The 57,671-nt window shown below is 38.8% G+C and carries 56 protein-coding genes and 1 other RNA gene (2 of these 57 cut by a window edge); 18 read left to right on the top strand and 39 right to left on the bottom strand.

Features of this window, described 5'->3' with window-relative positions; translation table 11 throughout:
* Window positions 1-236, top strand: partial view of a sensor histidine kinase gene (locus HJC33_RS14500; RefSeq protein ID WP_171659535.1) — the end only. Its footprint begins 1,348 nt before the window's first position; only the last 236 of its 1,584 coding nucleotides appear in the window; its start codon lies beyond the left edge, outside the window; its stop codon occupies window positions 234-236.
* Between the two features lie 9 nt (window positions 237-245).
* Window positions 246-959 (top strand): response regulator transcription factor, encoded by a 714-nt coding sequence (locus tag HJC33_RS14495; protein WP_171659534.1) that lies wholly within the window; start codon window positions 246-248, stop codon window positions 957-959.
* Window positions 960-1,033: 74 nt separating this feature from the next.
* On the opposite strand, the gene HJC33_RS14490 is transcribed toward HJC33_RS14495, so the two are convergent.
* From HJC33_RS14490 to HJC33_RS14455, 8 genes are read right to left on the bottom strand one after another with little or no spacing between them, the layout of a single operon-like run.
* A complete protein-coding gene (locus tag HJC33_RS14490; protein ID WP_171659533.1) occupies window positions 1,034-1,525 on the bottom strand; it encodes a gluconokinase in 492 nt (163 codons plus the stop codon).
* A 1-nt stretch (window position 1,526) separates the two neighbouring features.
* Complete coding sequence (gene miaA, locus HJC33_RS14485; RefSeq protein ID WP_171659532.1) at window positions 1,527-2,441, bottom strand: tRNA (adenosine(37)-N6)-dimethylallyltransferase MiaA; 915 nt, start codon at window positions 2,439-2,441, stop codon at window positions 1,527-1,529.
* Window positions 2,438-3,283 (bottom strand): ion transporter, encoded by an 846-nt coding sequence (locus tag HJC33_RS14480; protein WP_171659531.1) that lies wholly within the window; start codon window positions 3,281-3,283, stop codon window positions 2,438-2,440. The genes miaA and HJC33_RS14480 overlap by 4 nt, the downstream gene beginning before the upstream one ends.
* Window positions 3,280-4,641, bottom strand: coding sequence for an exonuclease domain-containing protein (locus tag HJC33_RS14475; protein ID WP_171659530.1), 1,362 nt, complete (start codon window positions 4,639-4,641; stop codon window positions 3,280-3,282). The genes HJC33_RS14480 and HJC33_RS14475 overlap by 4 nt, the downstream gene beginning before the upstream one ends.
* 16 nt (window positions 4,642-4,657) lie before the next feature.
* Window positions 4,658-5,317, bottom strand: coding sequence for a YggS family pyridoxal phosphate-dependent enzyme (locus HJC33_RS14470; RefSeq protein WP_171659529.1), 660 nt, complete (start codon window positions 5,315-5,317; stop codon window positions 4,658-4,660).
* A 10-nt stretch (window positions 5,318-5,327) separates the two neighbouring features.
* Window positions 5,328-6,563: a DUF1015 domain-containing protein gene (locus HJC33_RS14465; protein WP_171659528.1), complete on the bottom strand. Its 1,236-nt coding sequence runs from the start codon at window positions 6,561-6,563 to the stop codon at window positions 5,328-5,330.
* A 6-nt stretch (window positions 6,564-6,569) separates the two neighbouring features.
* A complete protein-coding gene (locus HJC33_RS14460; RefSeq protein ID WP_171659527.1) occupies window positions 6,570-7,457 on the bottom strand; it encodes a 3-hydroxyacyl-CoA dehydrogenase family protein in 888 nt (295 codons plus the stop codon).
* A 50-nt stretch (window positions 7,458-7,507) separates the two neighbouring features.
* Entirely contained in the window at window positions 7,508-8,473 is a 966-nt protein-coding gene (locus HJC33_RS14455; RefSeq protein ID WP_171659526.1) for a Gfo/Idh/MocA family protein, read from the bottom strand.
* 116 nt (window positions 8,474-8,589) lie between these two features.
* Here HJC33_RS14455 and HJC33_RS14450 point away from each other — a divergent pair, with 116 nt between their 5' ends.
* Entirely contained in the window at window positions 8,590-9,231 is a 642-nt protein-coding gene (locus HJC33_RS14450; protein WP_171659525.1) for a protein-L-isoaspartate(D-aspartate) O-methyltransferase, read from the top strand.
* Here HJC33_RS14450 and smpB read toward each other — a convergent pair.
* Window positions 9,228-9,689, bottom strand: coding sequence for an SsrA-binding protein SmpB (gene smpB, locus HJC33_RS14445; protein WP_171659657.1), 462 nt, complete (start codon window positions 9,687-9,689; stop codon window positions 9,228-9,230). The genes HJC33_RS14450 and smpB overlap by 4 nt on opposite strands.
* 80 nt (window positions 9,690-9,769) lie before the next feature.
* Here smpB and HJC33_RS14440 point away from each other — a divergent pair, with 80 nt between their 5' ends.
* A complete protein-coding gene (locus HJC33_RS14440) occupies window positions 9,770-10,513 on the top strand; it encodes a DUF6503 family protein (RefSeq protein ID WP_171659524.1) in 744 nt (247 codons plus the stop codon).
* Here the strand turns inward: HJC33_RS14440 and HJC33_RS14435 are convergent.
* The 6 genes from HJC33_RS14435 to clpB form a co-directional block, all read right to left on the bottom strand.
* The gene (locus tag HJC33_RS14435; protein ID WP_171659523.1) at window positions 10,510-11,025 is read right to left on the bottom strand and encodes a SixA phosphatase family protein; all 516 of its coding nucleotides are present in this window, start codon (window positions 11,023-11,025) and stop codon (window positions 10,510-10,512) included. The two genes, HJC33_RS14440 and HJC33_RS14435, sit on opposite strands and share 4 nt — an antisense overlap.
* Window positions 11,026-11,129: 104 nt before the next feature.
* The gene (locus HJC33_RS14430) at window positions 11,130-11,726 is read right to left on the bottom strand and encodes a TetR/AcrR family transcriptional regulator (RefSeq protein WP_171659522.1); all 597 of its coding nucleotides are present in this window, start codon (window positions 11,724-11,726) and stop codon (window positions 11,130-11,132) included.
* A 193-nt stretch (window positions 11,727-11,919) separates the two neighbouring features.
* Entirely contained in the window at window positions 11,920-12,984 is a 1,065-nt protein-coding gene (locus HJC33_RS14425; RefSeq protein WP_171659521.1) for a dipeptidase, read from the bottom strand.
* 6 nt (window positions 12,985-12,990) lie between these two features.
* Window positions 12,991-13,461 carry a RidA family protein gene (locus HJC33_RS14420; protein WP_171659520.1) on the bottom strand — a complete coding sequence of 157 codons (471 nt, stop codon included), beginning with the start codon at window positions 13,459-13,461 and terminating at the stop codon, window positions 12,991-12,993.
* Window positions 13,462-13,468: 7 nt separating this feature from the next.
* A complete protein-coding gene (locus HJC33_RS14415; RefSeq protein WP_171659519.1) occupies window positions 13,469-14,782 on the bottom strand; it encodes a gluconate:H+ symporter in 1,314 nt (437 codons plus the stop codon).
* Between the two features lie 122 nt (window positions 14,783-14,904).
* Window positions 14,905-17,505 carry an ATP-dependent chaperone ClpB gene (gene clpB, locus HJC33_RS14410; RefSeq protein WP_171659518.1) on the bottom strand — a complete coding sequence of 867 codons (2,601 nt, stop codon included), beginning with the start codon at window positions 17,503-17,505 and terminating at the stop codon, window positions 14,905-14,907.
* Between the two features lie 146 nt (window positions 17,506-17,651).
* On the opposite strand from clpB, the gene ytxJ reads away from it, so the two are divergent.
* Window positions 17,652-18,041: a bacillithiol system redox-active protein YtxJ gene (gene ytxJ / locus HJC33_RS14405; protein ID WP_171659517.1), complete on the top strand. Its 390-nt coding sequence runs from the start codon at window positions 17,652-17,654 to the stop codon at window positions 18,039-18,041.
* Window positions 18,042-18,093: 52 nt separating this feature from the next.
* Here ytxJ and HJC33_RS14400 read toward each other — a convergent pair whose 3' ends face one another.
* A complete protein-coding gene (locus tag HJC33_RS14400) occupies window positions 18,094-19,299 on the bottom strand; it encodes a hypothetical protein (protein WP_171659516.1) in 1,206 nt (401 codons plus the stop codon).
* 248 nt (window positions 19,300-19,547) lie between these two features.
* Between HJC33_RS14400 and glyA the strand changes: the two genes are divergently transcribed.
* On the top strand, window positions 19,548-20,825 hold the full coding sequence (gene glyA, locus HJC33_RS14395) for a serine hydroxymethyltransferase (RefSeq protein ID WP_171659515.1): 1,278 nt from the start codon (window positions 19,548-19,550) through the stop codon (window positions 20,823-20,825).
* A 46-nt stretch (window positions 20,826-20,871) separates the two neighbouring features.
* On the opposite strand, the gene HJC33_RS14390 is transcribed toward glyA, so the two are convergent.
* From HJC33_RS14390 to HJC33_RS14355, 8 genes are all read right to left on the bottom strand, one after another.
* Window positions 20,872-21,522, bottom strand: coding sequence for a hypothetical protein (locus HJC33_RS14390; RefSeq protein WP_171659514.1), 651 nt, complete (start codon window positions 21,520-21,522; stop codon window positions 20,872-20,874).
* A gap of 174 nt (window positions 21,523-21,696) precedes the next feature.
* On the bottom strand, window positions 21,697-22,365 hold the full coding sequence (locus HJC33_RS14385; protein WP_171659513.1) for a response regulator transcription factor: 669 nt from the start codon (window positions 22,363-22,365) through the stop codon (window positions 21,697-21,699).
* Between the two features lie 27 nt (window positions 22,366-22,392).
* Window positions 22,393-24,459, bottom strand: a complete 2,067-nt coding sequence (locus HJC33_RS14380) for a sensor histidine kinase (protein ID WP_171659512.1) — start codon at window positions 24,457-24,459, stop codon at window positions 22,393-22,395.
* Between the two features lie 383 nt (window positions 24,460-24,842).
* The gene (locus HJC33_RS14375; RefSeq protein WP_171659511.1) at window positions 24,843-25,001 is read right to left on the bottom strand and encodes a hypothetical protein; all 159 of its coding nucleotides are present in this window, start codon (window positions 24,999-25,001) and stop codon (window positions 24,843-24,845) included.
* Window positions 25,002-25,143: 142 nt separating this feature from the next.
* Window positions 25,144-25,878 (bottom strand): LytR/AlgR family response regulator transcription factor, encoded by a 735-nt coding sequence (locus HJC33_RS14370; RefSeq protein WP_171659510.1) that lies wholly within the window; start codon window positions 25,876-25,878, stop codon window positions 25,144-25,146.
* A 130-nt stretch (window positions 25,879-26,008) separates the two neighbouring features.
* Window positions 26,009-27,550: a hypothetical protein gene (locus HJC33_RS14365; RefSeq protein WP_272620520.1), complete on the bottom strand. Its 1,542-nt coding sequence runs from the start codon at window positions 27,548-27,550 to the stop codon at window positions 26,009-26,011.
* Window positions 27,550-27,942 carry an acyl-CoA thioesterase gene (locus HJC33_RS14360; RefSeq protein ID WP_171659509.1) on the bottom strand — a complete coding sequence of 131 codons (393 nt, stop codon included), beginning with the start codon at window positions 27,940-27,942 and terminating at the stop codon, window positions 27,550-27,552. The genes HJC33_RS14365 and HJC33_RS14360 overlap by 1 nt, the downstream gene beginning before the upstream one ends.
* Window positions 27,942-29,012: a glutaminyl-peptide cyclotransferase gene (locus HJC33_RS14355; protein WP_246245562.1), complete on the bottom strand. Its 1,071-nt coding sequence runs from the start codon at window positions 29,010-29,012 to the stop codon at window positions 27,942-27,944. The genes HJC33_RS14360 and HJC33_RS14355 overlap by 1 nt, the downstream gene beginning before the upstream one ends.
* A gap of 75 nt (window positions 29,013-29,087) precedes the next feature.
* Between HJC33_RS14355 and ffs the strand changes: the two genes are divergently transcribed.
* The 4 genes from ffs to fsa all read left to right on the top strand — a co-directional run bounded on the left by ffs (window position 29,088) and on the right by fsa (window position 31,227).
* An RNA gene (ffs, locus tag HJC33_RS14350) (signal recognition particle sRNA small type) lies at window positions 29,088-29,186 on the top strand.
* Between the two features lie 23 nt (window positions 29,187-29,209).
* A complete protein-coding gene (locus tag HJC33_RS14345) occupies window positions 29,210-30,019 on the top strand; it encodes an SDR family oxidoreductase (RefSeq protein ID WP_171659508.1) in 810 nt (269 codons plus the stop codon).
* 89 nt (window positions 30,020-30,108) lie between these two features.
* Window positions 30,109-30,471 carry a hypothetical protein gene (locus HJC33_RS14340; RefSeq protein WP_171659507.1) on the top strand — a complete coding sequence of 121 codons (363 nt, stop codon included), beginning with the start codon at window positions 30,109-30,111 and terminating at the stop codon, window positions 30,469-30,471.
* 99 nt (window positions 30,472-30,570) lie between these two features.
* Entirely contained in the window at window positions 30,571-31,227 is a 657-nt protein-coding gene (gene fsa / locus HJC33_RS14335) for a fructose-6-phosphate aldolase (protein WP_171659506.1), read from the top strand.
* Window positions 31,228-31,281: 54 nt separating this feature from the next.
* Here the strand turns inward: fsa and HJC33_RS14330 are convergent, their stop codons facing one another.
* Window positions 31,282-32,670 (bottom strand): TlpA family protein disulfide reductase, encoded by a 1,389-nt coding sequence (locus tag HJC33_RS14330; protein WP_171659505.1) that lies wholly within the window; start codon window positions 32,668-32,670, stop codon window positions 31,282-31,284.
* Window positions 32,671-32,834: 164 nt separating this feature from the next.
* Here HJC33_RS14330 and HJC33_RS14325 point away from each other — a divergent pair, with 164 nt between their 5' ends.
* Window positions 32,835-34,466 (top strand): ABC-F family ATP-binding cassette domain-containing protein, encoded by a 1,632-nt coding sequence (locus HJC33_RS14325; RefSeq protein ID WP_171659504.1) that lies wholly within the window; start codon window positions 32,835-32,837, stop codon window positions 34,464-34,466.
* Between the two features lie 8 nt (window positions 34,467-34,474).
* Here the strand turns inward: HJC33_RS14325 and HJC33_RS14320 are convergent, their stop codons facing one another.
* A complete protein-coding gene (locus HJC33_RS14320; protein WP_246245561.1) occupies window positions 34,475-35,164 on the bottom strand; it encodes a hypothetical protein in 690 nt (229 codons plus the stop codon).
* A gap of 236 nt (window positions 35,165-35,400) precedes the next feature.
* Here HJC33_RS14320 and HJC33_RS14315 point away from each other — a divergent pair, with 236 nt between their 5' ends.
* Window positions 35,401-35,940, top strand: coding sequence for a fasciclin domain-containing protein (locus tag HJC33_RS14315; protein WP_171659502.1), 540 nt, complete (start codon window positions 35,401-35,403; stop codon window positions 35,938-35,940).
* Here HJC33_RS14315 and pheT read toward each other — a convergent pair whose 3' ends face one another.
* Entirely contained in the window at window positions 35,941-38,361 is a 2,421-nt protein-coding gene (pheT, locus tag HJC33_RS14310) for a phenylalanine--tRNA ligase subunit beta (protein ID WP_171659501.1), read from the bottom strand. It abuts the gene before it with no gap.
* Window positions 38,362-38,488: 127 nt separating this feature from the next.
* Here pheT and HJC33_RS14305 point away from each other — a divergent pair, with 127 nt between their 5' ends.
* Window positions 38,489-39,727 (top strand): peroxiredoxin family protein, encoded by a 1,239-nt coding sequence (locus HJC33_RS14305; protein ID WP_171659500.1) that lies wholly within the window; start codon window positions 38,489-38,491, stop codon window positions 39,725-39,727.
* On the opposite strand, the gene leuB is transcribed toward HJC33_RS14305, so the two are convergent.
* Together leuB and HJC33_RS14295 are read right to left on the bottom strand one after the other, a co-directional pair.
* Window positions 39,720-40,838, bottom strand: a complete 1,119-nt coding sequence (gene leuB, locus HJC33_RS14300) for a 3-isopropylmalate dehydrogenase (protein ID WP_171659499.1) — start codon at window positions 40,836-40,838, stop codon at window positions 39,720-39,722. The two genes, HJC33_RS14305 and leuB, sit on opposite strands and share 8 nt — an antisense overlap.
* Before the next feature lie 31 nt (window positions 40,839-40,869).
* Window positions 40,870-42,042 (bottom strand): 2-isopropylmalate synthase, encoded by a 1,173-nt coding sequence (locus tag HJC33_RS14295; RefSeq protein ID WP_171659498.1) that lies wholly within the window; start codon window positions 42,040-42,042, stop codon window positions 40,870-40,872.
* A 147-nt stretch (window positions 42,043-42,189) separates the two neighbouring features.
* Here HJC33_RS14295 and HJC33_RS14290 point away from each other — a divergent pair, with 147 nt between their 5' ends.
* Entirely contained in the window at window positions 42,190-43,734 is a 1,545-nt protein-coding gene (locus HJC33_RS14290; RefSeq protein ID WP_171659497.1) for a hypothetical protein, read from the top strand.
* Here HJC33_RS14290 and HJC33_RS14285 read toward each other — a convergent pair.
* Both HJC33_RS14285 and panB read right to left on the bottom strand, forming a co-directional pair.
* Window positions 43,731-44,423 carry an RluA family pseudouridine synthase gene (locus HJC33_RS14285; protein ID WP_171659496.1) on the bottom strand — a complete coding sequence of 231 codons (693 nt, stop codon included), beginning with the start codon at window positions 44,421-44,423 and terminating at the stop codon, window positions 43,731-43,733. The genes HJC33_RS14290 and HJC33_RS14285 overlap by 4 nt on opposite strands.
* A 14-nt stretch (window positions 44,424-44,437) precedes the next feature.
* Window positions 44,438-45,256, bottom strand: coding sequence for a 3-methyl-2-oxobutanoate hydroxymethyltransferase (gene panB, locus HJC33_RS14280; protein WP_171659495.1), 819 nt, complete (start codon window positions 45,254-45,256; stop codon window positions 44,438-44,440).
* A 76-nt stretch (window positions 45,257-45,332) separates the two neighbouring features.
* On the opposite strand from panB, the gene HJC33_RS14275 reads away from it, so the two are divergent.
* Window positions 45,333-45,809, top strand: a complete 477-nt coding sequence (locus HJC33_RS14275; protein ID WP_246245560.1) for a nuclear transport factor 2 family protein — start codon at window positions 45,333-45,335, stop codon at window positions 45,807-45,809.
* A 2-nt stretch (window positions 45,810-45,811) separates the two neighbouring features.
* Here HJC33_RS14275 and HJC33_RS14270 read toward each other — a convergent pair whose 3' ends face one another.
* From HJC33_RS14270 to HJC33_RS14250, 5 genes are read right to left on the bottom strand one after another with little or no spacing between them, the layout of a single operon-like run.
* Window positions 45,812-47,035 carry a DUF3570 domain-containing protein gene (locus HJC33_RS14270; RefSeq protein ID WP_171659493.1) on the bottom strand — a complete coding sequence of 408 codons (1,224 nt, stop codon included), beginning with the start codon at window positions 47,033-47,035 and terminating at the stop codon, window positions 45,812-45,814.
* A gap of 8 nt (window positions 47,036-47,043) precedes the next feature.
* Window positions 47,044-47,268: a DUF4266 domain-containing protein gene (locus HJC33_RS14265; RefSeq protein WP_171659492.1), complete on the bottom strand. Its 225-nt coding sequence runs from the start codon at window positions 47,266-47,268 to the stop codon at window positions 47,044-47,046.
* The gene (locus HJC33_RS14260) at window positions 47,249-48,151 is read right to left on the bottom strand and encodes an FAD:protein FMN transferase (RefSeq protein WP_171659491.1); all 903 of its coding nucleotides are present in this window, start codon (window positions 48,149-48,151) and stop codon (window positions 47,249-47,251) included. The genes HJC33_RS14265 and HJC33_RS14260 overlap by 20 nt, the downstream gene beginning before the upstream one ends.
* 33 nt (window positions 48,152-48,184) lie before the next feature.
* Window positions 48,185-48,598: a thioredoxin fold domain-containing protein gene (locus HJC33_RS14255; protein WP_171659490.1), complete on the bottom strand. Its 414-nt coding sequence runs from the start codon at window positions 48,596-48,598 to the stop codon at window positions 48,185-48,187.
* 42 nt (window positions 48,599-48,640) lie between these two features.
* Complete coding sequence (locus HJC33_RS14250; protein WP_171659489.1) at window positions 48,641-50,062, bottom strand: L-serine ammonia-lyase; 1,422 nt, start codon at window positions 50,060-50,062, stop codon at window positions 48,641-48,643.
* A gap of 222 nt (window positions 50,063-50,284) precedes the next feature.
* Between HJC33_RS14250 and dnaK the strand changes: the two genes are divergently transcribed.
* A complete protein-coding gene (gene dnaK, locus HJC33_RS14245; RefSeq protein ID WP_171659488.1) occupies window positions 50,285-52,198 on the top strand; it encodes a molecular chaperone DnaK in 1,914 nt (637 codons plus the stop codon).
* 67 nt (window positions 52,199-52,265) lie between these two features.
* Here the strand turns inward: dnaK and HJC33_RS14240 are convergent, their stop codons facing one another.
* From HJC33_RS14240 to HJC33_RS14230, 3 genes are all read right to left on the bottom strand, one after another.
* Entirely contained in the window at window positions 52,266-52,910 is a 645-nt protein-coding gene (locus HJC33_RS14240) for a response regulator transcription factor (protein ID WP_171659487.1), read from the bottom strand.
* A 666-nt stretch (window positions 52,911-53,576) separates the two neighbouring features.
* Window positions 53,577-54,440: a TolB-like translocation protein gene (locus tag HJC33_RS14235; protein WP_171659486.1), complete on the bottom strand. Its 864-nt coding sequence runs from the start codon at window positions 54,438-54,440 to the stop codon at window positions 53,577-53,579.
* A 211-nt stretch (window positions 54,441-54,651) separates the two neighbouring features.
* Entirely contained in the window at window positions 54,652-55,734 is a 1,083-nt protein-coding gene (locus HJC33_RS14230; protein WP_171659485.1) for an SGNH/GDSL hydrolase family protein, read from the bottom strand.
* A gap of 340 nt (window positions 55,735-56,074) precedes the next feature.
* On the opposite strand from HJC33_RS14230, the gene HJC33_RS14225 reads away from it, so the two are divergent.
* Both HJC33_RS14225 and HJC33_RS14220 read left to right on the top strand, forming a co-directional pair.
* Window positions 56,075-56,911, top strand: coding sequence for a sialate O-acetylesterase (locus tag HJC33_RS14225; protein ID WP_171659484.1), 837 nt, complete (start codon window positions 56,075-56,077; stop codon window positions 56,909-56,911).
* A 282-nt stretch (window positions 56,912-57,193) separates the two neighbouring features.
* Window positions 57,194-57,671, top strand: the 5' portion of a protein-coding gene (locus HJC33_RS14220) for a Crp/Fnr family transcriptional regulator (protein ID WP_171659483.1). It continues 35 nt past the right edge of the window; 478 of the gene's 513 nt are visible here — the first part of the coding sequence; its start codon is at window positions 57,194-57,196; its stop codon lies beyond the right edge, outside the window.

Below are 57,671 nucleotides of genomic sequence, written 5' to 3'. Positions count from 1 at the left end.
AGAATAGCATTGTAATCAAAGTTCAGGATCAAGGAGCTGGGATGAGCAAGGCAGTACTCAAAAAAGTATTTGAAAAATTTTACCGGGAGCATACCGGAGATATACATAATGTAAAAGGCCACGGTTTAGGATTGGCCTATGTAAAACGAATAATAGAAGATCATCAAGGTGAGGTTTACGCAGAAAGTGAAAAAGGAAAAGGAAGCACTTTCTTTATAAAACTCCCTTTAATTTAGAAGTTAACTATGGAAACAGAGAAAAAGAAAATATTGTTGGTAGAGGACGACCCCAATTTTGGTATTGTACTCAAGGATTATCTATCTATGAACGACTTTGATGTGGTTCTTGCCAAAAATGGGATGGAAGGGTTTGAAAAGTTTAAAAAGGACAACTACGATGTCTGTATTTTAGATGTAATGATGCCCTATAAGGATGGATTTACCCTTGCCAAGGAAATCCGTGAAAAGAACGAGAATGTCCCTATTATTTTCCTTACTGCGAAGACCATGAAAGAGGATGTTTTAAAGGGATATAAAGCTGGAGCGGATGATTATCTCAACAAACCATTTGATTCTGAGGTATTATTGATGAAACTCAAAGCCATTCTTCAAAGAAAAGCTTCCAGTACCTTGGCGGACAGCAAACAATTTGAATTTCAAATCGGTAATTTCCATTTAAATTCCAAACTACGTTTTCTTAAATATAAAGAAGAAGAACCCATTAAGCTTTCTCCCAAAGAAAATGAACTGCTTAGACTCTTGGCCTTGCATGAAAATGATTTAATGCCCAGAGAGTTGGCTCTGACCAAAATTTGGAGAGACGATAATTATTTCACTTCCAGAAGTATGGACGTATATATTGCCAAGCTTAGAAAATATCTGAAGAAAGACGATGTTGTGGAAATCCTGAACATTCATGGTGAAGGTTTCAGATTGGTCGTGAAGGCAGAAAATGAATAAAATCTTTCGATTCTAATAAAAAAGCCACCTAAAAGGTGGCTTTTTTATGGAGTATGGTTTTTAAACCCCATCTTTCAAAGCTGTTCCAGAACTTCTTTGACAATCTCATCTGGATTTTGGGCAATAGAAACTTTGATGGCTTTTTCTGGTACTTCCAAAGTGTCAAATTGGGATTGTAAAAGTTCAATGGGCATAAAATGGCCTTTTCTGCTTTCCAATCTGGATTTCACCTGTTCAAAACTACCTGCCAAATAAACAAATTCCATTTTTGCTTCTAAACCGTTCCTTAAAATATCTCGATAGGTTTTTTTTAAAGCAGAACAACCTATGATCGCTCCAGTATGCTCATTTTCGAGAGCTATCTGATTCAGTTTTAAGAGCCATCCTTTTCGGTCTTCATCTGTCAAAGGTATCCTTGAGTTCATTTTTTTGATATTCTCTTCAGGATGAAAATCATCACCATCAAAAAAAGGATAGCCCAATTTGTTTGAAAGAAGCTTCCCGATAGTGGTTTTTCCAGTTCCACTAACTCCCATGACCACTAGTATGCGCTTATTTTCGGGCATGTTATAGATTATTGATTTGTGCTGTGACTTTTGCTATAATTTTTTTGGGATCTTCGTTATAATCTACCCAAATAATACTTTCATTCTTTCGCAACCATGTCAATTGGCGTTTTGCAAAACGTCTGGTATTTTTTTTGATTTCCGAAACAGCAAAATCCAGAGAGCATTGTTCATCAAGATATTCAAAAAGCTCTTTGTAACCAACTGTTTTTAAAGCATTTAGGTCTTTGTGTTGCTGTAGCTTTTTGACTTCATCCAATAAACCATTTTCCATCATAACATCCACACGGGCATTGATGCGTTCGTAAATGGTTTCCCTTGGTGCGTTAATACCAATGTATAAATGTTTAAAGTCTCTCCCTTGCTTTTTTTGGTTGAGAAATGATGAATAGGGTTGCCTTGATGCAATACAAACCTCCAAAGCCCTGATTACTCGATGCGGATTGTCTAAATCCACAATATCATAATATGTTGGGTCTCTTTCCTGTAGGTCCTTTTGAAGACTTTCAAGGCCATCTTGTTGCAATCTTTGATTTAAATCTTGCCGAATTTTTGGGTAAACCTCAGGGAATTCATCCAAACCATTGATCAAAGCATCAACATATAAACCACTGCCTCCCACTACAATGGCAATAGTATTGTTCTCAAACAATTCTTCTAATTTATCCAAGGCTTCTTTTTCAAAGTCGCCAACAGAATACGCCTCAACAATACTTTTATGCTGAATAAAATGATGTGTGACTTGTTGTAATTCATCAGGAGAAGGAACTGCTGTGCCTATCCTCATTTCTTTAAAAAACTGCCTGGAATCTGCCGAAATGATCTCAGTATTGAAATGTTTGGCCAACAGAATTCCCAAAGCTGTTTTTCCAATGGCAGTGGGACCAACAACGGCAATTAGAATCTTAGAACTCATAGGGGGTGACCACAATTATAGCAGTGGGTGGCATCATCTCTATGTCCCTCTGCGGAGCAATTGGTGCATGCTTGGGTGTTCAGGTGGACAATATCATGCTGTTGCTGTTGTTTTCCTTTAGTTTGCTTAGAAAATTCTACGGTTACAATCCCAGTGGGAACGGCAATGATTCCGTAACCCAGTATCATGATAATCGTAGCAAAGAACTGTCCCAAATCTGTTTGAGGAGCTATGTCACCATAACCAACAGTGGTAAGGGTTACTATAGTCCAATAAATACTTCTGGGAATACTGGTGAAACCTGCCTCGTCACCTTCGATCAAATACATAAGTGTACCCAAGATTACCGATAGAATGAGCACCACATAGATAAACACGGCAATTTTGGTTCTGCTGGCCCGTAGCGCAGCTTGAAGCTGAGATGCCTCGCCAATAAATTTTACCAGTTTCAATATTCTGAAAATACGAAGTAGACGGAAGGCCCGTACAGCTAAAAGTACTTGGGAACCTGCCAGAATATAGGACAGGTAAAGTGGTATCGTAGACAAGAAATCAATTATCCCATAGAAACTGAAAGCATATTTCAATGGTTTTTTTATGCTGATCAGCCTTGCTATGTATTCAAAGGTGAAGAAAATGGTAACTACCCATTCCAAAGCTAAAAGTATACCATGGTAGTGTTGGTCTACCTCTTCAATACTTTCCAACATTACCAGAATTACACTGATGATGATCAGAATGAATAAAGCAATGTCGAATATTTTGCCCGAAGGGGTATCTGCCTCATAAATTATTTCATGAAGCTTTTTTTTCCAACCGGACTGTACTTTCTGTGCTTTCAAGAGGTGAGTGTTAGCTCTAAAATTTTTATCCTATGTTTTTTTCTTAAATAGGATTCAATGATAAATGTGGTGTTAGAATCGCTCGTCATTGGAGTGATTATCGATTCTAATATATGAATATTATTGATTTGGTGATTGAGTTCCACATAACCAAAACCTTGAAGCTCACCATTTTTAATCAAAATAAAACTACGTTCGCCGGTTTCTCTTCCTCTGTCCAGAAGTGCTATACTTTTGTTTTTTAGACTATACTTGGAAAAAGCATTGTCAATTTTTTGGTTGTAATTTAAAGCATCAGCAATATCAGTACACTTTTCTTTGCAAACACCGTTTTCATGATTGCAAGGAAGGTCTAAACCGATGGAAGTAGGGCAAACTTCAAATTCGTCACTTATTCTTTGCAAGAAGTTCTTTGCAGAAGGCATCCCGTTGAATCCTATTTGTCGCTCCTTTCCAAGTTTGTTTTTTACAATTTCCAAAATGATGTGTGGCGTACCATTTTTTGAAAAATTGATAACATGGGAATAGAGCTTCTTTTTGGATATGGTATTATGTTTTGGACGCGTTTTTCTGAGTTCTTCATATTCCTTGAGAATGGCCACCAGCTCGCTTCCGGTCCTTTCGTGACTGACCTTTTTGGTTTCTTTTTGGAGCCTTCTGCCTAAAGTTCCCGCATTGGTAAAGTGTTGGTTGACCCTTTTTTTGATATCCTTGGTTTTTCCCAGAAAGATGATTTCGCCTTCTTTATCATGCATGTAATACACCCCGGTTTCAGAAGGCAGTTCCGAAACAATATCCAATTGGGTAGGGGATAGCTCTCCATGTTCTTCTTCCCGGGTTACTTGTTTTAATATGCTCTTATCCGTATCCTTGGCAAGTAATAGTTTAAAGAGTTTGACGGTAGCAATAGCATCACCATTGGCACGATGTCTATCACTCATCGGAATTCCCAAGGAGCGAACCAATTTTCCCAAACTATGCGATTCTGCATCGGGCAATAACTTTTGAGAAAGATCTACCGTACAGATGGTTTTGCGCTGAAAGTCATATCCCAATCTTCTGAATTCAGTACGCAAAATCCTGTAATCAAATTGGGCATTATGGGCCACTATGATGGTTCCTTCAGTAATTTCAACAATTCTTTTGGCCACCTCGTGGAATTTTGGCGCCGTGCGCAACATTTTATTGTTGATGCCCGTAAGCTTGGCCACAAAAGGTTGAATTTCCCTTTCCGGATTGATCAAACTCATGAATTTATCTACCACTTCATGCCCATCAAATTTGTGGATTGCAATTTCCATGATGCCTTCTTCATTGTATTTTCCTCCGGTACTTTCAATGTCAAGAATGGCGTACATGAAAAATCTTATGGGTTTAGGAATAATTACGGGCTCCAAATATACTACTTCCTATGCGTACCATGGTGCTTCCTTCTTCAATGGCAATGGCATAATCGCCACTCATACCCATGGAAAGGATGCAGATTTCCGGCAATTTTTGCCGCAATGCTTCAAAAATGGATTTTAAACTTGCGAATTCCTTTCTTATTTGGTTTTCATCAGTGGTGAAAGTGGCCATACCCATGAGCCCCTCAATTTTTATGTTTTCCAAGGCTTGGAATTCGCCCGAATTGATCAGTTCCATCAATTCTGTGCGGTCAAACCCAAATTTGGTGTCCTCTTCAGCAATATGCACTTGTAGCAGGCATGAAATTACCCTATCGTGTTTTTTAGCTTGCTTGTTGATCTCCAGTAATAGACGAAGGCTGTCAACTCCATGGATCAAAGCCACAAACTCAGCCATATATTTTACTTTATTGCGCTGCAAATGACCAATCATGTGCCATTGAATATCCTTGGGCAATGTTTCCCATTTTTGCACCATTTCCTGCACTTTGTTCTCTCCAAAAACACGCTGACCAGCTTCATGTGCTTCTACAATGGCTTCATTGGGTTTGGTTTTGGAAACTGCCACCAAAGTCACATTATCAGGGAGGTTGCCCTTAATTTGCTCAAGATTTCTTTTTACTGACATTTAAAATTCTTTAAAGTTCATAAATGGTCAGGCCACTTCGTAACTTCGGTTCAATATAAGTGCTTTTAGGGGGCATTACCAAACCGGCATCTGCAATAGCTTTAATTTCATCTATATTGATGGGGACCAGACTAAAACCTACGGCAAAAGTTCCACTGTCCACACTATCCTTCATTTTGATAAGATTGTGTTTTCCGTAACCGTATGAGATTCGTTTGTCGTTCCGAAGGTCTTTGATGCCCAAAATGGGCTCTAGAATGGTTTTGTACAAAATCTGCGTGTCCAGAGCGCTCAGGGCATCCGTAAAATTGTATTTGGTCTTTCTCAAATAGAGCGAATAAAATTCACCCTCCAAGTACATGCTGAAATGATGCTTTTTGGTTGGTTTGTAAAGGCCATCATCCTTTTTTTCAATTCTGTAAAACTCATCCAGCTTGATGAGGAATTCTTCCTTGGACAATCCATTGAGGTCTCGCACCATTCGGTTGAATTCATAAATCTTGATTTCAGACTCAGGAATGAGGTAGGCCATGAAAAAATTATAGGCTTCAGTTTTGGAATGGGAGGTATTTTCATTTTCCATTTTCTCAGCCAATAAATTTGACGAAGCACTCCGGTGATGACCATCCGCAATATATAAAGGATCCATTGTCGAAAAAATGGTTTCCAAATGTGCAATGGTACCAGAATCCGAAATTTTCCACAGTTTATGGCTTACCCTATCCGTTGTGGTGAAGTCATATTCAGGTTGCTTGGTAATTTCTTTCCGAAATAGTTTGCTTATAGAGTCATCATCAGCATAGGTCATGAGCACAGGTTCGGCATTGAATCCAACTGTGTAGAGATAATCGGCAAATAATTGTTCCCTTCGTTGGATGGTGTCCTCATGTTTTTTAATGACATCCTTTCGATAATCCTCCACGCTGCAAGCACAAAAGAATCCAAGGCTTTTGAAATCGCCCTTGCCAATTTGATACAGGTAAAAACAGGCTTCTTCGTCTTTTTGAAAAATAGCATCTTCCAAAAACTCCAGATACCGATTGCGCACTAAACGAAATCGTTCTTTACCAGTGATGGTTTTTTCAAACTTAAAACCAGGGTTGATGATGTGCAAAAAGGAAAAGGGATTGTACTTTAAAATACACCTGAGTTCACCTTTGGAGTACTCCTCATAAGATCGGGATGCCACAAAGGATACTTTATCTTTGGCAGGGCGTATGGCCTTAAAAGGTCTAATTTTGGCCATTTCCCGTTAATTGAATTGTGCAGCTATCTTTTCTGCCTTTCTGGATTCGGAGTAATCATAGAATCCTTCCCCGGATTTTGCACCTAATTTTCCAGCCATGACCATATTCACCAATAGGGGACACGGTGCATATTTTGGGTTTTTAAAACCATCATACATAACATTTAAAATAGAAAGACAAACATCCAAACCTATAAAGTCTGCCAATTGAAGTGGACCCATGGGGTGCGCCATGCCCAACTTCATTACGGTATCTATTTCGCGGACTCCTGCAACACCATTATACAAGGTTTCAATAGCCTCATTGATCATGGGCATTAAAATTCTATTGGCCACAAAACCAGGATAATCATTCACCTCAGTAGGTGTTTTGCCCAGTTTTTTAGAGAGTTCCATAATAGTTTGGGTCACTGCATCAGAAGTATTGTAACCGCGAATGATTTCTACCAATTTCATGATAGGCACTGGATTCATAAAGTGCATCCCGATTACCTTTTCTGGTCTTTGGGTAACCGCGGCAATTTGCGTAATGGAAATGGATGAGGTATTGGTGGCCAAAATAGTACCGGTTGGACAGTCTTTGTCCAAATCCTCAAAAATCTTCAGTTTAATGTCTAAGTTTTCTGTAGCAGCTTCAACCACCAAGTCTACATTAGCAATCCCTTGTTTTACATTTGTAAAAGTGGAAATATTTTCAAGTGTTACGGCTTTATCGACTTCTGTAATGATTTCTTTTGCCAACATACGGTCCAAATTTTTGGTGATGGTGGCAATGCCTTTGTCCAATGATGCTTGTGCAATGTCAATAAGGTTTACATTGAATCCGTTTTGTGCAAACACGTGCGCAATTCCATTGCCCATGGTCCCCGCACCGATTACTGCTACGTTTTTCATAAGGATATTATTTTAAAATGTTGTGTTTGAGGATGAATCAAACCAACATATTAGTTTTTAAATGAACCAATAATTTGAAGGGCTACTTTGAGTGCTTTGGTACCCTGTTCAAGTGTTACAATGGGAGCGGTGTTATTGTTTATGGCATCTGCAAAGGTTTCCAACTCGTCCAATATGGCATTGTTGACCTCAATTTCTGGGTTTTCAAAATAGATTTGCTTCTTTTCACCTTCGGCATTTTGCAGAATCATATCAAAATCCCCAGGATTTTCTGGAGCATCCTTCATTTTTACTACTTCAACTTTCTTTTCTAAAAAGTCTACAGAGATATATGCATCACGCTGAAAAAAACGGGATTTACGCATATTTTTCAATGAAATTCGGCTTGATGTCAAATTGGCCACACAACCATTTTCAAATTCAATTCTTGCATTGGCAATATCTGGAGAACTGCTGATCACAGAAACACCGCTGGCATTAATTTGTTTGACTTCAGAGGGGACTACACTCAGAATGACATCAATATCATGAATCATAAGGTCTAAAACCACGGGCACATCAGTTCCTCGCGGATTAAATTCCGCCAATCTATGGGTTTCGATGAACATTGGGTTTTCAATTTTGTTCTTTACGGACAAAAAAGCTGGATTGAATCGTTCAACATGCCCTACTTGTCCTTTTACCTGATGCTCATCGGCCAATTTCAGGAGTTCTTCCGCTTCTTGGATGGTGTTTGTGATAGGTTTTTCTATAAAGATGTGTTTCCCTTTTTCTATGGATTTCTTTGCACAATCAAAATGAGAAAGGGTAGGGGTGACTATATCCACAACATCAACAGCATCTATTAACTTGTTGATGTTTTCAAAATAGGTATACCCAAATTCGGTGGCTACTCTTTTGGCATTGATTTCATCTGGATCATAAAAGCCAACCAGTTCATATTTTTCGGACTGGTTAAGGAGTCTCAAATGAATTTTTCCCAAATGACCGGCTCCTAGGACACCAACTTTTAGCATAGTTCGAGTTTTTTTCAAAAATACGGATATGACACCAGTCTTCCATAAAATTTAAGTGGCAAACCTGAAGCAAAGTTTTGAGGAACTTGTTAAATTCGTGTACCAGACCAAAGACCATGAGAGATTCGTTGAAGCATCAAGGAATGCGGAACAAATTGGCCAGTGTGCTAGAAGCCAAAGGAATTAAGGATGCCAAGGTGCTGGCAGCTATAAAAGTAGTGCCCCGACATCTTTTTTTGGATAGTAGTTTTGAGGATCATGCGTATCAGGATAAAGCTTTTCCCATTGGTGCGGACCAGACTATTTCGCAGCCTTATACGGTAGCCTTTCAAACGGAGTTATTGCAAATAAAACCCAATGACTCCATTTTAGAAATAGGAACTGGAAGTGGATATCAAACAGCGGTTTTATTACAATTAAAAGCTAAGGTGTACACTATTGAACGCCAACAAGAGCTTTTTAAAAAGACCAAATTGTTTTTTAACAAGATGAATTATCGACCCAAAAAAACCATTTTTGGAGATGGGTATAAAGGGTTGCCAGAGGATGCTCCTTTTGATGGCATAATCGTAACGGCTGGCGCCCCAGAAGTACCAAAAGCCCTAATGTCGCAATTAAAAGTGGGAGGAAGACTGGTGATTCCTGTTGGTATTGATGACCAAATAATGACCCTGTTCACCCGCAAATCAGAAAAAAAGTTTGAAAAACAGGAATTGGGACATTTTAGGTTTGTTCCACTCTTAGAGGACAAAAACTAGTTGTTGAAGTTTTTCTTGACCCTGGAAAGGTTACGTTTGTTATCACGGTCTTTAATGGTCTCACGCTTGTCATATAACTTTTTACCCTTTGCCAATCCCACGTTCATTTTTGCCAGCCCTCTTTCATTAATAAAAAGGTTGAGCGGTATAATGGTAAGTCCGGAGGTTATGACTTCTTTGCGTAATTTTTTCAATTCCCTCTTGTTGAGCAAAAGTTTGCGTTCAGCCTTTGGTCTATGATTATAGTGTCCGCCATGACTGTACTCATCTATCTGCATATTGATAACAAAAAGCTCTCCTTTATCATTAAATTCACAAAAGCTTTGCGATAAGGATGCCTTTCCCAACCGGATGGATTTTATTTCGGTTCCTCCCAAAACAATTCCAGCGGTATAGGTATCCAGAATTTCATAATCAAATCGGGCTCTTTTGTTTTTTATGTTGATGTTTTGCTGCATTGAGGGCAAAAATAGGAACTCTTCTTCAAGAAAATTGTAATGTTGTGGCACATTTTACGATTACACATAAAACCAAATTGATGAAAAGATATTTAGGTGTGCTCTTCATTTTGATGCTTGTAGCTTGTAAACAATCGAAAAAGACGGATTATACTGCCCAAGAAATCATAGATACATCCATTGAGGTGACTGGTGGAGAAAAGTTTAACAACCATACCGTTTCATTCATGTTTCGGGATAGAAAATATGTTTCACAACAAGGAAAAGGAAAAAAGGTCTTGCAGCGAATTACTTTTTTGGATTCCATTGTTCTAACTGATGTGCTTTCCAATGGTAACTTTCAACGTTTTGTCAATGATTCTTTAAGTGTTTTATCAGATTCCATAGCGAATAGGTATGCAAACTCGGTAAATTCTGTACACTATTTTGCCCGGTTGCCTTTTGGTTTGAATGATGCCGCCGTAAATAAGGAACTCTTGGGGAAGGAAACTATAAAAGGACAGGACTATTATAAAATCAAGGTAACGTTTCATCAAGAAGGAGGAGGAGAGGATTTTGATGACACCTACGTGTACTGGTTTGATCAACAAACTTTTAAGTCTTCGTATTTAGCCTATGACTTTCATGTAAATGGAGGGGGACAACGATTTAGGGAAGCTTATAATGAACGGTATATAAATGGAATCCGGTTTGTGGATTATATCAATTACAAACCAAAAAATAAAGGAACTTCCATTTTGGAAATAGGCAAATTATTTGAGCAAGGAGGATTGGAAGAACTTTCCAAGATTGAACTTGCGGAAATAGCAGTTCAGAAGAACTAATCCATTTTTAGTCTAATATCTGTGGGTGTACCATCGATGATGCGTACAATGAAGAGGCTGCTGTTGTCATCATCATCCATATCATCGTATTTATCAAAACCGATGAGCTTATTGGCAAATTCTGGAGTGGTATTGCTATGCCCAACAATTAAGACATTGTGACCTTCATTGGTCGTCAAAAATTCTTCAATATCCAATGTGCTAGGGTCGTAGTATTGTGTATCAATATCTTTTTTTACAGATGTAGGAGCAGCTGTCATGGATGTACGCTCGTAGTTTGTGGAGTATATAACATCCAAATCTATGGGGTCAAAAACCTCTGCCCAACGTATAGATCTTCCCAGACCATCTTGATTCAGCTCTGGGTCTGGATTTTCAGGATTGGAACGATCTTTTTCTGCATGCCTTATTAGATAAAATGTAGAAATGACAGGGTCAGTCTTTGCATCTTCTTTGCAACCAATGCCTAAAACTATAAGGGCAATTAGAATGATCAATTTGGTCGTTTGCATGCTTTTGCGTGTTGGTCCCATGATATTTTGGGATTAACTGTAATGAAACTAACGTATATTTTTGTTTTATCGTGCGTATTGTCTGCACGATAATTCCATATAGGCTACTTTTTGATTTCTTCCTGTACCAAATGCTCCAAATATGCAATGGTATTGATTAAATATTTTCTATCTCTTGTCATGGTGGACATGGCAATTGCACCTTGTACCATGGTAAACAATTGTTTTGCAAATTGAAGCGGCGGTACCGGAAGGTGAATCTCATTGTGGATAACACCATTTTCTAGGACCAACGCAATCTTGCCTTCAATCTCTTTGATGGTTTCTTTTACCGCAGCGGTTAAAAGTTTATTATTGCTTTGGGCATCAATCCCTGTGTTAAGAATGGGACAACCGCCCAAAGGCAGGGTAAAAACGTCGTATTGACTGTAGAACTTCATTAAGGAAAACAACTTGTCCATAGCACCGCCATCTACATCAAGTTTTTCATCAATTACAGCCAGTAATTGATTGCGGTTGAACTCAAAAGCTGACAAAGCAAGAGCTTCCTTATTTTCAAAATTTCCATAGATAGCACCTTTGGTAAGTCCTGTTGCCTCGGTTAAATCACTCATGCTGGTGCCTACATATCCAAACCGGTTAAAAATGGGAGCAACGGTCTCAATAATGTAAGCAGTAGTGCGCTCAGCTTTTTTACTCATAGTGGTTCTGGTTGGTATAGGGTGTAACTAATATATAAAAAAACAGATACTGTATGGTATTTTATGAATTAAATAGGGCACTTTTAACAGATTGGGAATTTCTGGAGCAAATAATACAAATTTGGTTTTACAGGAATATGCAGAAATGTATATGATGATAAAAAGAGGAAAAATAGATTTGGAATTTAGTAGTCTAATCCCAAACTCTTCTCAAGAAATTGATGAAATTTAAGTGCATAATATTCTTGATATCCGATTCTTTATAACCTCTCCGTACCAACAAATCAGGTACTTTTTGAAGATTAGCAATGGTATCTAAATCAGCAGGACATTGTTCCTTTCCAAATGCTCCATCCAAATCTGTTCCAATACCTACATGATTGGAATTTCCGGCCAATTGACATATATGGTCAATGTTATTTATCATCAATTCCAAAGTAACTCCCATGCTTTGTGGGGTTGATTTTCCCCGAATCCAATTGGGAACCATCATCCAAGCGTCCAAGGCTACTCCAATGATAGCATCTCTTTGTATTAGTTCTTTTAGTTGCTCATCTGAAAATTGACGATTGTGGTCCACCAATTTTCTACAGTTATTGTGGCTGGCCCAAACATGACCGCGATAAACTTTCATGGTTTCCCAAAAGCTGACGTTACATAAATGGGTAGCATCCAAAATTAGGTTCAGTTCTTCCACTTTTTTGAGCAATTCATGCCCTTTTGAACCAATACCTCCCTCTGAATCTGTTCCATGGGCATATACACCAGGGCCATAATGGGCAGGTCCAATAGCACGCAACCCATCTTCATATGCTTTTTCTAAATAGCTCATGTCCACAATTGAATCCGCTCCTTCCAAGCTGAGAATATATCCAATGGGTTTGACCTCTCTTTCAGTTTCCCAAAGTTGTAAGTGGGCATTTAGTTGATTGGAGTTGGTGATTTGCACCATTTCATCTAAATCCTCCATGGATTTGTACCATGCCAATTGACCTTGCGTCTGCGCCCAAGCTTGCTGTTGCGAATTCCATCCCGGAAGTGGGCTGTCTTTTTCAACATATCGAGCAATTTGAGTGGCCACGCAAAGACCAACATTGCCTTTTCGCATTGCAGGAAGGGAAACCGTATTTTTTGCTCTATCGGGCTTATCGGTCATTCCTTTTTCCCGTTCTCTAATTTCTGAAATAGGAAGTCTTAGGTCCCTGTTCCATTCCATGGCATTCATGGCAAGGTCCAGGTGGGCATCAAATACAAACATGATTGGCTATTGATGAAGTTCGAACATGGCTTCAATTTCTACGGGAATATTTTCAGGGAGCATCATTCCTACTGCACTTCGTACTCCAATTCCATTTTCCGTTCCAAATACATCAGCCATTAATTCACTAAAGCCATTAATGACATATGGGTGTTTTCCAAAATCTGGAGTACAATTGACCATTCCCAATACCTTTACCACTCGTTTGATTTTGTCCAAACTTCCAAAGTGTGTTGTAATGGTGGAAAGCATGGTGAGTCCCACTTGTCTGGCAGCCAGTTTCGCTTGATCTGCATCCAAATCTTCACCTGCACGTCCATGCATAAGAGTACCATCGGTATTAACAGGGCCTTGTCCAGATACATAGAGAAAATTGTCAACTACTAGAATGGGTTTGTATACACCAGCTGGTTTTGGAGCAGGTGGTAGAATTAGATTTAATTCTTGTATTTTGTTTGATGGGGATTCGTTACTCATTTTTAAATTATATTATCGTGTTTAAAACTAAGACGCCTATAAGCCCCATGATTCCTACCAAGGTTTCCATGACAGTCCATGTGGACAGGGTTTCTTTGACGGATAAATTGAAATATTCCTTGAACATCCAAAAACCAGTATCGTTTACATGGGAGAGCATTAAACTACCTGATCCAATTGCCAATACCATGAGTTCTGCACTTACTTCTGCACTTGTAGCTATGGGAAGAATGATTCCAGCAGCGGTTAATCCGGCTACGGTGGCCGAACCTACACTTACCCGTATCACCGTGGCAATCAACCATGCCAATACGAGAGGTGAAATACTAGAGCCTTTAAGGCTTTCCGCGATATAGTCGCTTACTTTACTGTCAATTAAAACTTCTTTGAGTGCACCTGCACCAGCAATAATCAATAGAATCATTGTTATTGTCGATACTGAGGTAGAAAGTGAATCCATAACAGTTTTCATTTTCTTTCCTCTGGCAACTCCTAAGGTGTAAATGGCCAGCAAAACAGAAATCAGTAAAGCAATAACTGGGTTGCCCATAAAAGTTAAAATATTTTTTAGCAGGCCTTCCTCCAAAAATTGTTCGGCAGCAATACCGATACCGATAAAAATAATAGGGGAAAGGGCAGTTAAGATACTGGTAAGTGTTGAAGGCAGTTCTTCCTTTGGAATAACATCCGCATTATAAAATTCTTCAAGAGGTTTGGCTTCAACTTTTTTGATGGTACGGGCGAATAGGGGGCCGGCTACGATAATTGCGGGAACAGCAATGATGAGCCCATATAACAGTGTTTTTCCAATATCGGCATTGAACATGGCTGCAATGGCGGTTGGAGCGGGATGGGGAGGAAGATATCCATGGGTTACCGATAAAGAGGTCAACATAGGAAGTCCAACATATAGCAGTGGAAGCCCAGTGGAGTATGCCACAGTGAAAACCAAAGGAATCAAAATAACAAAGCCAACGGAATAGAACATGGGAATGCCTACAATGAATCCTGTAATGACCATGGCCCATTGCACATATTTTACACCAAATTTGGATACAAGCTGGGTAGTTATCTGTTGGGCAGCTCCACTATCTGCAACCAATTTACCCAACATGGCACCAAGACCCAAAATCAAGACTAAAAAACCAAGCGTGTTTCCAATACCCCGCTGAATGGATTTTACCAAACTTTCCAATTCCATTCCCTGAAAAATCCCAACAAAAAGACAGACAATGATGAATGATAGAAAAGCGTTCAACTTTAGTTTGGCAATCAATACAAAAAGGAGCAAAATACCTAGGGCGGCAATAAGAAGTGGCATATGAAAAATGTATCAGCCACTAAAATAAGGATTTAAATGAAAAAAGATGAATGGCTCCAATTCATTCAAAAACAAAACCCTCTTTCAAAGAAAGAGGGTTTTTGCAGCAGTAATATATCTGATCAGTTCACCAATTCATTTTGATTTCTGAACACTAATTGGTCATCAAAAGAATCCAAAAGGACAATACTGTCCGATTGTATCTTCCCGGCAAGCAATTCTTTGGACAAATTGTTCAGCACCTCTTTTTGAATCAACCTTTTTACAGGTCGTGCGCCAAATTGAGGGTCGTAACCCTTTTCCGCCAAATAAGCGACGGCCTCATCAGTTGCATCCAGTGTAATATGTTGTTTTCCAACCAATTTCTTCAATTGCTCTAATTGCAATTTTACAATTTCCCTGATATTGGCCTTGTCCAAAGGAGTAAACATGATAATATCATCAATCCTGTTTAGGAATTCAGGCCTAATGGTTTTGCGCAATAGCCCCATGACTTCTGTTCGGGCGACCTCCGTGGCATTCTCAATATCGATGGCACCTTCAAACTTGTCCTGGATGATTTGACTTCCCATATTGCTTGTCATAATAATGATGGCGTTTTTGAAATCGGCAACACGACCTTTGTTATCTGTCAATCTTCCTTCATCCAATACTTGTAACAGAATGTTGAAAGTATCCGGGTGGGCCTTTTCAATCTCATCCAAGAGCACTACTGAATAGGGTTTTCTTCTCACGGCTTCAGTCAACTGACCACCTTCATCATAGCCTACATAACCGGGAGGTGCCCCAACTAATCTACTTACGGAATGACGTTCTTGGTACTCGCTCATATCAATCCTTGTGATGGCATTTTCATCATCAAAAAGATAGGCGGCCAATGTTTTTGCCAATTCAGTTTTTCCCACCCCTGTATTTCCAAGGAATAAGAAGGAACCGATTGGCTTTTTTGCGTCTTGCAACCCCGCTCTACTTCTTCGGATGGCATCGGAAACTGCTGTAATGGCTTCTTCCTGACCCACCACGCGCTGATGCAGGACATCTTCCAGTTGCAATAGCTTTTCACGTTCACTTTGCATCATTTTGGTAACTGGTATTCCTGTCCATTTGGCAACCACTTCTGCGATGTCCTCATTGGTCACTTCTTCTTTGATGAGAGTACCCGCGTTTTGTTGTTGCGCCAATTCATCCTGTAGTTTTTCCAGTTTTTCATGGGCTTCCTTTATTTTTCCATAGCGAAGCTCTGCCACTTTCCCGTAGTCACCATTACGTTCTGCACGTTCGGCTTCCAGTTTAAAATTCTCAATATCCTGTTTGGTCTTTTGAATTTCATCGACCACTCTTTTTTCACTTTCCCATTGGGCAAAGATTTCATTGCGATCTTCCTTTAAATTGGCCAATTCCAGATTCAAAGTTTGTAACTTGGCCTTATCATTTTCACGCTTAATGGCCTCTATTTCAATTTCCAACTGCATAATTTTACGATCTAGCACATCCAATTCTTCGGGTTTGGAGTTGATTTCCATGCGAAGTTTGGAAGCGGCCTCGTCCATAAGGTCAATGGCCTTATCGGGCAAAAACCTGTTGGTGATATAACGTTGCGAAAGCTCAACAGCAGCAATAACCGCCTCATCTTTGATGCGAACTTTATGGTGTGCTTCATATTTTTCCTTGATTCCCCTTAGGATGGAAATGGCACTTTCAGTATCTGGTTCATCCACTACAACTTTTTGGAACCTTCGCTCCAGAGCTTTGTCCTTTTCAAAATACTTTTGGTATTCGTCAAGGGTGGTAGCTCCGATTGCTCTGAGTTCTCCCCTTGCCAAGGCTGGTTTTAGGATATTGGCAGCATCCATTGCGCCTTGTCCTCCACCTGCACCTACCAAGGTGTGAATTTCATCAATAAATAGTACAATATTACCGTCTGATGAGGTGACTTCCTTGATGACGGCTTTTAAACGTTCTTCAAATTCCCCTTTGTATTTTGCTCCTGCGATCAAGGCGCCCATATCCAAAGAATAAATGGTTTTATCCTTTAGGTTTTCGGGCACATCACCCTGAATGATTCTGTGGGCCAAACCTTCGGCGATAGCCGTTTTACCTACACCGGGTTCACCCACCAACATAGGGTTGTTCTTGGTTCGTCTGGAGAGTATCTGCAGCACTCTTCGGATTTCTTCATCCCTACCAATTACGGGATCCAATTTGCCACTATCTGCCAGTTGATTTAAGTTTTTGGCGTATTTGTCCAGCGAATTATAGGTTTCCTCAGCACTTTGTGAGGTCACTTTTCCACCTTTTCTCAATTCTTGAATGGCCGCATTCAAATCTTTTTCGGTTACGCCCTGATCTTTTAAAATTTGGGCGATCTTACTTTTCGATTTAAAAATGGCAAGGAGTAAATGTTCAATGGAAACAAATTCATCACCTTGTTTTTTGGCAATGATACTTGCTTCGTTCAAAGTTTTCCCTCCTTCTCGGGACAGCACAATCTCACCGCCTGAAACTTTGGAATAGCTGTCTAGCTCTTTATCCAAAATTTGATTGATCAAAGCCGTATTGGCATTTAATTTTTTAAGGATAAATGGCAAGACATTTTCATCCACTTCGGTTATGGCCTTGTACAAATGTTCGTTCTCTATTTGCTGATGACCATAGCCTTGCGTGAGTTGTTGGGCCCTTTGAATGGCCTCTTGTGATTTTATAGTAAAGTTGTTAAAATTCATTTTCAATTGTTTTTATGCTACCTATTTCAACAACCTTACCATTGGGGTGAAACCGTCAAAATGTCGCTAAAACCTTGTAAATAAAGGACATTTCGTCAGTTTGTAAGCTTTTTGTCTTAGCTCGACATATCTTGTAAATTTACGCTATGGGAATATTTGGAGGCTTTTTCGGAAAAAAAGAAGGAGAAGAACACAGTAATGGACAAATTCCGTGGATACCTTTGGTATCCATGGATCAATTGGCTGTTATCAAAGAGAAATCTAAAGAAACACCGCAGTTGATTTTTAAACATTCCACTACTTGTGGAATAAGTAGTATGGTGTTACGGATGTTTTCGGGCAAGCACCCTGTCAATCAGGATGCTGCATACTATTTTTTGGATTTACACGCCAATAGAGATGTTTCCAATGCAGTGGAATCTGAATTTCAGGTATTGCACCAATCGCCACAATTATTGATCATTAACGATGGTGAAGTAACTTTTCATACTTCTCATGGGGCCATCGCTGATGCAGACTTAGAAATCTATATGTAAAGCAAAAAAAAACGGGAGCAGAGACTCCCGTTATAACTTTATTTATATGCCTCTAATCATTAAAATGATTTTGGGCGGTAAACTGATTTTGCGAAATAATATTCTTCAGCCTTAATTTTAAATCTTCCCCAGCGTCAAATACCATTTGCTCATTACTTGGGAAAGGAACAGCTCTAACATCTAGCAGGGCAATCAAATCTGTATCCAATGCTCTTCTATCTCCTTTGTAATTGGCATAAATATGCTCAAAGACAAACTCGCTGGATAGGGGATAGGAATTGATTTCCTGTCCGTTGTTCAAATCTGTAAAGCAAACTTTGGCACCAATTTGTGCACTTTTAAACTGGGTAAACTGGTAGAAACTACATTGTACGGTTCTAAATCTATCCACTTTAATTCTGTTGCCCAAACTATCTTTTACAGCATTACCTTCTTCATCCAACAGATACTCATAACCATCCTTAATTTGCTTTTCCTTTACAATTTGTTTTTCTCGCACTTGTTCTGGAGAAATATTGATTTCCATGAAGTCCAAGTTCAACGCATAATCATAGTTAATGCCCGCTAGAGGATTGGTATGGTATTCCATCCAAAAATTATTGATGCCATAGGCATTGAAATCCAAAAGCTCATCTTCCAATCTTTCAGGAATGATTTGCTCTGTGGCATTCCCTATCTCTACTTTTACATACTCTAGGCCTTTATTGTAGGCTTCCTGCATTTTAGCCACAACATCTTTATACCCGGGATTAATGTCCTGTAAGTATTTAAGATCATCATAAGCAGCACGGAACTCATATTTTTCATCTGCTGAGGTCAACAATCCAGATGCATTATCATAAAGGTATCTGGACAGCTCATTTTTAGTCCCCACAATCTGATTGTCATAATTCACAAAATTGAAGGAGGCGTTTCTGCCTTCATCGTAAATCCGCAAGGGAAGCAAAGGCATGATTCGTGCTTGAATATCCTTTAATTGAAGGTATTTGGTGTAAATGGTTTCTAAATTTGCTGGATTTCCATCTTTCTTCAAAAAGGTAATCTGCTCTTGCTCGCGTTGCGCATTTTTGGCAAAGGCTTCTTCCAATAAAAGCACATAATCTTGATGTCCTTTTTTGGTTTTGTTTTCCGTCAAATTTTTAATGGCCTTGTTCATTGCGGTAACGTAGTTACCACTGTTAAGGGCCTCTTGAGTTTTTTTGACACCACTACAGGCTGTCAATAAAGCTAAAATTCCAATGAGTAGTATTTTTTTCATGGTCTTTTGATTTTATGGTTATTTAGGTTTTTTCAATTGCTGTGCCAAAAACCTCCAAAGTATTAACGAAAAGGGATGAACGGTAGTATATTATCGTTGAAGAACCTAAAAATCAAGGTTTTTTATTTTTTAATTGAAGAGTCGTAATTGTTAATTGTTGTTTGATAAAATCAGTAGGGCAGTTACGTTTTTTAGGTTAAAATCCACATTCTATTTGTAATTTTACCACTTCTTAATTTTGAGGACCAATGCAAAGAGACCAGCAGATTTTTGAGCTCATTGAGCAAGAGAGAAAAAGACAGATAGAAGGTATTGAATTAATAGCTTCTGAAAATTTCACCAGCCCTCAGGTAATGGAGGCTGCGGGTTCTGTTCTAACCAATAAATATGCAGAGGGCTACCCTGGCAAACGATATTACGGAGGTTGTGAGGTAGTGGATGAAGTGGAACAATTGGCCATTGACCGAGCCAAAACACTTTTTGGGGCTGTTTACGCAAATGTTCAACCTCATTCAGGTTCTCAAGCCAATGCAGCGGTCTATCATGCTTGTCTACAGCCCGGAGATACCATTTTAGGGTTCGATTTATCACACGGAGGGCATTTGACCCACGGTTCTCCAGTAAATTTTTCAGGAAAATTGTACAACCCCGTTTTTTATGGGGTGGATGAAGAAACTGGAACCTTGAACTATGATAAGATTCAAGAAATAGCAGATAAGGAACAACCAAAACTTATCATTGCTGGGGCTTCGGCATATTCGCGTGACATGGATTTTAAACGATTCCGTGAAATTGCGGATAGTGTTGGTGCTATTCTCTTGGCGGATATATCGCATCCTGCAGGTTTGATTGCCAAAGGCATTTTGAACGACCCCATTCCACATTGCCATATTGTGACCACAACCACGCACAAAACCCTACGTGGCCCTAGAGGGGGATTGATTTTAATGGGGGAAAATTTTGAAAATCCTTTTGGTATTCGTTTAAAGAACGGTAACCTTAGAAAAATGTCGGCCTTGTTGGATTTGGCAGTGTTCCCAGGAAATCAAGGTGGACCTTTGGAGCATATCATTGCAGCCAAAGCGGTTGCTTTTGGGGAAGCTTTATCGGATGACTTTTTGCACTACATGCTTCAGGTGAAGAAAAATGCTGATGCCATGGCTCAAGCTTTTATGGGCAAGGATTACAAAGTAATTTCAGGAGGGACGGACAACCACATGATGTTGATTGACCTTAGAAATAAGAACATAACAGGTAAAGATGCCGAGAAGGCGCTTGAAAAAGCCGCAATTACAGCCAATAAAAATATGGTGCCTTTTGATGACCAATCTCCATTCATCACTTCTGGAATTAGGTTTGGCACACCGGCAATTACTACTAGAGGTCTTATTGAGGAAGATATGGCTACGATTGTAGATTTTATCGACCAAGTACTAATGGAGCCAGAGAACGAGGACAATATCAAGCAGATAAAACAAAAGGTCAATGACATCATGATGTCACGACCTTTGTTCAATGCGAAGTAACTGTAGGGATACTTCTTCCAAAATTAAGTTTAAGCCGAGAGTTTGTTTATTCCAAAAGGAAAAGATTTTCCCTGGTAAGCTTTTTCTGTGCAAGGTTATAGACCATGACACAGTGTTCTTTGCAGTCCTCAAAATATAGGCCCCAATAGTTAAAATAGCTCTCTTGCGGGTCTTCCGCATCAAAGAAATTTACTTTTTTCTCTTCAAGGACAGCAATGAATATCTCAAAGGGCATTGCTGTCAACCCCTTGGTCAAGTGGACAAAGTGTTCACTTATCTTTGTCATAATGTTTCCAATTTGGGTTGGAATACTATGGGGATTGAGTCTTGAGATGATTACAGAAGTATCTTTAAAGTGAAAGGATGTTTCCATAATATCTAGGGTGTTCTTGTTTTGGTAGTTCAGCAAATTAAAGTTGAATAAAAAAGAGGTGTGGGTCAAATTTCCGTTCTCATCAAATTGAAACCCACCCCAATTACCATTATTAAAGTAATGTAGACTTTCTGTGATTCCAAAATTACAATGGATATCCAACACCAATTCTGTAGTCTTTCGCTTTGGGCAATGGTGTGTTTGAACATCGATTTGGGCAAAAAAATCCTTTTCAAGTACATTCACAAAAGCATCTAATCCTTTTATCACGTAATTTAACTGCACACCACCATAATTGGGACTAGTATTATTTCTTAACGACATAGTTCTTCGGTTTTCGAGGTTACTATTCTAAAATTAAGATGAATCTTTTTCCTAATACTAGACGAAATCCTTAAAAATTCTATGGATTTCCTGCAATTTGTAGGGTCTAGAGGGCAAAAAAGGTAAAAGAAGCAAGGATTTTGAAAGAACTGTGCGTAAGAGAAGAGAGTTTTCTTATATAAATCCTCTGTTTTTAGCGGCAAGTATCAGTGCCAGATCATTTTGGTTTTCCGTACCGAAGAGTACTTTTAAATGACGCTTTCTATTTTCTATGGAAGAAGGGGACAATCGGATAAACTTTTCCAAATCCTTATTTTTTGTTCCTTTGGAAAGATGGTAAAGAATCTGTTTGTCTTTTTCGTCCAGGTCTATGTCGTTGGACATTTTCTTCCGGATGGCCGCCAAAGCTTTGGAGGAATAATATGGCGGATTTAAGGTAATGGTCTTAATGGCATCTTCCAAGGTTTGGGGGTCAATATCCGTCTTTACCAAATAACCATCTGGATCCACAGATTTAAGAATGCTGTTGATCCTATAATTGTCTCCGTAGGAAGACATGAAAACAATCTTGGTCTCTGGGGTGAGGTTGCGGGCCAAAAGCCCTAAATCTTCACCATTGTTGGGTTGCTCTTCATTGGGTGGGTACAACTGCACGTCCAAAAGAAGAATATCATACTGAAAGGAGTTCACGGAATCCTCAATCAGTTTTTTGCCATCTTCAAACTTATTGGCCGTGTCAACAATAATATTATAACCATCAAAAACCATATTCTCCAGGATGAACTTGTATCCCAGCATGGTCATTTCATGATCGTCTATGGCCAGTATTCGGAGTGTTTTCATGGTTGTTTGTACTGTTGTCATGCAAAATTAAGCTTTTACCAACTTTTTTGATCGTTGTTCGGTATTTTCATTGTTCAGGGCCACATTCCTGTACGGAATATTTACCGTAAGAGTGGTGCCCTTGCCCTTTGTGCTGTTTATTTTTAGGGTTCCTTTGATTTTCTTCACCCGTGACATTACATTTCGTAATCCAATGCCCCTTTTTCCTTTGGTGCTGTCAAAACCGACCCCGTCATCAGAAATACTCAATTTGAAAATGCCATCATACAAGCCAAAATCTATGGCAACATTCTTGCATTGGGCGTGCTTTACGCAGTTTTGCAAGGATTCTTGGATAATCCTATAAATATTGATTTTTACATCACCTTGCAAGTTGTCCCAATCCACATTGGGGCTGTACACAAAAGAACTTGAAATTCCCGAGGATCTGCTGATACCTTCTATCAAATCTTCCAAGGAAACTATAAAATTATGAATTTTCTGATAAGAGGCATCGCTAAGCTCGTGCGATATGGTCCGGATTTCCTCTTCAACCTCTCTTAATTTTTCGATCAGGTCTGCTCTTTGCTCCACAGAGGCTTCGTCATCTTTTTCATTGAGACCGCTCAAAATTAAGCGAATACCGAGCATTTGTCCCAAAATACCATCATGCAGTTCTTCTGAGACCCGTTTTTTTTCCAATTGTTGCCCTTCCTTGAATTTACCTTCTTGGGCAAGCATTAAATTATAGATTTCCTGATTGCTCTCTTGTTGCTTTTGTTTGAATAACAATCTATTGTTATGGATACGTTGGGAAACAATAATGAGCATAGCGAGACCTAATAAAATCAACCCCAAAGCCGCACCGATCCAAATTTGTTTTTGGCGTGTCAATTGCTCGTTTTCTTGAATCACTTCGTCAGTTTCTAGGCGTATGCGGGCAAATTTGTCCCTTTTGGCACGTTCTTCTTCCTGTATGGCCTCGTTGAGTTCGTAATAGTCGTTGGAGTAGGTGAGTGCATTTTTACTATCCAATTGCGTGAGCAGTTTAAGTACCTCTAAGTGACGATCATTGTTAAGGGTTTGTTCGGCAGTTTCATGGGCTTCTTTGGCGTAAGTAATGGCATTAAGGGTATCTCCCTCGCTGGCCAATATTTCTGCATAATACTGATAGGCTCTCGCTTGTTGATACAAATCCCCTAAACTATCGTTGATTTTGATGCCTTGATCAATCAATTGTTTGATTTTTTCTTTATTTCCTCCAGTTTTAAAGAGCGTATAGGCATGACTGACCATTACCAATGAAAATAATTTTGGGCGGATAGATTTGAAACTTGGGTTTTGTAAAAGTTCACTATAAATTTTTTCTGCTCCAACATAATCTTCCATATCGAGGAATTCACCTGCTATGTTGTTTTTGTTTTGCCAAACGAGCTTTGATTTTTTAGAGGAATTAAGCTTATCTAAATAGGTGCTTGCTACTTCATAATATTCCAGAGATTTTTGATGATTTTTCATGCCGCTTGCAATAATTCCCAAGACATTATAACAATTGTAGATTCTTTGATTGTCTTCTAAATCATTAAAAATCTTCAGAGCTTCTGTTATATTGGTCTCAGCTCCTAAATAGTCTTTGTTGAAATCCTGAATACGCCCCATACTATAGAGCATCCTCCCTTTGAGGGACTGTGTTTCAGAATTCAGAGGAAGTCGATTAAAATTCTTGTAAGCAATTCTGAAATGGAAATAGGCACTGTCCATTACGCCATAGGATTGCAAAAAATAGGCCAAATCCCAATGCGATTCTCCCAAAGGCATGTACATATTTGCCTCTTGGGACAATTTCATAACCTCTCGGTTCATTTTTCGGAACCCCAAGGAATCAGGAAGGTTTTTATAAGCCAAGGAAATTCTAGACAGATGGTCTAAACGTATGGTGTCATTGGTAATTCCCACCAGGGCTTTTGTTCTGGCTTGGACCAGGAATTTTTTACGCTTTTCCATAGGAAGTTCCACACTATCCTTGGATATACGAATCCATTCGTTGATGGCCACGGAATTGGAATCAACGTTTGTTTGTGTACTGGACGGGGTTTCCCTACAAGCACATAGCATTACAAAGAGTAATATGAAGTAGCTGTATTTCAATAAGTTGTAATAAAAACGAATGTATTTTTACTTTCTTTTATACAAGGTACTAAAAAAGCCCCATACCTTGAAAAGGGTGATGGGGCTATGAGTACATTATTTTTCAGTTCTATAATTCCCGCTCATCGTTGAGCAAGTCGTTATCCAATAAATAGATATTGATTTGCATCCTTTTGTCGGGGGAATTTTTATTGAATGTTGATGTTTTTGATTTTGAATGCGATAGATTGCTTATGTGGAAGATGGTTATATCGTTTTTAAAGTACTGATAGGAGAACTCACCCATACAGCATACCAATAAAAATATAACGCTCCCAATACAATACAATCTTACTTTATTCATAACTCATTTAATTTCTTCCCTCTGCGTCGCTTTCAGATTTATCTGTAGATTCTTGATCCAACGCTTCAAAAAGACTTTCGGTATCTTGCACATCAGTATCTGCTTCGCAAGACATCATTCCCATTCCCATTGCCACTACGGCCAAAATACATACTACTTTCCTCATGATAATTAAGTTTTCTGTGGTTAAATTTTTTGGTTAGCAATGCCAAATTATTCAACCTTCAACCAGAAGTGTAGTACGTAGCTGTTTTTTTAGTATTTGTCGTTAATCTGCTAGAATTTTACTATAATCTGCAAGAATTTAACTAATTGAGAGATTTTATTGCGGTTTTGGAGAGCATCTCCTTTAAAGCATCAATCTTGTTCTTATATGTTTTGGAAAAAGGCAGCTCTTCTTCATTTTCGCTGCGCAAAGTGCACATGCTCTTTCCATAGTTGATTCGGGAAACATACCTGCTATTTAAAATATAGCTTTGGTGAATACGAATGAACCCCTTTGGAAGTTTATCCTCAAAAGATTTCAGCGTTTTATAGGCGCTCACCACATTGCCATCTCTCATAACAAAGTCCGTGGTATTGTTGTCCGATTTTAAATATAAAATGTCACTGGTATCCAAATACCGATAGTCGTTATATGATTTTAGGCAGATGGTGGAGGGCAACATTTGTTTGGGATGCCTTTTACGGAGGCGCAGGATGGTCTTGCGAATGTCAAATTCGTTATGAGGCAAGATCCAATAGTCGAAAAAGCCACTTTTTATAGCGTTGTAAGCATATTTTTTAGAGTCAGAGAACCCAATGATGATTGGAAGCGTCTGCATGTATTGGTTGAGTTCCGATACCATTAGGAAATAGGACATGCTTTCTCCATTAAGGTTGATGAGCACGATATCTGGAGTGTGTTTTAAAATGCTATCCAGACCATCTTCAGCGTCATGGGCTGTTTCCAGACAGATGAAATCTCCATGTTCTTGGAGAAAAAGCTGTAATTGCAGTTTTGAGGTGGCGTCTGCATCTATGACAACATAAGTGTAATCCATGAGCAATATCCTTGGTGCAATTTAACAATAGCTTAAAAAAACTCGTTACACTTTTCCCTTAAAAAAACTAGGGATTTCCCTCAAAATCAGGGAGTTTTCTTACTGAGTGTCTTAATATTTTCTTAAGAAATCAATTTTCATTGAAAAATTCGTAAGCACCGATATCTGGATTTTGGGTTCGGTCCATTCCTAAAATATCGGTAATTACAGGTGATGGAAGGTTAGGTTCTGCTGCATCCAGGGCAGCCGAATTTTCACCAATCGTAAATTGGTTCTGAAATGGCTGGATGAAATCCGGGGATTCATTCAAAATAATATTAAGGTAGTTATCCGGATTTTCAAAGTCAAAAAGCGGGTCATCCTCAAAAAGATTTTCAGTGTCATCAAATTGCAACAAACAATTTTGGAAGCTAAAATTGAAATCAGCATTGGCATCTTGAAGCATAGAGAGTTCCAGGGACATGCTACCACCAACAATACAATTGATAAAATCTGCACTTTCCAGATTTTGGGAAGAGGTTCCATCAGTATTGGTAATGCTCAATGCGGAACCGTTTCTAAAGCCATTGGTCCAATAATTGGCGACGGTGCAATGGGTAAAATGATACCTGCCACCCAAGTGTAACAACGCCGAGGTTTCGCCAGCATTGCCCAAAACGGTATTTTCTGCAATAACGTGGGCAGATGTGGCCCATAGATTACCAGAAAGGCTGTTGTAAATCTGAACATTGCGTAACGTAAGGGTAGGGGAAGCCAGGAGTTCATCACCATCTACCCGTAGACCGATCGTGGCGTTTTTAAGGGTCAAATGCGCAATACGGTTGTTGGTGCTCCCTTCCCTGATCCAAATGGCACCCCATTGACCGGGTTCATCAGTATAGGTGGTTTCCAGTCGGTCTCCTTCAAAAATGACCTCATTTTCCAAAGCGGTTTCATCCTCGCTCAAAGCTCCGTTAATGTCCAATGAAGCTCCACTATTGATCAAAATCCCTGAGTTTTCATGAAAATGGACGCGAGTGCCCGCCTCCATGGTCAGTGTGTTACCTTCAGTAACCGCAGCATACCCGTAAATGACGTAAGGTTTTTCATTGGTGAAAAGGAGTTCGCCCGTTTCAAGCTCAAAACCTTCAACCCGAATTTCCTCTCCATTGTCATCTAACCCCAACACTAAGGATTCTTTGGAACCGTCATCCAATTCGCTTGGGAAAAGCAAAATAGCATCTTTTACCAAAGTGACCAGTTCCACGTGTTGCGTTTCGCTACCTTCACCAAATAAGAGACTTTCGGTATACAGAAATTCGTTTTCTGGGGTTTGGGAAGCATCAAATGTGGTTTCGATAAAAACAAACAGGCTGTCCTTGGCCAAAAGCGGAATGTCTTGAAACTCTTTTCCTGCCAAACCGTCTACGTTGAGTCTATAATCGCTTTGTTGTCCTGTTTCCATACCTATATAAGGTATAAGGATATCATCATTGCTGCGGTTGTACACTTTTAAGGAATACGTACTGCTCCCAATATTGCTGAAAATGGTATCCAGGAAAACGGTATCCTTGGAAAATTGCAAGTTTCCGGTACTTGGGGCATATTCAAAATCTTCCCTGCAAGACCCCAACACTAGTAATGTTATAAGTCCTAGGCTTGTAATGATCCATTTTAATGCTGAAGATTTCACTATTTCAAAAACAATTTTTGTACAGATTCTGGAACCCTTTTGGGGCGAAATGTTTGGGCATCCAAAAGACACCACTCTGTACATGCGTTAACTAAAACAGCTTCAGTTTTATTGTTTTTGATTTCTACAATTCTGATGGAAAGAGGACCTTTGGTCTCTTTGATATAGGTGTTTATTTTGATGGAATCACCCAAAACGGCAGATTTATGGTAGGAAATAGTATGTTTCTTCACCACCCAGATCATTTCCTTCCGGATTTCCTCTGTAGTGACTTTAAACCAATGTTTTTTGGAAATTTCTTGTATCCACTCCACATATCGGATATTGTTCACATGGTCCAATTCGTCCAAATCGGTAGGTACAACATCAAAGACTTCGGTATAGGACTGCATTAATCTTTCTTCAGGATTTTAACCTCAAAGAGTTTGTCCCAGTTTTTTCCGGTGACAAAAAAGGTGCCTTTATCCTTGTGGTAGGCCACACCGTTCAATACAGAATTGGTATCGTCCCACTCTGGTCCTTTTTTTACTTGATTTTTGAGTCCGCCAAAATTGATGACCCCTTCAATGGCTCCAGAAGTTGCATCAATGATCATCATGCTTTCCCGTTGGTAGACATTGGCATAGATTTTTCCATTTACATATTCCAACTCATTGGCTTTATTAAAAATGGATTTATTGGTCACGGTTTCAATATAGCCTTGTTCCTCAAGGGTGTTTGGATTTAAAAACCAGATTTTTTCGGTACCGTCACTCTTATAGATTTTTTCGCCATCATTGCAAAGACCCCAACCCTCGCGACTTTCACCATAGGTGAAGTCTTTAATGTGTTCTAGATTGGATGGGTTGTACACATAACCAATACCGCTTTGCCAGGTCAATTGGTACAATTTATTTTGAAGTAACGTAATGCCCTCCCCAAATACCGAAGCGTCCAAATCTATTTTCTGAAGGATTTCACCGGTTTCAAAATTTACCTTTCTTATTGTTGAAGCCCCTTTTTTACCCGTACTTTCATATAATACATTGTCATGAAATTCCAAACCTTGGGTATATGCTGAAGGATCGTGGGGATAGGTGTTCAATATTTCGTAGGTGTATATTGCAGGAGGATTAGCGGACAATAAGCGTATTTTTCTTTGAATTTCTACTGTTTGCTCTTCAAAACTGATGAGTGCCATCAATGTTTTGTTGCCCAATGTCTTTGCATTGAGTTTGAGCTTACCATTCGTAAGAGACAACTCTTCTCCATCCATAAAATAACGTACCTCGGATATTTCTATAGCTGCCTTACTTTTAATGGCAACTCCAATCTCTTGATTTTGAGTTAGTTTATTTTTGTTCCCTTCGAGCTCAATAGAGAACAGTTTGGATGGGTCTTTTTCTCCACCACAGCCTAGGAAAAAGAGCAAAAAACAAAATATGGATAGAAGCTTGACCATTGTCTTTAGTATATGTTTCATAATTTACCTCCTTGTTTGTCGAAATTAAGGATGAAATAGGATTGCGGCAAATTTAAAAGGTCGTATATTTGCCTTTGGCAAGTCCTACACGACCAGCTCCTGCAGAATCCCCCAGGGTGGGAACGCAGCAAGGGTATGTGGTCGTAGCGGTGCGATGTAGGTAGCTTGCCTTTTTTTGTACCCAAAAATCAGAGATTATGGCTAAAAAAGTTGTACTGATAACCGGTGGCTCTTCGGGCATAGGAAAGTCCATTGGAACCTATTTGGCATCCAAAGATTATAAGGTCTATGGCACTGCAAGAACCCCTAAAAATTATCCTGATTTTGATGTTTTTGAATTAGTGCAGCTGGATGTAAAGCAGCCTGAAAGTGTTCAGAAAGCTGTGGAATATGTGATTTCCAAAGAAGGACGACTGGATGTTTTGGTCAACAATGCCGGAGTTGGGATGACAGGTCCGATTGAAGAAACACCGCACGAAGAAATCCTGAATATTTTTGATATCAATTTCAATGGTCCGGTGCATATGATAAAAGCTGTTCTTCCGCAAATGCGTGAGCAGGGTGGGGGATTGATCATCAACGTCACTTCCATTGCTGGGTACATGGGACTGCCGTTTCGAGGATTTTATTCGGCCACTAAAGGTGCGTTGGGGTTATTAACGGAAGCACTTCGGATGGAAACCAAGGATTTTGGGATTCATATCGCCAATGTGGCCCCGGGGGATTTCGCCACCAATATTGCCGCGGGGAGATATCATGCTCCTGTAAAACCTGAATCTGCATATAAGGATACCTATGGAAAAAGCTTGGATTTAATGAATGAACATGTAGATGCAGGGGGAGATCCTATGGAGGTGGCCCATAAGGTCTATGCGATTATTCAAAAGAAAAGCCCTAAAATCCACAATCCGGTTGGAGAATTTACGCAAAGGCTTTCGCTTATTTTAAAGAGAATCCTTCCAGGTAAGTTATACGAAAAACTTTTGCTCAATCACTACAAGCTGTAAATTGATGGCATGTTTTTTGATTTTGTTGTCATATGGGACAATCAAAGAACATATATAAGGTAGCTCTACTCGTTTTCGTTACATTTTTTATGCAAAGTTGTGACGAGGTTTATGAATGTATTTTCAATATCAATCCAGAGATTCATGACAAGCCATTGGAATTAGGTTTTGTTGGTGAAAGGTATTATGGCTTGATTACAGCTGAAATCAGTAATGAAGTCAATGATGATGATTACCACTACGATTTTGAAGTTTTCGGAAACCTCCCTCCGGGAATTTTTTTTGATATCAACCGGAGGTCCATTGAGTTTTATGGTATACCTGAAGATATTGGAACCTACAGATTTGAAGTGGAGCTTTTTGTGGAATCTTGGGATTATGATGGATATGATGGTAGTCCAACATGCTCAGATTCTGCGGTAAGGGAATTTGTAATTCAAGTGGTCGACTAAACTTCTACTAGGATATTTTATCCAAATTTGGAACACTAGGCTGGTTAATGTTGTAAATTAGCAATGAATTCTTTTACAACTTTAAAACAAGCTAGAAACATGAAATTTTTTATTGATACCGCCAACTTGGACCAAATTTCCGAAGCACAACAATTAGGGGTCTTGGACGGGGTTACTACCAATCCATCCTTGATGGCCAAGGAGGGCATTACAGGAAAGGACAATATTTTAAAACACTATGTGGACATCTGCAATATTGTAGATGGAGATGTTTCTGCAGAGGTTGTGTCCACAGAATTTGATGCTATGGTAAAAGAAGGTATGGAATTGGCTGAATTGCACAATCAAATTGTGGTTAAGGTCCCTATGATCAAAGATGGTGTAAAAGCGCTTAAGTATTTTTCTGATAATGGAATCCGTACCAATTGTACCTTGGTGTTCTCACCAGGACAAGCATTGTTGGCAGCTAAGGCAGGTGCCACTTATGTATCCCCATTTTTGGGAAGATTGGATGATATCTCCACAGATGGATTGAATCTAATTTCTGAAATACGTTTGATTTACGATAACTACGCTTTTGATACACAGATTTTGGCAGCCTCAATTCGTCATACCATGCACGTTATTGATTGTGCTAAATTGGGTGCCGATGTAATGACAGGGCCATTGTCTTCTATTGAAGGACTTTTGAAACACCCACTTACAGATATTGGCTTGGAGAAATTCTTAGCGGATTACAGAAAAGGGAACTCTTAAGAAAGAAGAGCTATAAATTTATAAAAAGGACCCTGGAATTATTTCAGGGTTTTTTTATTTCTTGAAAGAATAGTAAAGATTTGCAAAGGCATCTACAATCACAGTGTCTTTTGCTATCACACACTTATTGAGGCCATCTATGATCATAGTGGTCTGGATTTCCTTAAAATCCTCGCCATAAAACTGATTGTTTTTATCTAGCTGTTTTTCTTCAATTATTTTGGCCCATTGTGTAGGACTGGTCCTAAGGTTGATGCCCACAAAAGTATAATCAGGATAATTTCGCTCCAATTTTTCAATGAGTTCGGTCACATTGCTAAAGTGCTTCTTTTGTGAAGTTGTCCAAAAATAAAATACGGTATTTCTTTTTTGGCTGATTTCTTTGAGGGAGTGCTCTTTGTTTTCAAAATCTTTTACCTTCAGATCCGGAAGAGCCATTCCAGGTTGCAAGTTTTGAATCCCTTCATATAAATGCGAGATTTCATTTTTATGGTCTTCATTGGTGGAGAGCTTTCGAAATTTGTCAATGAAGATTTGGCATTCTTTATTGGATTTGTGCTCTTTTAACAAATAGTCCATGGCTATATTCCTGAAAAGCAAGTTTCTAAGACTCTCCTGTTGTACCAAACTATCAACTAAATGGAGTTTGTGCTTATTAAAGTGTAAATGGCTTGTAGCAGGAATTTTTCCGGAATTGCAATCATCTAGACAAGCCATATAGGACAAATTGCCAAAATGATATTTCATATAATCAAAATAGGGCCTGAAGAACGTTAAATGCTGGCTGTTGAGGTCAATGTTCTTCCTGTAATCATAAAAGTCTTCCGTAAGATTATGGATGGTTTCTTCACCCGTTTTTTTCTTGTGGTAGAACGGATACTTTTCCCGATAAATAAAGTTGTTGTAATCAACAGATGCTTTTGCCATGGTCAAGACCTTGTCACCTAATTGATTGTCATTGGTCAGTTCCTCAAGATGCTTCAGTTTTATGGATTGAAGTGAATCTGCTTTATGTTTGAATTTTTCAGGAGAAAGTGCATAATAGTCATACATTATAGGTTCTTCCTTTTCATGGGCCAAATACATTTCAACCAAGAAATTGTTGATTTCACTTCCATTGCCAGAAAATACTAGCGACTCATCAAATTCAACCGTGTTCAACCGTATTAAAAGGCTATCACCTTCTTGTAGATAAACATATTGTAGTTCCGGGCTATGGTCAAAATGGTATAATCCTTCATCTATCCCTTGAAGATTAAAAGCAAATCTATTGTTGTCATCCAGCTTGACAGAGTCGATATAAGTATCGTTCCTATAGAGGACAACATAGTCGCTTGTGGGATTAACTATCTCACCGCCGAAGAAGACCGAGGGGCATTCTCCGTGCTTTTGTGAGCACGCCAAAACGGCTAGGAAAGATAGGCCGAGTAAAAATCTTACCATATAAAGGGAACCGTCATATTTGGTGACAAAAATAGGGATACGAAAAAATCCCTCTTGTTAATGGCGAGTTAAATGTTGTAAAAGCCTGTTTATGTGTAGTTTGATATTATGCAATTAAATTGGTAATAAGGATGGCTTTTAACTATTTTTGCAAAAAAATTTGAATGCTATCAGTATCCAACTTATCAGTACAATTTGGTAAAAGAGTTTTGTTTGACGAAGTCAACGTAACCTTTACCCAAGGGAATTGTTATGGAATCATCGGCGCCAATGGTGCTGGGAAGTCCACATTTTTAAAAATTATATCTGGGCAATTGGATGCAACCTCTGGGCATGTGCACTTAGAGCCCGGAAAACGTATGTCCATTTTGGAACAGAATCACAACGCATATGATGAATTTCCGGTTTTGGAGACTGTTGTGATGGGTAACAAGCCCTTGTACAAAATCAAAAAGGAAATAGATGCCCTATATGCGGACTATACAGATGAAAATGCGGAAAAGATTGGTGAATTGCAAGTTCAGTTTGAGGAAATGAATGGCTGGAACGCTGACAGTGATGCCGCTGCCTTGCTTTCTAACTTAGGAATTACTGAAGAATTGCACTATACCAACATGGCCGATATGGATTCCAAGTTAAAAGTACGGGTATTGTTGGCCCAAGCTTTATTTGGAAACCCAGATGTGCTGATCATGGATGAGCCTACCAATGATTTGGATTATGAAACCATTCATTGGTTAGAGAACTTTTTGGCCAATTATGAGAACACCGTAATTGTTGTTTCGCACGACAGACACTTTTTAGATGCAGTTTGTACCAGCATTGCCGATATTGACTTTGGGAAGATCAATCTATTCTCTGGAAATTACACCTTTTGGTATGAGAGTAGCCAGCTAGCAGCTAGACAACGTGCCCAACAGAACAAAAAGGCTGAGGAAAAGGCCAAAGAATTACAAGAATTCATTCAGCGATTTAGCGCCAACGTAGCCAAAAGTAAACAAGCCACATCCCGTAAGAAGATGTTGGATAAATTGAAAATTGAGGACATCAAACCATCAAGTAGAAGATATCCAGCTATTATTTTTGACCGGGAAAGAGAAGCTGGGGACCAAATTTTGAATGTGGAAAAACTTTCAGCCACTTCAGAAGATGGTGATTTGTTGTTTCAGGATGTGAACATTAATCTGGCAAAAGGAGATAAAGTAGCTATTCTTTCCAAGGATTCAAGGGCCTCTTCGGCATTCTACAATATTATCGCAGGAAAAACAAAGGCAGATAGTGGAACATACCAATGGGGAGTTACCACAACCCAATCGTATTTGCCTGCGGACAATTCTGAATATTTTGATCAAGACATCAATTTAGTGGACTGGCTGCGTCAATGGGCCAAAACTGAAGAGGAGAGAGAGGAGGTTTACATCCGTGGATTCTTAGGAAAAATGTTGTTCAGTGGAGAAGAAGCACTTAAGAAAAGCACAGTTCTTTCTGGAGGAGAAAAGGTAAGGTGTATGTTGAGCCGTATGATGATGCTGAGAGCTAACGTGCTTTTATTGGATGAACCCACCAACCATTTGGATTTGGAAAGTATTACGGCGTTCAACAATTCGCTCAAGAATTTTAAAGGTACAGTACTATTGACAACGCACGATCATGAGTTTGTCAATACAGTAGCAAATAGAATCATTGAGATTACACCTAAAGGCTGTATTGATCGCTATTTGAGTTTTGATGATTACATGTCTGACAAATCCATCAAAGAGCAACGCGAGAAAATGTATGCTATGCCAACGGTATAATTTAGCTTTTATGCATTAAAGTATTTGCTGTTCCAAATAGCAGGATTGAAATTCTTTCCAAGCGCAAAACCGTAAAAAATAACCACGGATGCAATACACTTGAACATAAAGAAGAAAATAATCCAGAATTCTGCTGTAGAATTATTTTTTGAGAATAGCCCGTTGGGAACCAAAAGGGTCACTGCATAACTTATCAATACTACAAAAAGCGTAAGATTTACAATATTTCTGAAAGGCCAAACCATCCATTTCCTTAAGGGATGAAGGTCGTTGCCCCACTTATGAATCAAATAAAAGTAATCATTGCCAATGGGAGCAAAGAGTAATGGGTCATCTTTATCCTCCAGTTTGAACAATTTTGAAGGCGCCATGATTTTAAAACCTTTTATCTCGGTCTGATGGGCCTTTTCCAACTCCTGTATTTTGCGTAGGGCACTTTTGGGAATTTCACCTTTAAAATAACTACTGTCCAAAAAGCGCAAACGATAGTCAATACAGATTTCCTTGATTTGATCTAAATGATAGATTTTGTCGGTTTGCAGCAAATCAACATTGAAAGTATTGTGTTGGATGTTATTTCTACTGGTGAGTTCAGCAGAAATTTTAGCGTCATGCATAGCTGGACTGGATAATATGCGGCGGACAGCACTCCAATCTTTTTGTTCTTTTGCTCTAACCTTTTGAAGTTGGAGCTCCATGTTGGTATTTTTAAATATCATCTTCTTTTTCTAAGCAATTCACTCAAATTTAAGGAATTGTGTTGTTGTTTTTTTGAAAAGCAAAATCACATGGATGTTAACATTGTGTTAAATTGATTATTGGTGTCGAAAAGCGCTGCTGGTTTTGTTAAAAAGATGTATCTTATCGAAGATTTTAGCATTTAATCGTAAGAGCCAAACCAAAACCAAGAAGTTCCAAAGTTGAGAACACTAAAATGAAAGCCCCCTTAACCCAAATCCTACTAGGTCTATGTATGGCCTTTTCCTTTTCATCCTTTTCTCAAGAACTAGAAATATCCCCATCAGAACCCATTTCACAAAGTGCTATTGATTCTGATAGGCATAAAATTTTATTGGCTGCGGTAAAGGCCACCAAATTGGACGATGTTTTGGACAGTTCTGGGCCCTTTACGGTTTTTGCTCCCTCAGATGCTGCTTTTGAGCGTTTTTCCAAAACTAAAATGGAGCAATTGCTCAATGCACAAGACAAGAGCGAGCTAAAATCCTTGCTTTCATACCATATTGTTGCCGGACAGTTGACAGCTTCTAGAATTTTACGAGCAATGTGTAGAGGTAATGGCACCGCCAGTTTCACTACCATTCAAGGAAAAAAACTCATAGCTCATTTAGATGGCTACGATATTGTGTTGACAGACCCGGTGGGCAATACTGCTCGCATCACCACAGCCGATTTGAACTTAAAGAATGGAATAATTCACGAAATTGATAGTGTGATTCTGCCAACGCAAATGTAATTAGCGTAATTCTGCCCCTAACTCTTTTTGATATCTTGCCAATAATTTGGCCATAATCTTATCAATCTGCTTGTCGGTCAAGGTTTTGCTTTCATCAAGCAATGTAAAACTGATTGCGTATGACTTTTTACCTTCAGGAAGATTTTTGCCTGTATAAACGTCAAACAGATTCACATCCTTCAATAGCTTTTTTTCAGTACTCCATGCAATGTCATAAATCTGCTGAAAAGTAACAGACTCATCAAGAAGAAGGGCAAAGTCACGATTGACTTCTGGGAATTTTGGGATTTCCTTGAATACAATATTTTGCTTGCTGATATGGCTCAAAATAGCATCCCAATCAAAATCTGCAAAAAACACATCTTGCTTTATATCAAATTTTTTCAGCAAGGTCTTGTCAACTAGCCCGTAAAACCCTACTGAGGTGTTGTTTTTAGTGCATATCAACCCTTCTGAAAGTATTGAGCTGGAGTAGGGTTCCGTTTTAATATCCCTAAGTCCCAAGCGATCGAACAAAGTTTCAACCACACCTTTTAGGAAAAAGAAATCAGATTTTTGAGAATTGAGGGTCCAACTATCAACAGATCTGTTTCCTGTAATGTAAATGGAAAGATGCTGTTTTTCTTGGTTTTCACCATTTGCTTTATGATAGGTTTTTCCAAATTCAAAAAGCTTAAGGTTATTTTTTTGTCTATTGCTATTGTAAGCAACAGTTTGAAGACCAGAAAACAACATTGAAGTTCTAAGTTCGGATAAATCTGAACTCAAAGGATTCAGCATTGTAACGGCTTGCTCGTTGTCACCAAAAATTTGATGAGAACCTGAAGCTACAAGGCTATTGGTCATAATTTCATGAAAACCTTGGGTGGCCAGAGTGTTCCCAATTACATCTTGAATTTTATGATTATCAAACTTGGAGGTCGTGGCAATGGATGCTGTTAGTTTTTCCTTATCATCAATATTATTATAGCCGTAAACACGTAAAATCTCTTCAATAACATCTACTTCGCGTTCTACATCAACTCTATAATTGGGAATGGTGAGCCCAAGACCGGATTCGGTGACGTTGTTCACTTTGATTTCCAGAGATGCAAGTATAGATTTTATAGTATCCCTTGGGATTTCCTGACCGATCAAGGTGTTGATTTTATCAAAAGTCAAGAAAACCTGTCTTTCTTGCACCTTTTTAGGGTAGAGGTCTATCAATTCGGAACTGATATCACCTCCTGCAATTTCGCGTATCAACAATGCAGCTCTTTTAAGGGCATATTTTGTGATGTCGATATCCACACCCCTTTCAAACCTAAAAGAAGCATCTGTATTTAAACCATGTCTTTTGGCTGTTTTACGAATAGAAACAGGATTAAAATAAGCACTTTCCAAAAAAATGGAGGTGGTATGTTCTGTAACTCCCGAGTTTAGTCCCCCAAAAACCCCAGCAATGCACATGGGCTTTTCACTATCGCAAATCATTAAATCTTCCTCATGTAGTTCTCGTTCTACATCATCCAAGGTTGTGAATTTGGTCCCAGCGGGCAGGGTCTTTACTTCAATTTTACTACCTTTTATTTTTGATGCATCAAAAGCATGTAAAGGCTGTCCAAGTTCATGAAGTACATAATTGGTCACGTCCACTACATTATTGATAGGTGATAGTCCAATAGACTTCAAACGATTTTTTAACCAATCTGGAGATTCTTGAACAATAAGATTACTGATGGTAATTCCGCAATATCTAGGCGCTAAATCACTTTTTTCAACCTCAACATCAATTTTAAGCGATCTGTTGTCAATTGAATAGTTACTGGTAGAAGGAGTAACCAGCTCTTTTTGAATTTCTTTTTGCTCCAATCCGGCTTTAAGGTCACGAGCCACACCAAAATGACTCATGGCATCGGCACGGTTAGGTGTTAGGCCAATCTCAAAAACCTCATCGCTTTCAATTTCAAAGACCTCTGCGCATGGTGTTCCTGGTTTAAGGGTGTCACTGAGCACCATGATACCGTCATGGCTTTTACCAAGCCCAAGCTCATCCTCTGCACAGATCATCCCATGACTTTCTTCACCCCTAATTTTACCTTTTTTGATTTCCCAAGACTCTCCCTCTGCTGTGTAAAGTGTTGTACCTATTGTTGCTACCGGCACTTTTTGTCCAGTTTCTACATTAGGGGCGCCACAGACAATTTGAAGCGGTTCGTAACCCCCAATATCTACGGTCGTGAGTTTAAGTCTATCTGCGTTGGGGTGTTTTTCGCAAGTAAGTACATGCCCTACAACTACTCCTTTCAAGCCACCTTTGACGGATTCAAATCCAGTAATCCCCTCTATTTCCAGCCCTAAGTCTGTTAGAAGTTCACCTGTCTTTTGTGAATCCCAATCAATATTCAAAAACTGTTTCAACCAGTTGTAAGAGATTTTCATACCCCAATTTTAAAGTGGACAAATATAAAACAATACAAAAATACATTCAACGTAAAAGATACTTAGGGATGGCGATATGTTATGTTTTCAATACAATTTTCTATTTTTAAGAAAAATCTTTCAATATATGAAAAGAGTTCGGCTTTGTTTTTTGGTCATTTTTGGTGTGATATGTTCCTGCAAAGAAGAAAAAAAGGAACTGGCTGTGGGGGATTGGTGGGCCAAGATGGATGTTTCGGACAATGATATATTGCCCTTTAATTTTTCTTTGTTCAAAAATGAAAAAGGAGATTACAATATAGAAATGTACAATGCAGAGGAAGTGGTTTTTGTGGATGAAATTGAAATACGGAGGGATTCCATTCACATTCAAATGCCAATTTTTGAAGGATACATAGCCGGAACCTTTACCAGTGAAGAAATTGAGGGTGAATTTATAAAGGAAAGTCTTGATCGTGTTGTGCCTTTTTCGGCCTTCTATGGAAAACGAGAACGTTTTAAAGTAAAGGACGAAGCTAGGGTCAATATTTCTGGGGTGTGGGAAACCTATTTTGACATTAATACGGAAAAGGAATATCCTGCAAAGGGTATTTTTATGCAAGATGATAATGTGGTTAAGGGAACATTTAGGACCAAAACGGGAGATTATAGATTTTTAGAAGGAATTGTGAGTGGCGACAGTTTAAAACTATCCACTTTTGATGGATCAAAGGTGTATCTGTTCACCGCTAAAGTCACGGATAGTACTCTGGAAGGCAAGTTTTTTTCCGGGAATCATTCAGTTGAAAATTTTATGGGTATTAGAAATGAGGCTTTTGATCTTCCAGATGCAAATAGTTTAACATTTTTAAAGGAGGGATATGATCAATTTGATTTTGCCTTTCCCGATGAGAGAGGGAATATTGTCCGTCTTTCAGACCAAAGATTCAATGGAAAGGTGGTTTTGGTTCAAATTATGGGTACATGGTGCACCAACTGTTTGGATGAAACACGGTTTTATTTGGACTTTTTTAAGCAGCATCCAGATTTGGATGTAGAGTTGGTTGGTTTGGCTTTTGAATATGCAAAGACCAAAGAAAAAGCCTTGGAGGGGATTACTCGACTCAAAAAGCGGGTAGGGGCCAATTATCCCATTTTATTGGCGCAATATGGAACTTCTAACAAACAAATGGCCAATGAAAAACTACCTATGCTGAACCATATTTTATCCTACCCCACCACTATTTATATTGATAAGAATGGAGAGGTGGAGAAAATACATACCGGATTTAACGGCCCAGCTACAGGTGAAAAATACATGGAGTTTGAAAAAGAATTTTCAGAAACTATAGAACAATTGGCCGCAATGGAGGTTGCGGCTAAATAATGGTGGATTTCCCCAAATCAATATTTTCATCGTTCATATTGAAATCATCATCACTGTCAACTATAGTGTGAGCGATGAAATCACCTACATGATTAGTGCCATATTGACTTTTGACATTTAAATCTGGAGTTACGATACCTTTTTCAAGTGATTTGTTGACCGCCATCCTAACCGACATAGCTTCTTCATAAAGGTCAAAATGTTCCAATAACATGGCAGCAGAAAGAATAGAGGCAATTGGGTTGGCAATATCTTTTCCTTTTGCCTGGGGGTAAGAACCATGAATAGGTTCAAAAAGTGCATTTTGATTGCCAATGGAAGCGGAAGGCAACATTCCTATGGAGCCACCGATAACACTTCCTTCATCAGAAATAATATCCCCAAACATGTTTTCTGTTAGAATAACATCAAATTGATTGGGATTGAGTATGATTTGCATGGCAGCATTGTCCACAAAAAGAAAATCCAATGCGACTTCTGGATAGCTTTGGCTAATTTGTGAGACCACCTTTCTCCATAATCTGGAAGATTCCAAAACATTGGCTTTGTCCACCAAGGTGAGTTTGTTCTGTCTATTCTTAGCAGCTTTAAAAGCCAAATGGGCTATTCTGGAAATTTCATTTTCTGAATATTCGCATAAATCGGAAGCAACGGTTCCTTCCTCATTGATTTTCTTCTCTCCAAAATAAATCCCACCTGTAAGTTCCCGGTAGATTACAAAATCTGTTCCCGAGACTATTTCCTTTTTTAGAGGAGAGTTGTCCAATAAAGATGGAAAAACCTGTATAGGTCTAATATTGGTAAAAAGCCCTAGCTCTTTGCGAAGTTGCAATAAACCTTGCTCGGGTCTAACCTTGGCATCTGGATTATTGTCGTATTTGGGGTCTCCAATGGCTCCAAACAAAATTGCATCAGCTTCCCTGCAAAGTTTTAAAGTATGGTCTGGTAGGGGAGTTCCAAATTTATCAATAGCAATGGCACCCATTGCGGCATCCCTATACACGAAGTTATGATCAAAAACTTCCTCAACTGCCTGAAGACATTTAACTGCTTGAGCCAAAACTTCTGGTCCAACACCATCTCCAGGAAGCAAAGCAATTTTATAGTTCATTTTTGGCGATTACATGAAGGAATATCGGGAGCTATGCTATATTTTGAATACTGATATTACTTGTTTGAATGATTTGATGAATGTCATCATCAACAATTTCCTTTTTTTGGTCGGCAAACTTCAAGAAGTTTTCATACACGGCATCCAATTGTAGCTTGGTGAGTTCGTACCCAACATTTTTGGCTCGATAGGCCAATGCTGCCCTTCCACTTCTTGCAGTCAAGACAATAGAAGACTCACTGACACCAACATCCTTGGGGTCAATGATTTCATAGGTTTCACGCTGCTTTATAACTCCATCTTGGTGGATTCCAGAACTGTGGGCAAATGCATTTGAACCAACAATGGCTTTATTGGGTTGCACTGGCATTCCCATTTTTTGTGAAACCATTTGGCTGGTATCCAACAACAATTGACTATTGATGTTAGTGTCTAAATTCAAGTAAGGGTGTTGTCTCATGATCATGACGACTTCCTCTAAAGAAGTGTTGCCGGCTCTTTCCCCAATTCCGTTTATGGTACATTCTATTTGTCTTGCTCCATTGATGGCTCCAGCTATTGAATTGGCTGTGGCCAAACCTAAATCGTTATGACAATGGCAAGAAAGAATGGCTTTATCAATTCCCTTCACATTTTCCTTCAAATATTTCATTTTGGCTCCATATTCTTCTGGAAGACAATATCCTGTGGTGTCGGGAATGTTTAGTACGGTTGCACCGGCCTTGATGACAGCTTCGCATACTTGAGCTAGGAATTCGTTATCTGTACGTCCTGCATCTTCGGCATAAAACTCAACATCTTCCACAAAAGATTTTGCATATGCAACAGCTTCAACCGCCCGTTCAATAATCTTTTCACGAGTAGTATTGAATTTGAATTTGATGTGGGAATCAGAAGTACCGATTCCAGTATGTATTCTTGGGGTCTTTGCCAATTTTACCGCCTCTGCAGCTACCTCAATATCTTTTTTTACCGCTCTGGTCAATCCACAAACTGTTGCATTTTTGACCAATTTTGCAATTTCTTCAACTGATTTAAAATCTCCGGGGCTGGATATAGGAAAGCCAGCTTCAATAACATCTACGCCTAATTCATCAAGACGTTCAGCAATGACCAATTTTTGTGTAGTGTCTAACTTGCAGCCTGGAACTTGTTCTCCATCCCTAAGCGTCGTATCAAAAATTTGTACCTTATCTTTACCCATTATTTTTGTTGGTTTTTGCTAAACTATACGAAGATAAAGTAGGGGCAAGGCAAGAATGGAAAAAGCGCTTACCTTGTTACAACGTTAATTTGTATTTCGTTAGATTTAAATATCTGAAATACAGAATATTAAATTATTTATTTTACGATGACAAATGTCCATAAGGATGCCTTGTTCGTGTTGATCAAGTCGCTTTCAAAATCTGAAAAACGTCAATTTAAGCTCTATGTGGGTCGCTTGGGTGTAAATACTGATGCTAAATTTTTGGCACTTTTTAACCTTTTGGACAAAATGAGAAGCTACGATGAAAAACAAATTTTGGACAGTGGTATTGTCAAAAAGGCACAACTTTCAAATCTGAAAGCACATTTGTACAAGCAGATTTTGGTAAGTCTTCGATTGAACCCTGTTAATCAGAATATTCGTGTTCAGATAAGGGAGCAATTGGATTTTGCCACAATTTTGTATCAAAAAGGACTGTACAAACAAAGTTTGAAAATTTTGGATAAGGCTAAAAACCTGGCTATCGAAAATGAGGAAAAAAATGTCGCCTATGAAATTGTAGAGTTTGAAAAGATTATTGAAACCCAATATATCACGAGAAGTATTCCCGATAGGGCAGATGAATTGGCAGTGCAGGCCAAAGAACTGTCATTGGATAATGTCATGACAAGTAAGCTCTCCAATCTTTCGCTTCAATTGTACAGCATGATGCTTAAGGTAGGTTATGTGCGAAATGATGAGGATTTGCAACGGGTGCAAAGATATTTTGAGAATCAACTTCCAGATTATCAATTGGATAAATTGGGATTTCGTGAAAAATTATGGTTGTACAAAGCACATTTGTGGTATAGCTTATTGACCCAAGATTTTTTGTCAGCCTATAAATATGCAAGTAAATGGGTAGATCTTTTCAACGAAAATGAGGAAATGATTGCCCTAAATCCCGTTTTCTACTTAAAAGGGAATCATTACTTATTGGAGGCTTTGTTTTTTGTGAAGTACAGTTCGCAGTTTAGGGAGACCTTGGAGCGTTTGGTAACACAAGTATCCAATTCCAAATTCCCTCAGAATGATAATATTGCTTCGTTGGCATTTTTGTATATCAATTCCAATAAGCTAAATCTACATTTTTTAGAAGGTACTTTTGACAAGGGCCTTTATTTGGTGAATATTATTGAGTACGGCATCAAAAAACATAGGGAAAGGATAGATGAGCATCATATAATGCTTTTATATTATAAAATTGCCTGCTTGTATTTTGGTGTAGGGGATAACAAGAACTGCATCGTTTACTTGAAGAAAATCATCTCGAATAAAAACCTAAAAATGCGAGAGGATTTGATGTGCTTTGCCCGGGTATTGAGTTTGGTGGCCCATTATGAAGCCGGCATGGATTATCATTTGGAAGTGCAACTTAAAAGTACCTATAAGTTTTTGTTGAAAATGAACGATTTACATGCGGTGCAAAAGGAGATGATCAAATTCCTTCGGGGTCTTGGTGATATTTATCCGCATGAGCTTAAAAATGAATTCCAGAAGTTGTACAACGAGCTTAAGAAATATGAAAATCACCCTTACGAAAAAAGAGCTTTCTTGTATTTGGATATACTTTCATGGTTGGAGAGTCATTTACAGAACAAACCTGTGGGCCAAATCATTAGAGAAAAGGCCTTGACTGTAACGCGCTAAGTACAGGCATTCCAGACCGGGTCATTTGGAGGTTCAGCCGTTATGCTAAGGGTTTCTTTTTTTACAGGATGTTCCAATTGTAAACATCTGGCATGAAGATGTATGCTTCCATCTTTATTGCTTCGATCAGCTCCATATTTTAAATCTCCTTTAATATAGGAGTTTTCAGCAGCTAGTTGGGCTCTTATTTGATGGTGTCTTCCCGTTTTTAAGTCAATCTCTAAAAGAAAATAATGGTCTAGTCTTTGAAGTACCTTATAACTCAAAATAGCTTTTTTGCTATTGGGAACTTCTTTTGAATGTGCATAAGATTTGTTCTGTTTGGGATTTCGAACCAACCAATGTATCAAAGTTCCCGATTCTTCATTGGGAGGGTTCTTCACAACGGCCCAATAGGTTTTACCAGTTTTTCCTTCGGAAAAAAGTTTGTTCAATCTTGGCAGGGCCTTTGATGTTTTGGCGAATAGTACAATCCCAGAAGTGGGTCTATCCAACCGATGTACAACCCCTAGATATACATTGCCCGGTTTGTTGTACTTCTCCTTAAGATATTGTTTAACGACTTCACTTAGAGGAACATCACCGGTTTTATCTCCTTGAACAATATCCCCAGCACGTTTATTGACCGCTATCAAATGATTGTCCTCATAAAGAACAATAAGATTGGATGGATTGGATTTAATCGACAATGGACGCTTTACTATTAATACTGTTCACTTTCATTGGGAAAGTCCCTGCTTTTGACATCACCAACGTATTGGGCAATGGCGTTCCCCATTTCTTCATAAAGGTTCATGTATCTTCTTAAGAAGCGTGGATTAAATTCATGTGTCATTCCCAAAAGATCATGAACTACCAATACTTGTCCATCCACTCCATTACCGGCACCGATACCGATTACAGGAATGGAAACACTTTCGGCTACTTCTTTGGCAAGTTTAGCGGGGATTTTTTCCAACACAATGCTAAAACAACCTAATTCTTCCAATAGTTTGGCATCTTCTTTTAATTTTTTGGCTTCCTCTTCTTCTTTGGCTCGTACGGTATAGGTTCCAAATTTATAAATGGATTGTGGAGTAAGACCAAGGTGCCCCATCACAGGAATTCCAGCTTCTAAAATCCTGCTGATGGAAACTTGGATTTCAGAACCGCCCTCAACTTTTACGGCATGGGCACCACTTTCTTTCATGATTCGTATGGCAGAACGCAGGGCTTCCTTTGAATCCCCTTGATAGCTTCCAAAAGGAATATCCACTACCACCAAGGCACGTTTTGCAGCCCTTACAACAGAGCTGGCATGATATATCATTTGATCCAAGGTTATGGGCAAAGTGGTTTCGTGTCCGGCAATAACATTACTTGCAGAATCCCCCACCAAAATTACATCCACGTTGGCGGAATCAACAATTTTGGCCATGGAATAGTCGTAGGCCGTGAGCATGGATATTTTTTCCTTGCTTTGTTTCATTTCCACCAAGGATTTTACAGTAACCCTTTTGTATTCTTTTTTTGCAACTGACATTGATTCTATTTTACTGGTTAAATGTAAGCAGATTTGTTTAAATTGAACTCTAATCAAAAAACTTCAGTATATGAAAATGATGTTGACTAGCGCAATAGCAGTTATGATGTGTCTAACGGTCACAGCTCAAGGGCCCAATCCTCCAGATTTGGATGCTCAACAACAGGTAAAACAAGTTGTGGAAACTTTTTTTGATGGATTCCATAAGCAAGATTCATCAATCATTAAAAGTACCGTTGCTGATAAGATTGTATTGCAGACCACAGGAAGGGACATTGCAGGTAAGACCCGCTTTAGAACCGAAGAATTTTCAAAATTCATCACTTCAATTTGCAGTATTCCCGATAGTATCCGTTTTCAGGAGAAATTGACATCATTCTCCATACAGGTGGATAGGACCATGGCCAATGCATGGGTTGGTTATGAGTTTTGGCTTAATGGTGAATTCAGTCACTGCGGAATCAATTCATTCCAATTAGTGGATTTTGATGGCGAGTGGAAGATTATTTATCTGATTGATACCCGTGGAAGGGCTGGTTGTTTAGAGGAATAAGCTTAAGATTTTCTGCTACTTCTATTTTTTCGTGCCCTTTTGGTTTTGAAGTTAAAAGAGGTAGATAAGGTGTGCGCTCTAAGTCCATTGGATCGGGAATAATAAAAATACTGGACCGAAAATAAATGCAACCCTTTATTTTTTCGGTTGGTTGGCCAATGCCTCCACCCCATACCAAATCGGAATGAACGAATAGAGGATAGGTCATAATCCGAAGTGTAATAAGTTTCATCGGGGTCATGTTCTCCTAAAGGAGCAAAATATTTAGAGCCTCTTTGCACATAATATCTTAAACTGGGCAGCAATGTCCATTTTGGACTCAATTTTATAGCTGTTTCGTTATCCAAAGTCAGGCCTAAAATTCCAAAATTGTCAATGTATCCGCCTATGGTGTTCTTAAAAATAATATCATTGGATGCAAAACTGTTCCACTTTAAAGAAAGTGCAGCTTTATTACGTTCGTTGGGAAATTGTTCCACAGCCCTGCTATCATCTGAAAAGAAAATTCGGTGGAATGGGGTCGCCAGCAAACCTTTTTGGTAGCTCAGCGCTGAAAAAAGACCAATAGTATTTCTTCGGTTTGCAACTTGGGTAAAGCCAAGGTTCAAATTATAGGAATCCCTTCTATATTCGTCATACCATTCTTGAAAACGAAGCTCAACGGGATAAATCAAGAATTGAGGACTTTGTAAAAAACCATCGTCCAATCTACCCCAGCGTAAATCATCATTGAATATTTGCAATTGGGCCGTATACGTCCGCATATCATTTTTTGATGTTTTGGCGAATCCCAAAAACTTTCCAATTGAAAAATAGTCGGATTCTATGGAACCACTTAATCCAACGCTGATGGACATTTTACTTTTTTCAAAATATCTTGTGTAATGCATGTTGGAATACGTCCGGGTATCCAATCTGGAAGCAGAGGACATAATACGATCAATATTATCTGTTGATGCGGAAGAAATGACATCGACCCCAAGTTGAAAATCCAGACCATTCTTTCCAAATTTCTTTTTGTAATTGAAAGTTGGGCCATAAACAATAAGTCGTTCAGTGCCCTCGCCACCTGTGACAGCTGAGTTGTCCCCATCTTGAATATAGTGGTCGTAGAGTAGTTCCACCTCAGTTTCGTTTACTTTAAAGGGTTCTGATTTTTTGGTTTGCGCTGTAGAAAACAATAATGAAAATGCAAGACTACCAACAAGAAGTGTTCTTTTTTTCATATAATAGCTTAATTGCAACCACAGCCCCCGCTGCCTTTATTTCCTTCGGCTACTATAGCCCCTTCACGTATGGCGCATATATAATGTTGAAATTTGACTGCCCTTGATCCGGCCATAGACATTTCGGGGTCGTTAATGTATTGCCGCTCATAGGGTTTGAGTGCAGTGGAACATGAACCAATCAAGGAACCAAAGACTAAAAAAACGAATAAGCTACGCAGGAACTGTCTCATAGTGTAACTCTTTTGAAAAAAATATGTTGTTTTTGTCGTTTATGATGATACAATGGGTCTGTGGTAATTGGTCAATAAAGGCAATGCCTTTTTCTATTCCCATGGTATAAACAGCTGTTGCCAAAGCATCTGAGAGTTCTGCACTGGGAGAAAAAACAGAAACACTTTTAACGCCATGAACCGGTCGGCCGGTCTTGGGGTCTATATTATGCGAATATTTTTTTCCTTGATACATGAAATGTTGCTCGTAATCTCCTGAGGTGGCTACAGAGGCATTGTTTAGGGGGACATAAAAAAGAGATTCATTGCTGTTATCTGGATTGGCTATGCCAACTTTCCAAGAGCTGCCACTTTCATCTTTTCCAAAACCAGTGAGGTCGCCACTGGCATCAACATAGCCACCGATGACGTCGTTCTCTTTCCATTTTTTGCATACTACATCTGCGGCATAACCCTTTCCAATGGCAGCAAGACTTATCTTCATGCCTTTTTGTTTGAGTTTAACCGTTTTAGCGCCATCATTAAGTTGAATTTTGTGGTGTCCTATATTTTTTAAAGTTTTAGCTATCTGGATTTTATCTGGAGGAGTAAATTCTTCATTTTTGAAGTTGTACAAACGTTTTAAGGGCCCTACGGAGATATCAAAATAACCTTTGGAAATTGCTGAAATCTTAGAACAGCGTTGCAACAGAAGAAAGACCTCTTCATCAACCTGTATTGAATTTTCGCCGGCATGTTGATTGATTTGAGAAATTTGAGACTCGGGTCTGAACTCTGAAAGTAGGTTCTCTATGCGTTCTATTTCAGCAACGCCCTCATTTAAAAAGTGAATCGCTTTGGATTTGTCTTCTGAAACAATGCCCAGTTCAAAAGAACACCCCATAAGCTTGCACTTTCTTTTGTATCTATTCATTCGCTATTCTAAGATATTGCCCTTTATCTGTTCAATGAATTCCAGTGCTTCCTGATCGTGATATTCCAACGTGAAGATTTCATTTGTATCGGATTCAACCAAAAGAATAGTGGGGAAAATACCCTGAAAACCATACTTTTCTGCCATGCTGGCATTGAAGGATTCTTCATCGGCATTTAATTTTTTCCGTTGCGGAAAGTCTACTCTTTGTATCTCGATATCCTCTTTATCCAGAAATTCAACAAATTTTTCATCCCTAAGAATATGTTTATCAAACCGAATACAGTTGACACACCAGTCTGACCCTTCAAATAATACAAGCCTATAGGAAGGGACGGTTGTGCTCTTAATGCTAAATGAAAAAGATAAAAGAATGGAAAAGATAAGGGCGAGTCTGAAATATCTTGAAATCTTCATAAACGTAAATATTCGGTAAGTTCTAAAATTTTGGGTTATCAATCAACAGTCACTCAAAAAGACTCCGACAGCCAGTCCTCCTTTAGAGGTTTCCTTGTATTTTGTGCTCATGTCTTTGGCGGTTTCCCACATGGTATTCACTACTTTGTCCAAAGGGACTTTAGCTTCCTTGGGGTCGGTGTCCAAAGCCAGTTCTGCTGCATTGATTGCCTTTATGGCACCCATGGAGTTGCGTTCAATACAAGGAACTTGTACCAAACCCCCAATGGGATCACAGGTAAGACCCAAGTGGTGTTCCATGGCAATTTCCGCAGCTACCAATACCTGTTCCGGTGTACCACCTAAAAGCTCGGTCAATGCACCGGCAGCCATGGCTGATGAAACGCCAATTTCTGCCTGACAACCACCCATGGCAGCCGATATGGTAGCGCCCTTTTTAAAGATGCTTCCAATTTCACTTGCCACTAACAAGAACTTTTTGATGTGTTCAAAATCTGCATTGTGGTTTTCTATGACCATGTAATACATTAAAACAGCAGGAATGACCCCTGCACTTCCATTGGTTGGAGCGGTAACAACCCTTCCCAAAGAGGCATTCACCTCATTTACACTGAGCGCAAAGCAACTTACCCATTTTAAAATGGACCGGAACTTCACCTTGGTTTTTCTAATGACCTGCAACCATTCCCCTGGGTTAGAGTAGGGGAGTTCGCCTTTTAATTTTTGGTGCATATCAAAAGCGCGGCGTTTAACGTTGAGTCCTCCAGGTAATGTTCCCTCTGTATGGCAACCTGTGTACATGCATTCCAGCATAGTTTGCCAAACACGTTCCAACCCTTTGTCGACTTCAACGGCCGTCCTTAAGGATAATTCGTTTTCCAATACAATTGTTGAAATATACTTGTTGTACTTATTGCAGTAATGCAATAATTCATTACCAGTTTTTATGGGATAAGGAAATGTTTTGAAATTTTTTTTGTTTTCCTTGGAGTGGGAATCTTCTTTGATTACAAACCCACCACCTATGGAATAATAAGTTTCGCTTAATTGTTTGCCATTTTTTACAATAGCTTCAAACCGCAACCCATTGGCATGATAAGGCAAGAATTCTTTTTGGTAAACAATATCATTTTCAAAGTCAAAACCAATCTCCTGTGACCCCCCAAGGTTGATTTTCTTGCTGATTTTGACATTTTGAATACTATTGCCAATGCTGGATATGGGCACAGTTTCAGGGTCTGCACCAAGCAATCCCATAACTACTGCAATATCAGTGGCATGCCCTTTTCCAGTCAGTGAGAGGGAACCATAAAGTATAATTTTCACTTTAGTGATATCTTGGAAACAACCTAGCTCTTTCAGTTCATTGGCCCAACGCTCGGCTGCTCTCCAAGGGCCCAAGGTATGTGAGCTTGAGGGGCCAACCCCGATCTTGAGCATATCAAAAACACTAATACATTCCATTCAGTTCAGTTAATTTCTGCTTCAAATATAACACGACAGTAGGTATGATGTTGAAAACATGAATGATGAAATTGCTAAATCGGGCTTGCTCAATTTTCTTATCTATTGGCATGATTCTTATGGTTTGGCTGACACCTTGTCATATTCAAGGTCATGGCATGATCATTGACACTTGATGAGCGAGACAAAAAAGAATATTCAACAGTAATAACTTTAGATACGATGAGCAAAATTATAGGTATAGATTTGGGTACGACCAACTCCTGCGTCTCTGTAATGGAAGGTAATGAGCCTGTGGTGATTCCAAACGCCGAAGGCAAACGTACCACTCCTTCAGTAATTGCATTTGTGGAAGGTGGTGAGATAAAGGTTGGAGATCCTGCCAAAAGACAGGCGGTCACAAATCCAAATAAAACAATTTATTCCATCAAAAGGTTCATGGGCAATAAGTTCTCCGAATCGAAGAAGGAGGCCGACCGTGTTCCTTATAACGTGGTGAAAGGTGATAATGACACGCCAAGGGTGGATATAGATGGTAGATTGTATACTCCACAAGAGCTTTCTGCCATGATTCTTCAGAAAATGAAAAAAACCGCCGAAGATTACTTGGGTCAAGATGTGACCCGAGCTGTAATCACGGTGCCTGCATATTTTAATGATTCCCAAAGACAGGCCACTAAAGAAGCTGGCGAAATTGCCGGTCTTACCGTGGAGCGAATCATAAATGAACCTACTGCCGCATCTTTGGCGTATGGTTTGGATAAAAAAGATACAGATCAGAAAATTGTAGTATTCGATTTTGGTGGAGGTACACATGATGTTTCCATTTTGGAATTGGGTGATGGTGTTTTTGAAGTACTGTCAACAGATGGAGATACCCACTTGGGTGGTGATGATGTGGATCAGAAAATCATAGATTGGTTGGCTGAGGAATTCAAGAAGGATGAAAGTATGGACCTTCGTGACGATGCTATGGCCTTACAGCGTTTGCGTGAAGCTGCTGAAAAAGCAAAAATTGAATTGTCATCATCTGCGCAAACAGAAATCAATCTGCCTTACGTGACAGCTACTGCTTCTGGCCCAAAACACTTGGTTAGAACACTTTCAAGAGCCAAATTTGAACAATTGATTGATGATTTGGTAAAAAGAACCATCGAGCCTTGTGAGACTGCTTTGAAAAACGCTGGTCTTTCAAAAAGTGAAATCGATGAGATTATTTTGGTAGGTGGTTCCACTCGTATTCCTGCGGTTCAGGAAGCTGTGGAGAAATTTTTCGGAAAGAAACCTTCCAAAGGAGTTAATCCAGATGAGGTTGTAGCGGTAGGAGCTGCCATCCAGGGTGGTGTTTTAACGGGAGATGTAAAAGATGTTCTCTTGTTGGATGTTACTCCACTTTCTTTAGGTATTGAGACCATGGGAAGCGTGTTTACTAAATTGATTGAGGCAAACACAACGATTCCAACAAAGAAATCGCAGGTATTCTCCACAGCGGCGGATAATCAGCCCTCTGTTGAAATCCACGTATTGCAAGGAGAGCGTCCAATGGCAGCGGACAACAAAACCATTGGTAGATTCCATTTAGATGGTATTCCACCTGCACCTAGAGGTACGCCTCAGATTGAAGTGACTTTTGACATTGATGCCAACGGTATCATTAAAGTATCTGCTACGGATAAAGCCACTAACAAAACCCAGGATATCAGAATTGAAGCTTCTTCTGGATTGACAGAGGAGGAAATTCAAAAGATGAAGGCGGAAGCCGAGGCCAACGCCGAAGCGGATAAGCAAGCCAAAGAAAAAGCTGATAAACTCAACGAGGCTGATGGAATGATTTTCCAGACTGAAAAACAGTTGAAAGAATTTGGTGATAAGTTATCTGATGACAAGAAAAAGTTTATTGAAGATGCTTTGGAAGAATTGAAGAAGGCTTATGAAACCAAAGATGTGGCTGTCATTGAACCAGCTTTGGAGAAAATCAATGAAGCTTGGAAAGTAGCTTCCGAAGAAATGTACAAAGCACAAGCTGAGGCTGCCCAAAATGGTGCAGACCCATCCGCTGGCGCTGATAGTGCAGCAGGAGGTAATTCCGGAGAAGGAGATAATGTGGAGGATGTTGACTTTGAAGAAGTCAAGTAATACTTGAACAAGGAAATAGTAAAAAGCCCTGATGTAAGTCAGGGCTTTTTTGTTTATTTGGAATGGGTTAGGCTGCGTTCAAACGCCTCATTTCCATTTCACGAAGCTTTTCCAGAGCTTCTGATTTTGAGTTCACGTTCAGTTTTACGTAAATGTTCTGAATGTGAAAATTGACCGCGCTAGGCGTAACACACAATCGGTCCGCAATCATTTTATAAGTAAAACCTTGGGTAAGTAGTTCAATAATTTGATTTTCCTTTTTGGAAAATGATTCAAAACTTTTAGTTCTGAAAGAGCTTACAATTTTTTTGACAATCTCATGCTCTAGGGCAAGACCATGTTCCTGTAACGCATCAAGTGCGTTAAAAAGTCGTTCCGCCGTTAAGGGTTTTACCAGATAACCATTGGCTCCTTTTTTAAAAGCTTCTTTGATTTGGGCAAAATTGTTGTTCTGGCTCATGACCAAAATATGGACACTCTCATTCCTCTTGCGTAAATGGGAAATTCCATCAATACCGGATAAACCGGGAAGTGAAATTTCAGAAATGATCACATCGGGACTGGTTCTCCCAAAATGGGATAACTGTTCGTGAACACTTTTGAATATGCCGCAGAGTTCATAGTCCAAAGTGTCTTCAAAAAATGCTTCGTAGGTTAAGTGTAGACTCACATCAGAGTCAATAATGGCAATTTTTAATGGGTCAGTTTTCATGACAATAAGATTTGGGGATTTAATCTATTTATTCCTGTATTTTCATCTTTTCTTCTTTAAAATTTGAACAAAAGATGGCCTATCCACTATTGTAGCCATATTGGAGTATGCTATAGAGTTGATAACAATGAAATCAACCCATACGTTTCCTAAAATGGAACAACAGGACAATAATCCTCAAAAGGATTATACTCAAATAGTTGTTTAGAAAAGGTTTTTTAAAGTCTCAGAAAAGTCAATCTGATGTAGCAGTTGGAGATTTTTGCTTTTTTGAGAGTCGTAGTTTTTTCATAGTAAAAAGATTTGGGTTTGCATTATTTCAAGAATCAAATTAGAATTTTTTTCCTTTCGAAAGAATTTTTTGTAATGTTTTTCGTTCAAATGCACTTTTGCATTTTCCTTTTTGAAATAGATTCTTAGGGTGAAAGAGGAGTTTTATTTCTGATTTTTAATTGGTTGTAAAAAAAATAGGATGCTTTTAAAGCATCCTATCCTTGTAAATCGGTCTGATTGAAATAATGCAACCCGTATCTATGATAAACTGTCAGTTCCCCCTGTCTTTATTATCATGGGTCAATAGTGTTAAGAATCTCGGCTATTTAACAAAATTGGTTTAACCCTTAGGTAGTTGACCGATTTTTTATTCATGATTCGACCTTCATGGAATTATTTGTCTTCAAAAGAAGTACTGGCAAATTCATGTGTAGAGGCTTCATTGATTACCGATTGGAAATTATCACTATTGTCCGCAACCATATCGCCCTCTTCTTTGTATGATCCATAGGCAACTGTATATTGCGCAATAGTATGATTCTGCCCTCTATTAGAGATTACAAGTCCCAACCCTTTCTCAGGAGTCAATTGTATGGCATAATCATCTCGACTGCTGTTGATATGGCTCCCTAGGTTGACGGAAGGTTTTAAACTATTGTGGACAACTTGAGTGGCGTATAGGTCAAGTCCTCCATAACCATCTCTTCCTTCTGAAGCAAAGAATAACAGGGTGCCGTTATAAATACTTGGGTATAGCTCGTCTTCTTTAGTGTTCACTTTTGGCCCCAAATTTTTGGAAACTCCCAAGCTACCGTCGTTTTTAATATCAGCCACATAAATATCATATTTTCCATAGCTTCCTTTCATGTTGGAGGCGAAGAAAAGTCGTTCTCCATCTTCAGAAACTGTGGGATGCTTGGCTGAGGCAAACTTTGGACAAACCTCTAATTTTGTGATGTTTTTCCATTCCCCGTTAACGTTTTCTGCACGGTAAATTTCATGAATCAGTTCTTTTTTGCTGAACATTCCATATAAAGGTTTTTGGTAAGAAGCTTTACTGAAGTATGCTATACGTCCATCTTTGGTCACAGACATCTTAGGTACGTAGCCATCAAGAGTTGATACATTTCCTTCCATGAGTTGGCTGGCCTCATACTCTTCAATAGTTTCAAACTTCATTGGATTCTGCGCAGCGATTTTTAAACTAAAAATAAACGCTACTACAAGTGTGGTATAAAAAGTAACTGATCGTGTCATGGTATTATGGATTTGGGGGTTAATACATGTCAAAGATCACGAAAGAATCTTGAGAATTACTTATGAATTTTTCACAGGTTTTGAACTTTAGCGATTAAAAAGTGTATTTCATCGAAAATATTTTACCTCATTAACATGTCATTTTTGCTATGAGTACACTTTATCGGTTTTTTTGTTCGGTTTATCATTTGAAAATCAAGTGATTGTTATATCACCACTGGATATTTTCATCAATGAATTTGGTCAGACTTTCAGCCATCGCTTCTTGTTCCTTGATTGATGGATGACCTTCAGTTTCCTTAAAAGGCATAAAATGAGTGTATACTTTAGGGTCTTCTAGATTTGCAACTGCTTTTTCGATGTATCCGGGCCATTGTGAACCTTCTTTGGTCGCATGCATATTTCCAAGCGCACAAATAATGGATGCATTGGGGTATTTTTTTCTGATGTTGGCCACAAACTCTTGATAAGCATTAATAATATATTCGTCTGTAGGAGGGGTGTCGCCAAAATTGGTCTTGAATTCGTCCCGTTCAGGCATATTCACCAACCAAGAATCATTTTGGAATAAATTAATAACTACAACATTGGGGGTGTACAGAGAAAAATCCCATTGGCTTAGAGAATCGGTTGGAATTAATCGGTCGTACATTTCAGGCATAATCATGGGAAACCAGCTAATGGTAATACCTATGCCACTCTTACAAATGCATCGGTATTCGGCATCGAAGTTTCGTGCCGTCAAGTTCACATAGCTCAGATAATTATTGGTGTAAGTGCTATCTGGGGAGTCTTTTCCTGAAAAATCTTCAACAGCATAACCTGCAGAAATTGAGTTACCATAAAATTCTATTTTTCTTTTTGCAGCTTTAGATTTGGGTAATATTTTGACGTTGCCGTTCAGTTGGAAACCATAAAAAGTACTTTTACCGCGGTCCCATTCTGTTCTTTTGAAGATTTCCAAAGCATGTTTGCCTTTTGATAACCCTGTAGCAAGCTCATGGTATTGTTTTAGGGTATCTGGGCGGAAAATAAATAGGCTGTCATCTATGATTACATTATAGTAGTTATCTCCTGTTTCATCTTTAAAAAGAGCTGCAACTGACTGTCCTTCAAAATTTAGTTTGATAGAAGTTCCTGACCAATATAAATCAACTCCCTTAGCTTTTGAAGAGTCGATTCTTCCAGAATATTTAATATTAGGATTGGAATAGTTTACGAATAGTTCTTTTTCTGAGGTTGAACACGCTAAGAAGACACAAAAAATGAAGGAACAAGCAAGTAATTTATTCATGGTTTGTTTAAATGTTTTTCGGTTGTGATGGTTGCTTTTAAGGTATTTGACAGTGGTTTACACTTTCATATACCGTAGCATTTGTGTATCTTGTTTATTGGCCTTGAGTCTTGACTTTTAAACTTAAAATCAAAAAATAGACAAATAACCTTCAATGAACAAGAATATCCACAGGGAAATTACCCCTTTAGCACTTGATGATAGTTTTTTGGTTTTTGATAGAATTAAAAAAGGATTTTGACTTTCCCATACATTTTCACCTGAGTATGAATTAAGCTTTATTGTACATTTGTGGAATGAACTTGCTAAAACCCTTATTTTATCTAAGCAAACCTAACCCATGACCGTTTCTTTTTTTTATCGATTGCTATTGATAGGAATGATTGTATTGGCAACTACTACAAAGAGTTATTCCCAAGATTCTAATTTTCATATTTATCTATGCTTTGGTCAGTCCAATATGGAAGGACAAGGAGTCATTGAACCTGAAGACTTGAAAGTGGATGACCGATTTCAAGTGATGCAGGCCTTGGAATGTTCTGATAGTGGAAAAACTAAAGGCCAATGGTACAACGCTGTACCTCCACTTTGTCAATGCCATTCGGGGCTTTCTCCCACAGATTATTTTGGCCGCACCATGATTAAAAATTTACCGGACAGTATTCAGGTTGGTGTTATCAATGTAGCTGTTGCCGGATGCGATATTAGATTGTTTGATAAAGATCAATATCAGGATTATGACGATACCTATAAAGAAGATTGGTTTGCCGATAAAGTAAAGGCTTATGAAGGCGATCCTTATAATTATTTGATGGAATTGGCAAAACGTGCCCAAAAAGATGGAGTAATTAAGGGGATTCTGTTGCACCAGGGCGAAACCAATACGGGAGATGAACAATGGCCCCTGTATGTGAAAAAGATTTATAATGATATGCTCAATGAACTCTCTTTAACCGCAGAAGAAGTTCCATTACTGTCAGGCGAGGTGGTTGCAGTGGAAGGCAGCTGTTGTTCCAGCATGAATACCATAATTAATAAATTACCGGAGGTTGTAAAAACGGCACATGTAATTTCTTCTAAAAATTGTACTGCTATGGACCATGCTCATTTTGATTCAGAAGGCTATAGGAAATTGGGTAAACGCTATGCCTATAAAATGCTTTCGTTGTTGGATTGAAAGAGAAAATATTAAAATTCTTGAACCCCATTTGTAGAATTAACACATTAAGCATTTAATAATTATTGCCTCTTATGTTGAATTGATTTTAAACTTTTTTATTTCTTTTTTGAGGTATAAAAAGTAATTCCATTAAAGTATTATTTTTGGGAAAATTATAGATTTCTTCGAAAGAAATTTTGCTAAAGTATGATGACCAAACCAACCCCCGAAAAGAACCTTTTTATAGTTTTTTATCTCAATGCAATTTACCCTTTAGGGCCGAGCCTAAAGTCATTTCTTGTGGACAATATTAAAAGTTGTTCATTTGGCAAAAATGAAATTATTGCCAATGAAGGTGAATTGTGTAACCGATTATATCTTATAAAAAGGGGAATGGTAAGAGGGTACTATAAAAATGAATCTTCTGAAATTACCACATGGATTGACAGTGAAAATGAAATTTTTACTTCCACTACAAGTTTCTTTAGAAATCAACCCAGTAAAGAGTACATACAAAGTGTTGAGGATACCCACTGCGATTATTTGGAATACGATGACTATAAATATTGTCTGAATAATTTCGCCGAAATGCGCCATATCAACAGAATATTGTTAGAAGAATATTATATGTTGGCTGAGCACAGGGTGTATTTGGCCAGAATACCCAATGCAAAAAAGAGATTGGACTTTTTTGTTGAAAATAGAAAACCTCAAGAGATACAAAGAATGCCCAAAAAGCATTTGGCATCGTATTTGGCCATGAGACCCGAAACACTTT

The sequence above is a fragment of the Flagellimonas amphidinii genome (assembly GCF_013090115.1).
GTDB classification, from domain to species: Bacteria; Bacteroidota; Bacteroidia; order Flavobacteriales; family Flavobacteriaceae; genus Flagellimonas; species Flagellimonas amphidinii.
This window is presented reverse-complemented; position numbering and strand designations above follow the sequence as displayed.

What these genes read in the sequence shown, in the direction of transcription:
- HJC33_RS14260 (WP_171659491.1), bottom strand. Translation starts at nt 48,151, where the DNA reads ATGGGGTGTTCTTTTGAACTGGGCATTGTTTCAGAAGACAAATCCAAA.
- HJC33_RS14275 (WP_246245560.1), top strand. Translation starts at nt 45,333, where the DNA reads ATGATGTTGACTAGCGCAATAGCAGTTATGATGTGTCTAACGGTCACA.
- HJC33_RS14345 (WP_171659508.1), top strand. Translation starts at nt 29,210, where the DNA reads ATGGCTAAAAAAGTTGTACTGATAACCGGTGGCTCTTCGGGCATAGGA.
- HJC33_RS14235 (WP_171659486.1), bottom strand. Translation starts at nt 54,440, where the DNA reads ATGACACGATCAGTTACTTTTTATACCACACTTGTAGTAGCGTTTATT.
- HJC33_RS14425 (WP_171659521.1), bottom strand. Translation starts at nt 12,984, where the DNA reads ATGTTTGTATTTGATGCCCACCTGGACCTTGCCATGAATGCCATGGAA.
- HJC33_RS14385 (WP_171659513.1), bottom strand. Translation starts at nt 22,365, where the DNA reads ATGAAAACACTCCGAATACTGGCCATAGACGATCATGAAATGACCATG.
- HJC33_RS14315 (WP_171659502.1), top strand. Translation starts at nt 35,401, where the DNA reads ATGAAAGCCCCCTTAACCCAAATCCTACTAGGTCTATGTATGGCCTTT.
- leuB (WP_171659499.1), bottom strand. Translation starts at nt 40,838, where the DNA reads ATGAACTATAAAATTGCTTTGCTTCCTGGAGATGGTGTTGGACCAGAA.
- HJC33_RS14420 (WP_171659520.1), bottom strand. Translation starts at nt 13,461, where the DNA reads ATGAGTAACGAATCCCCATCAAACAAAATACAAGAATTAAATCTAATT.
- HJC33_RS14390 (WP_171659514.1), bottom strand. Translation starts at nt 21,522, where the DNA reads ATGTCGTTAAGAAATAATACTAGTCCCAATTATGGTGGTGTGCAGTTA.
- HJC33_RS14225 (WP_171659484.1), top strand. Translation starts at nt 56,075, where the DNA reads ATGACCGTTTCTTTTTTTTATCGATTGCTATTGATAGGAATGATTGTA.
- smpB (WP_171659657.1), bottom strand. Translation starts at nt 9,689, where the DNA reads ATGCAGCAAAACATCAACATAAAAAACAAAAGAGCCCGATTTGATTAT.
- fsa (WP_171659506.1), top strand. Translation starts at nt 30,571, where the DNA reads ATGAAATTTTTTATTGATACCGCCAACTTGGACCAAATTTCCGAAGCA.
- HJC33_RS14330 (WP_171659505.1), bottom strand. Translation starts at nt 32,670, where the DNA reads ATGGTAAGATTTTTACTCGGCCTATCTTTCCTAGCCGTTTTGGCGTGC.
- HJC33_RS14250 (WP_171659489.1), bottom strand. Translation starts at nt 50,062, where the DNA reads ATGGAATGTATTAGTGTTTTTGATATGCTCAAGATCGGGGTTGGCCCC.
- HJC33_RS14240 (WP_171659487.1), bottom strand. Translation starts at nt 52,910, where the DNA reads ATGAAAACTGACCCATTAAAAATTGCCATTATTGACTCTGATGTGAGT.
- HJC33_RS14495 (WP_171659534.1), top strand. Translation starts at nt 246, where the DNA reads ATGGAAACAGAGAAAAAGAAAATATTGTTGGTAGAGGACGACCCCAAT.
- HJC33_RS14460 (WP_171659527.1), bottom strand. Translation starts at nt 7,457, where the DNA reads ATGAAAAACGTAGCAGTAATCGGTGCGGGGACCATGGGCAATGGAATT.
- HJC33_RS14325 (WP_171659504.1), top strand. Translation starts at nt 32,835, where the DNA reads ATGCTATCAGTATCCAACTTATCAGTACAATTTGGTAAAAGAGTTTTG.
- HJC33_RS14370 (WP_171659510.1), bottom strand. Translation starts at nt 25,878, where the DNA reads ATGGATTACACTTATGTTGTCATAGATGCAGACGCCACCTCAAAACTG.
- HJC33_RS14340 (WP_171659507.1), top strand. Translation starts at nt 30,109, where the DNA reads ATGCAAAGTTGTGACGAGGTTTATGAATGTATTTTCAATATCAATCCA.
- pheT (WP_171659501.1), bottom strand. Translation starts at nt 38,361, where the DNA reads ATGAAAATCTCTTACAACTGGTTGAAACAGTTTTTGAATATTGATTGG.
- HJC33_RS14265 (WP_171659492.1), bottom strand. Translation starts at nt 47,268, where the DNA reads ATGAGACAGTTCCTGCGTAGCTTATTCGTTTTTTTAGTCTTTGGTTCC.
- HJC33_RS14430 (WP_171659522.1), bottom strand. Translation starts at nt 11,726, where the DNA reads ATGAGTAAAAAAGCTGAGCGCACTACTGCTTACATTATTGAGACCGTT.
- HJC33_RS14415 (WP_171659519.1), bottom strand. Translation starts at nt 14,782, where the DNA reads ATGCCACTTCTTATTGCCGCCCTAGGTATTTTGCTCCTTTTTGTATTG.
- dnaK (WP_171659488.1), top strand. Translation starts at nt 50,285, where the DNA reads ATGAGCAAAATTATAGGTATAGATTTGGGTACGACCAACTCCTGCGTC.
- HJC33_RS14490 (WP_171659533.1), bottom strand. Translation starts at nt 1,525, where the DNA reads ATGCCCGAAAATAAGCGCATACTAGTGGTCATGGGAGTTAGTGGAACT.
- HJC33_RS14440 (WP_171659524.1), top strand. Translation starts at nt 9,770, where the DNA reads ATGAAAAGATATTTAGGTGTGCTCTTCATTTTGATGCTTGTAGCTTGT.
- ytxJ (WP_171659517.1), top strand. Translation starts at nt 17,652, where the DNA reads ATGGGAATATTTGGAGGCTTTTTCGGAAAAAAAGAAGGAGAAGAACAC.
- HJC33_RS14455 (WP_171659526.1), bottom strand. Translation starts at nt 8,473, where the DNA reads ATGCTAAAAGTTGGTGTCCTAGGAGCCGGTCATTTGGGAAAAATTCAT.
- HJC33_RS14360 (WP_171659509.1), bottom strand. Translation starts at nt 27,942, where the DNA reads ATGCAGTCCTATACCGAAGTCTTTGATGTTGTACCTACCGATTTGGAC.
- clpB (WP_171659518.1), bottom strand. Translation starts at nt 17,505, where the DNA reads ATGAATTTTAACAACTTTACTATAAAATCACAAGAGGCCATTCAAAGG.
- HJC33_RS14465 (WP_171659528.1), bottom strand. Translation starts at nt 6,563, where the DNA reads ATGGCCAAAATTAGACCTTTTAAGGCCATACGCCCTGCCAAAGATAAA.
- HJC33_RS14435 (WP_171659523.1), bottom strand. Translation starts at nt 11,025, where the DNA reads ATGCAAACGACCAAATTGATCATTCTAATTGCCCTTATAGTTTTAGGC.
- HJC33_RS14380 (WP_171659512.1), bottom strand. Translation starts at nt 24,459, where the DNA reads ATGCTATGTGCTTGTAGGGAAACCCCGTCCAGTACACAAACAAACGTT.
- panB (WP_171659495.1), bottom strand. Translation starts at nt 45,256, where the DNA reads ATGTCAGTTGCAAAAAAAGAATACAAAAGGGTTACTGTAAAATCCTTG.
- HJC33_RS14290 (WP_171659497.1), top strand. Translation starts at nt 42,190, where the DNA reads ATGACAAATGTCCATAAGGATGCCTTGTTCGTGTTGATCAAGTCGCTT.
- HJC33_RS14230 (WP_171659485.1), bottom strand. Translation starts at nt 55,734, where the DNA reads ATGAATAAATTACTTGCTTGTTCCTTCATTTTTTGTGTCTTCTTAGCG.
- HJC33_RS14295 (WP_171659498.1), bottom strand. Translation starts at nt 42,042, where the DNA reads ATGGGTAAAGATAAGGTACAAATTTTTGATACGACGCTTAGGGATGGA.
- HJC33_RS14305 (WP_171659500.1), top strand. Translation starts at nt 38,489, where the DNA reads ATGAAAAGAGTTCGGCTTTGTTTTTTGGTCATTTTTGGTGTGATATGT.
- miaA (WP_171659532.1), bottom strand. Translation starts at nt 2,441, where the DNA reads ATGAGTTCTAAGATTCTAATTGCCGTTGTTGGTCCCACTGCCATTGGA.
- HJC33_RS14475 (WP_171659530.1), bottom strand. Translation starts at nt 4,641, where the DNA reads ATGTACGCCATTCTTGACATTGAAAGTACCGGAGGAAAATACAATGAA.
- HJC33_RS14270 (WP_171659493.1), bottom strand. Translation starts at nt 47,035, where the DNA reads ATGAAAAAAAGAACACTTCTTGTTGGTAGTCTTGCATTTTCATTATTG.
- glyA (WP_171659515.1), top strand. Translation starts at nt 19,548, where the DNA reads ATGCAAAGAGACCAGCAGATTTTTGAGCTCATTGAGCAAGAGAGAAAA.
- HJC33_RS14255 (WP_171659490.1), bottom strand. Translation starts at nt 48,598, where the DNA reads ATGAAGATTTCAAGATATTTCAGACTCGCCCTTATCTTTTCCATTCTT.
- HJC33_RS14450 (WP_171659525.1), top strand. Translation starts at nt 8,590, where the DNA reads ATGAGAGATTCGTTGAAGCATCAAGGAATGCGGAACAAATTGGCCAGT.
- HJC33_RS14400 (WP_171659516.1), bottom strand. Translation starts at nt 19,299, where the DNA reads ATGAAAAAAATACTACTCATTGGAATTTTAGCTTTATTGACAGCCTGT.
- HJC33_RS14470 (WP_171659529.1), bottom strand. Translation starts at nt 5,317, where the DNA reads ATGTCAGTAAAAAGAAATCTTGAGCAAATTAAGGGCAACCTCCCTGAT.
- HJC33_RS14375 (WP_171659511.1), bottom strand. Translation starts at nt 25,001, where the DNA reads ATGAGGAAAGTAGTATGTATTTTGGCCGTAGTGGCAATGGGAATGGGA.
- HJC33_RS14355 (WP_246245562.1), bottom strand. Translation starts at nt 29,012, where the DNA reads ATGAAACATATACTAAAGACAATGGTCAAGCTTCTATCCATATTTTGT.
- HJC33_RS14320 (WP_246245561.1), bottom strand. Translation starts at nt 35,164, where the DNA reads ATGGAGCTCCAACTTCAAAAGGTTAGAGCAAAAGAACAAAAAGATTGG.